This is a genomic window from Alteromonas sp. ABE4_545, from assembly GCF_056161325.1.
Genome location: NZ_JBSWYY010000011.1, coordinates 57672 through 115342, shown reverse-complemented (window position 1 = coordinate 115342; position 57671 = coordinate 57672). Strand labels below are relative to the sequence as shown.

General features: G+C 45.5%; 49 protein-coding genes (1 of these 49 only partly in view). 21 read left to right on the top strand and 28 right to left on the bottom strand.

The window, feature by feature from the left end; genetic code table 11:
* Window positions 1-1985: the 5' portion of a TonB-dependent receptor gene (locus ACXAH6_RS12020; protein WP_474877134.1), read on the bottom strand. Its footprint begins 331 nt before the window's first position; 1985 of the gene's 2316 nt are visible here — the first part of the coding sequence; the start codon lies at window positions 1983-1985; its stop codon lies off the left edge, out of view.
* Window positions 1986-2259: 274 nt separating this feature from the next.
* On the opposite strand from ACXAH6_RS12020, the gene ACXAH6_RS12015 reads away from it, so the two are divergent.
* Together ACXAH6_RS12015 and ACXAH6_RS12010 are read left to right on the top strand one after the other, a co-directional pair.
* The gene (locus ACXAH6_RS12015; RefSeq protein ID WP_474877132.1) at window positions 2260-3510 is read left to right on the top strand and encodes a helix-turn-helix domain-containing protein; all 1251 of its coding nucleotides are present in this window, start codon (window positions 2260-2262) and stop codon (window positions 3508-3510) included.
* Window positions 3511-3600: 90 nt separating this feature from the next.
* Window positions 3601-5055, top strand: coding sequence for a M20 family peptidase (locus ACXAH6_RS12010; RefSeq protein WP_474877130.1), 1455 nt, complete (start codon window positions 3601-3603; stop codon window positions 5053-5055).
* An 81-nt stretch (window positions 5056-5136) separates the two neighbouring features.
* Here ACXAH6_RS12010 and ACXAH6_RS12005 read toward each other — a convergent pair whose 3' ends face one another.
* The 7 genes from ACXAH6_RS12005 to fucP all read right to left on the bottom strand — a co-directional run bounded on the left by ACXAH6_RS12005 (window position 5137) and on the right by fucP (window position 12774).
* A complete protein-coding gene (locus tag ACXAH6_RS12005) occupies window positions 5137-5589 on the bottom strand; it encodes an NfeD family protein (protein WP_474877128.1) in 453 nt (150 codons plus the stop codon).
* Between the two features lie 2 nt (window positions 5590-5591).
* Complete coding sequence (locus tag ACXAH6_RS12000; protein WP_474877126.1) at window positions 5592-6530, bottom strand: SPFH domain-containing protein; 939 nt, start codon at window positions 6528-6530, stop codon at window positions 5592-5594.
* Window positions 6531-6701: 171 nt separating this feature from the next.
* Window positions 6702-8135, bottom strand: a complete 1434-nt coding sequence (gene modF / locus ACXAH6_RS11995; protein ID WP_474877123.1) for a molybdate ABC transporter ATP-binding protein ModF — start codon at window positions 8133-8135, stop codon at window positions 6702-6704.
* 30 nt (window positions 8136-8165) lie between these two features.
* Entirely contained in the window at window positions 8166-8807 is a 642-nt protein-coding gene (locus ACXAH6_RS11990; protein ID WP_474877121.1) for a hypothetical protein, read from the bottom strand.
* Complete coding sequence (locus tag ACXAH6_RS11985) at window positions 8807-9979, bottom strand: endonuclease/exonuclease/phosphatase family protein (protein ID WP_474877120.1); 1173 nt, start codon at window positions 9977-9979, stop codon at window positions 8807-8809. Before ACXAH6_RS11985 ends, ACXAH6_RS11990 begins: the two co-directional genes overlap by 1 nt.
* 98 nt (window positions 9980-10077) lie before the next feature.
* Entirely contained in the window at window positions 10078-11277 is a 1200-nt protein-coding gene (gene nhaA / locus ACXAH6_RS11980; protein ID WP_474877118.1) for a Na+/H+ antiporter NhaA, read from the bottom strand.
* Window positions 11278-11475: 198 nt separating this feature from the next.
* Window positions 11476-12774, bottom strand: a complete 1299-nt coding sequence (gene fucP, locus ACXAH6_RS11975) for an L-fucose:H+ symporter permease (RefSeq protein ID WP_474877116.1) — start codon at window positions 12772-12774, stop codon at window positions 11476-11478.
* Window positions 12775-12963: 189 nt separating this feature from the next.
* Here fucP and ACXAH6_RS11970 point away from each other — a divergent pair, with 189 nt between their 5' ends.
* The 3 genes from ACXAH6_RS11970 (at window position 12964) to ACXAH6_RS11960 (ending at window position 16794) form a co-directional block, all read left to right on the top strand.
* A complete protein-coding gene (locus ACXAH6_RS11970) occupies window positions 12964-14166 on the top strand; it encodes an ROK family protein (RefSeq protein ID WP_474877114.1) in 1203 nt (400 codons plus the stop codon).
* A gap of 145 nt (window positions 14167-14311) precedes the next feature.
* Window positions 14312-15670: a carbohydrate porin gene (locus tag ACXAH6_RS11965; RefSeq protein WP_474877112.1), complete on the top strand. Its 1359-nt coding sequence runs from the start codon at window positions 14312-14314 to the stop codon at window positions 15668-15670.
* A gap of 158 nt (window positions 15671-15828) precedes the next feature.
* Window positions 15829-16794 carry a carbohydrate kinase family protein gene (locus ACXAH6_RS11960; protein ID WP_474877110.1) on the top strand — a complete coding sequence of 322 codons (966 nt, stop codon included), beginning with the start codon at window positions 15829-15831 and terminating at the stop codon, window positions 16792-16794.
* Between the two features lie 53 nt (window positions 16795-16847).
* Here ACXAH6_RS11960 and ACXAH6_RS11955 read toward each other — a convergent pair whose 3' ends face one another.
* Genes ACXAH6_RS11955 through ACXAH6_RS11945 form a run of 3 tightly spaced genes read right to left on the bottom strand, consistent with a single transcriptional unit; the run spans window position 16848 to window position 17961 of the window.
* Complete coding sequence (locus ACXAH6_RS11955) at window positions 16848-17102, bottom strand: hypothetical protein (protein ID WP_474877109.1); 255 nt, start codon at window positions 17100-17102, stop codon at window positions 16848-16850.
* Window positions 17103-17144: 42 nt separating this feature from the next.
* Entirely contained in the window at window positions 17145-17621 is a 477-nt protein-coding gene (locus ACXAH6_RS11950) for a hypothetical protein (RefSeq protein WP_474877107.1), read from the bottom strand.
* A 34-nt stretch (window positions 17622-17655) separates the two neighbouring features.
* Window positions 17656-17961, bottom strand: a complete 306-nt coding sequence (locus tag ACXAH6_RS11945) for a DUF883 domain-containing protein (protein WP_474877105.1) — start codon at window positions 17959-17961, stop codon at window positions 17656-17658.
* A gap of 291 nt (window positions 17962-18252) precedes the next feature.
* On the opposite strand from ACXAH6_RS11945, the gene yjjG reads away from it, so the two are divergent.
* Window positions 18253-18951 carry a pyrimidine 5'-nucleotidase gene (yjjG, locus tag ACXAH6_RS11940; RefSeq protein ID WP_474877103.1) on the top strand — a complete coding sequence of 233 codons (699 nt, stop codon included), beginning with the start codon at window positions 18253-18255 and terminating at the stop codon, window positions 18949-18951.
* Window positions 18952-19008: 57 nt separating this feature from the next.
* Here the strand turns inward: yjjG and ACXAH6_RS11935 are convergent, their stop codons facing one another.
* Window positions 19009-21960: a TonB-dependent receptor gene (locus ACXAH6_RS11935; protein WP_474877102.1), complete on the bottom strand. Its 2952-nt coding sequence runs from the start codon at window positions 21958-21960 to the stop codon at window positions 19009-19011.
* A gap of 68 nt (window positions 21961-22028) precedes the next feature.
* On the bottom strand, window positions 22029-24683 hold the full coding sequence (locus ACXAH6_RS11930; protein WP_474877101.1) for a family 16 glycosylhydrolase: 2655 nt from the start codon (window positions 24681-24683) through the stop codon (window positions 22029-22031).
* A gap of 416 nt (window positions 24684-25099) precedes the next feature.
* Between ACXAH6_RS11930 and ACXAH6_RS11925 the strand changes: the two genes are divergently transcribed.
* Entirely contained in the window at window positions 25100-25708 is a 609-nt protein-coding gene (locus tag ACXAH6_RS11925; protein WP_474877099.1) for a Yip1 family protein, read from the top strand.
* Between the two features lie 107 nt (window positions 25709-25815).
* On the opposite strand, the gene ACXAH6_RS11920 is transcribed toward ACXAH6_RS11925, so the two are convergent.
* The 5 genes from ACXAH6_RS11920 to ACXAH6_RS11900 form a co-directional block, all read right to left on the bottom strand.
* Window positions 25816-26835, bottom strand: coding sequence for a site-2 protease family protein (locus ACXAH6_RS11920; protein WP_474877097.1), 1020 nt, complete (start codon window positions 26833-26835; stop codon window positions 25816-25818).
* Window positions 26836-26913: 78 nt separating this feature from the next.
* Window positions 26914-27099, bottom strand: a complete 186-nt coding sequence (locus ACXAH6_RS11915) for a YrhK family protein (protein WP_474877095.1) — start codon at window positions 27097-27099, stop codon at window positions 26914-26916.
* Between the two features lie 2 nt (window positions 27100-27101).
* Window positions 27102-27569, bottom strand: a complete 468-nt coding sequence (locus tag ACXAH6_RS11910; protein WP_474877093.1) for a carboxymuconolactone decarboxylase family protein — start codon at window positions 27567-27569, stop codon at window positions 27102-27104.
* Window positions 27570-27611: 42 nt separating this feature from the next.
* Window positions 27612-28349 carry a helix-turn-helix domain-containing protein gene (locus ACXAH6_RS11905; RefSeq protein WP_474877091.1) on the bottom strand — a complete coding sequence of 246 codons (738 nt, stop codon included), beginning with the start codon at window positions 28347-28349 and terminating at the stop codon, window positions 27612-27614.
* 148 nt (window positions 28350-28497) lie between these two features.
* Window positions 28498-29091, bottom strand: a complete 594-nt coding sequence (locus tag ACXAH6_RS11900) for a TetR/AcrR family transcriptional regulator (protein ID WP_474877089.1) — start codon at window positions 29089-29091, stop codon at window positions 28498-28500.
* 186 nt (window positions 29092-29277) lie between these two features.
* On the opposite strand from ACXAH6_RS11900, the gene ACXAH6_RS11895 reads away from it, so the two are divergent.
* Window positions 29278-30309 (top strand): MBL fold metallo-hydrolase, encoded by a 1032-nt coding sequence (locus ACXAH6_RS11895; protein ID WP_474877156.1) that lies wholly within the window; start codon window positions 29278-29280, stop codon window positions 30307-30309.
* Window positions 30310-30378: 69 nt separating this feature from the next.
* Here the strand turns inward: ACXAH6_RS11895 and ACXAH6_RS11890 are convergent, their stop codons facing one another.
* Window positions 30379-31629 carry a hypothetical protein gene (locus ACXAH6_RS11890; RefSeq protein WP_474877088.1) on the bottom strand — a complete coding sequence of 417 codons (1251 nt, stop codon included), beginning with the start codon at window positions 31627-31629 and terminating at the stop codon, window positions 30379-30381.
* A gap of 293 nt (window positions 31630-31922) precedes the next feature.
* Between ACXAH6_RS11890 and ACXAH6_RS11885 the strand changes: the two genes are divergently transcribed.
* Window positions 31923-33143 carry an MFS transporter gene (locus tag ACXAH6_RS11885; RefSeq protein WP_474877086.1) on the top strand — a complete coding sequence of 407 codons (1221 nt, stop codon included), beginning with the start codon at window positions 31923-31925 and terminating at the stop codon, window positions 33141-33143.
* Window positions 33144-33150: 7 nt separating this feature from the next.
* On the opposite strand, the gene ACXAH6_RS11880 is transcribed toward ACXAH6_RS11885, so the two are convergent.
* Complete coding sequence (locus ACXAH6_RS11880) at window positions 33151-34167, bottom strand: 2-dehydropantoate 2-reductase (RefSeq protein ID WP_474877084.1); 1017 nt, start codon at window positions 34165-34167, stop codon at window positions 33151-33153.
* An 84-nt stretch (window positions 34168-34251) separates the two neighbouring features.
* Window positions 34252-34638 (bottom strand): VOC family protein, encoded by a 387-nt coding sequence (locus tag ACXAH6_RS11875; protein ID WP_474877082.1) that lies wholly within the window; start codon window positions 34636-34638, stop codon window positions 34252-34254.
* A 123-nt stretch (window positions 34639-34761) separates the two neighbouring features.
* On the opposite strand from ACXAH6_RS11875, the gene ACXAH6_RS11870 reads away from it, so the two are divergent.
* The 3 genes from ACXAH6_RS11870 (at window position 34762) to ACXAH6_RS11860 (ending at window position 37469) form a co-directional block, all read left to right on the top strand.
* On the top strand, window positions 34762-35454 hold the full coding sequence (locus ACXAH6_RS11870; RefSeq protein WP_474877080.1) for a helix-turn-helix transcriptional regulator: 693 nt from the start codon (window positions 34762-34764) through the stop codon (window positions 35452-35454).
* Window positions 35455-35553: 99 nt separating this feature from the next.
* Entirely contained in the window at window positions 35554-35970 is a 417-nt protein-coding gene (locus tag ACXAH6_RS11865) for a DUF2141 domain-containing protein (RefSeq protein WP_474877079.1), read from the top strand.
* Window positions 35970-37469 carry a carotenoid oxygenase family protein gene (locus tag ACXAH6_RS11860; RefSeq protein ID WP_474877077.1) on the top strand — a complete coding sequence of 500 codons (1500 nt, stop codon included), beginning with the start codon at window positions 35970-35972 and terminating at the stop codon, window positions 37467-37469. Before ACXAH6_RS11865 ends, ACXAH6_RS11860 begins: the two co-directional genes overlap by 1 nt.
* Window positions 37470-37492: 23 nt before the next feature.
* Here the strand turns inward: ACXAH6_RS11860 and ACXAH6_RS11855 are convergent, their stop codons facing one another.
* The 5 genes from ACXAH6_RS11855 to ACXAH6_RS11835 form a co-directional block, all read right to left on the bottom strand.
* Complete coding sequence (locus ACXAH6_RS11855; protein ID WP_474877076.1) at window positions 37493-39196, bottom strand: class I SAM-dependent methyltransferase; 1704 nt, start codon at window positions 39194-39196, stop codon at window positions 37493-37495.
* A 154-nt stretch (window positions 39197-39350) separates the two neighbouring features.
* Window positions 39351-40724 (bottom strand): NAD(P)(+) transhydrogenase (Re/Si-specific) subunit beta, encoded by a 1374-nt coding sequence (locus ACXAH6_RS11850; protein ID WP_474877154.1) that lies wholly within the window; start codon window positions 40722-40724, stop codon window positions 39351-39353.
* Window positions 40725-40751: 27 nt separating this feature from the next.
* Window positions 40752-41036, bottom strand: a complete 285-nt coding sequence (locus ACXAH6_RS11845; RefSeq protein ID WP_474877075.1) for an NAD(P) transhydrogenase subunit alpha part 2 — start codon at window positions 41034-41036, stop codon at window positions 40752-40754.
* A gap of 2 nt (window positions 41037-41038) precedes the next feature.
* Complete coding sequence (locus ACXAH6_RS11840; RefSeq protein WP_474877073.1) at window positions 41039-42193, bottom strand: NAD(P) transhydrogenase subunit alpha; 1155 nt, start codon at window positions 42191-42193, stop codon at window positions 41039-41041.
* A 346-nt stretch (window positions 42194-42539) separates the two neighbouring features.
* Window positions 42540-43454, bottom strand: coding sequence for a LysR family transcriptional regulator ArgP (locus tag ACXAH6_RS11835; protein WP_474877071.1), 915 nt, complete (start codon window positions 43452-43454; stop codon window positions 42540-42542).
* A gap of 49 nt (window positions 43455-43503) precedes the next feature.
* Here ACXAH6_RS11835 and ACXAH6_RS11830 point away from each other — a divergent pair, with 49 nt between their 5' ends.
* The 4 genes from ACXAH6_RS11830 to ACXAH6_RS11815 all read left to right on the top strand — a co-directional run bounded on the left by ACXAH6_RS11830 (window position 43504) and on the right by ACXAH6_RS11815 (window position 47342).
* Complete coding sequence (locus ACXAH6_RS11830) at window positions 43504-44100, top strand: LysE/ArgO family amino acid transporter (RefSeq protein ID WP_474877069.1); 597 nt, start codon at window positions 43504-43506, stop codon at window positions 44098-44100.
* Window positions 44101-44153: 53 nt separating this feature from the next.
* Complete coding sequence (locus ACXAH6_RS11825; protein WP_474877067.1) at window positions 44154-44492, top strand: FKBP-type peptidyl-prolyl cis-trans isomerase; 339 nt, start codon at window positions 44154-44156, stop codon at window positions 44490-44492.
* 140 nt (window positions 44493-44632) lie between these two features.
* Window positions 44633-45847, top strand: a complete 1215-nt coding sequence (locus tag ACXAH6_RS11820; protein ID WP_474877065.1) for an MFS transporter — start codon at window positions 44633-44635, stop codon at window positions 45845-45847.
* 226 nt (window positions 45848-46073) lie between these two features.
* On the top strand, window positions 46074-47342 hold the full coding sequence (locus ACXAH6_RS11815) for a GGDEF domain-containing protein (protein WP_474877063.1): 1269 nt from the start codon (window positions 46074-46076) through the stop codon (window positions 47340-47342).
* Between the two features lie 7 nt (window positions 47343-47349).
* On the opposite strand, the gene ACXAH6_RS11810 is transcribed toward ACXAH6_RS11815, so the two are convergent.
* Window positions 47350-48231: a LysR family transcriptional regulator gene (locus ACXAH6_RS11810; protein ID WP_474877061.1), complete on the bottom strand. Its 882-nt coding sequence runs from the start codon at window positions 48229-48231 to the stop codon at window positions 47350-47352.
* A gap of 96 nt (window positions 48232-48327) precedes the next feature.
* On the opposite strand from ACXAH6_RS11810, the gene ACXAH6_RS11805 reads away from it, so the two are divergent.
* From ACXAH6_RS11805 to efpL, 4 genes are all read left to right on the top strand, one after another.
* Window positions 48328-49266, top strand: coding sequence for an AEC family transporter (locus tag ACXAH6_RS11805; protein ID WP_474877059.1), 939 nt, complete (start codon window positions 48328-48330; stop codon window positions 49264-49266).
* Between the two features lie 515 nt (window positions 49267-49781).
* A complete protein-coding gene (gene cspE / locus ACXAH6_RS11800; protein ID WP_474877058.1) occupies window positions 49782-49991 on the top strand; it encodes a transcription antiterminator/RNA stability regulator CspE in 210 nt (69 codons plus the stop codon).
* A gap of 136 nt (window positions 49992-50127) precedes the next feature.
* The gene (locus ACXAH6_RS11795) at window positions 50128-51453 is read left to right on the top strand and encodes a DEAD/DEAH box helicase (protein ID WP_474877056.1); all 1326 of its coding nucleotides are present in this window, start codon (window positions 50128-50130) and stop codon (window positions 51451-51453) included.
* Window positions 51454-51561: 108 nt separating this feature from the next.
* Window positions 51562-52137, top strand: coding sequence for an elongation factor P-like protein EfpL (gene efpL / locus ACXAH6_RS11790; protein ID WP_474877054.1), 576 nt, complete (start codon window positions 51562-51564; stop codon window positions 52135-52137).
* 92 nt (window positions 52138-52229) lie between these two features.
* Here the strand turns inward: efpL and ACXAH6_RS11785 are convergent, their stop codons facing one another.
* Window positions 52230-53315, bottom strand: a complete 1086-nt coding sequence (locus ACXAH6_RS11785) for an MBL fold metallo-hydrolase (protein WP_474877052.1) — start codon at window positions 53313-53315, stop codon at window positions 52230-52232.
* A 378-nt stretch (window positions 53316-53693) separates the two neighbouring features.
* Between ACXAH6_RS11785 and dsr1 the strand changes: the two genes are divergently transcribed.
* On the top strand, window positions 53694-57464 hold the full coding sequence (dsr1, locus tag ACXAH6_RS11780; RefSeq protein ID WP_474877050.1) for an anti-phage defense-associated sirtuin Dsr1: 3771 nt from the start codon (window positions 53694-53696) through the stop codon (window positions 57462-57464).
* The last annotated feature ends 207 nt before the right edge of the window (window positions 57465-57671 follow it).

The following is a 57671-nucleotide window of genomic DNA, read 5'->3' as shown; positions in this document are numbered from 1 at the left end:
CACTTCGCCGCCCCAGGTAGTTGATTGTCTGTACAGTCATCAGACGCATGGCAATTGGAAAAATCGCCAAAGGTTGCATCGGCATAACCAATGGTACTTCTCAACGTTAGCGTTTCTGTTAGTCGATAGCGCAGCTCTGCTTCAACGCCTTGGCTCACGGCTGAAGGACCATTAACCACACGGTTCACGCCATTGTCGTCCACTACGCGAGTTTGAATATCTTGATAATCCAGATAAAACAGGGCCAAGTTCAAACGCATTCTGCGGTCTAGCAGATCGCTTTTCATTCCCACTTCATAACTGGTCACTTGCTCACGCCCGAAATCAATCTGAGGGTTATTAGCATCGCCACCTATCGAAGCCGTTGACTGCGGCCTAAAGCTATATCCGCCCTCTTTAAAGCCTCGCGCCACTTTGCCGTAAACATTCACATTTTTGACCAGGTTTGCCGACAAACCTGCGGTCCAAGAGATAAAGTCATCTTTTTGCGATTGGGCCGACTCTGGAATGTCGATATAGTCCAGAAGATACACACCGGCCAAGGTGGTTTCGTATCCATCTTGGGCAAAGGTCATGTCTTTGGTAACCTCGGAATAACGCACACCAATAAAACCATTTAAACTATCGGTAAAATCGTACGTAATATTGGTAAATACAGCGCTGCTCTTGGTCGTCAGAGAGCCATCTAATTGCACTCCGGCACCGGGCAATAAGTTCAATGACTGAGGGTACCCCTCTGGTAAGCCTGTTGGTATGCCGTAAATGCCGGTGCCCGTCATAAACGCCTGCTGGTTTATTGCTTCATTACGCAAAAAGTACAAACCAGATACAAAACGCAAATCATCTTCGGCTGGCGATATCAACTGCAACTCTTGAGTAAACTGCTTGTTGTCTTCACTCTCTAGGCTGTAATTAAGATCTACACTGGTGGAGTCTGTATCCATTCCCAGTAACGACTGATAATTTTTTTGTGCTGTTATCGACTTCAATTCATATCCACTGTCGAACACATAAGAAACCGTGGCATCGACTCCCCAATTGTCGCGATCAGAGAAATAGCGCTCACTGTTCGCGTAAGCCTCGCGAATATCAGACGTAATAAATTGTTCCGGTGTAGCACCTTGGCCTAGCAACCCAATATACCCCAAGCCGAGGTCATACCCGGTTAAGCTTACTGCCGGCGGTGTACTTTTACCTTTGAGCATTTCCGCATTTATGTCGACCGTGAGGTTATCTGTGGGGGTATAACGCACCTGTACCCGCCCGCCTTTTCGGTCTTGGCTTCCCAGGTCTTTGCCATCCGCAAGATTGCGAACATACCCATCTTGCTTCACACCAAACAAACTAATACTGGCCGCCAAAGTATCTTCAATTAGCGGCGCACTGGCATACACATTAGCCCTTTTTAGCTGATAATTGCCCACATCAAGTTTCACCTTCGCTTCGGTAATATCCGACGGCTTTTTTGTTGTGATACTCACTACCCCTAAATTGGTATTCTGACCAAACAAGGTGCCTTGCGGACCACGCAGTACTTCAACCCGCTCAACATTACTCAATTCTTGATTAAACCCGGTTGCACGGGCGTATACGACACCGTCTACGTAAATACCAAGACCGGGACTAGTGCCTGAATTAAATACGCCATTGGGGTTAGACGGAATTCCTCGCATATTCACCGTTGTGGCGAAAGGGGTGGTCGTTACCATGCTCAAATTGGGAACAGAGTATTGAATGTCTTGGAAGTTTTGTAGGTTTTCGCGTTCGAGTTCTTTGTTGCTGATGACCGAAAGGGCCAATGGCACCTCTTGCAAGTTTTCGCCGCGCTTTTGCGCTGTTACCATAATTTGTTCTATTTGCAGTGAAGACGAAGCCTGCGTCTCACTTTGTTTTTCTTCAATCGCTTGCGCCACGGCTACATGCATGGGGAGCAAGGTAAAAAGCCCTGCTATTCCCATACGCTTTCTCATACTTGTTGTGTGCATTGTCGGATTCCGTTGTTATTGTTTGCTGATTAACTTTTATTCAGTGCATGTTGGTTATAACTAGCAAGCAACGTCCAGACTTCCTGATTTGCAAAACCGCAGTGAAATAAGCAAATAAAAACTTCGAATTTGCAAATTAGGAAAAAACGAAGACCGAAAAACACAAAATTGGTGTAAATCAAGCGGGGAAAAGAGGTGATTTTGTGGCAAAAAGCAGTATATTGATTACATCCCCTACATTAGTAGTGATAATCAAAGCGTAGAGGACGTCATTATGCCGTTTTTGAGCGACAAGCTCTCCTTGCACACATCCAGTTTATTTATTCTCCTTGCCGTCGCTTTTTTAGGTGGGCTTGTGCTGAATATGTGGCGTGGTGATGCAGACGCAACGGCCAAGCGTTTTATGTTACTCATTAGTGCAACAACGGCGCTATTAGCCATTGGCTTTGTTGTTAAAAAAGAGAGCGAAATCTGGCGTAACGAAATTTACACCTTAATCTCGTTACAAATGCTTTACGGCCCCTTTTTATACCTCTACACACGTTATCAATGCGACCCCAATTATCAGTGGCGGCACAAACAAAGCCTCCATTTTTTACCTGCGCTATTGTTTGCGTTGTTATGGATAAGCCAACAACCCTTATCCCCCGAAAGCTGGCTGTATTTTGATTGTCATCACATTGATTGCAGTGAAATACAGCGGCATCGGTTTTGGCATAAAGTCGGTGCATGGGTTTCAATTGTCAGCTATACCTTGCTCGCTTTGCGCTGGTTGCACCCACATGAAGCCAATATAAAAGCCCACTTTTCAACGCTAGAGGGCTTAGACTTGCGTTGGCTGCAAGGTGCGGCGTGGTGCTTGTTAACTCTCACCCTAATTGCTATTGGCGCAGATCTTTCACGAGAAATGGGAATGAGCCATACCATTAGAGGTGGTCACCTTCAGGCTCTTGGGCCATTCATCAGTATTTTTCTGTTTGCAAAGTACGGTATTCATCAGAAAAAAATCTATGATCATCAAGAAACGCCAGCTCCAGTGATACAAGCCAGCGATGTTACCGCCTCGCAAACAGAGCACGACCATACAGCGACTGAGCAAGCCGCCAGCGCCATACCCAAAACCAAAAAATACCAAACCTCGAGTCTCACCGAATCCTGTGCTGCTCAACTTTGGCAACAACTGCAAACCATTATGCAGCAAGAGCAACCTTATCTTGAACCAGGTTTAAAAATTTCATCGCTCGCCAAACAGCTGAATGTGTCGGTGAATCATTTGTCAGAAACAATCAACGGCTATGCTAACCTTTCCTTTTATGACTACATCAACGCTATGCGTATAGAAGAGGCTTCTCGCCTTTTATGTGCAATTGACGCCAACCACCTCTCTGTTACCGATATCGGCTATCAAGCAGGGTTTAATTCCAGTTCAACATTTTACACCCACTTTAAAAAATCAACCGGATACACCCCTCGCCAATTTCGCGCACAGTATCAAACCTCAGAAAAACCCTATCCGGCCAACTAATTTCCTCTCACTTTGCAAACTCGGAAGCCAAGTAAAGCAAAGTCTTTTATATGTGGTGTAACACTATGACCCGTTGAGGAAATAAACCACATGATAAAAAAAGGACTCATCGCACTTGCTACTCTATGCGTGCTGCTTGTTAGTATTATCATCATTCGAACGCTCCAGTTCGTCCCTGAAAACAATACGTCGACACTATCGCTCCCGTTGGAGGTAACGCCAAACCCCACAACCCTATCTCGCCACTTATCCGAAGCCATTCAGTTTCAAACTGTCTCACACGACAACTTGGACGACCGAGACCAACAAGCCTTTCATGCTTTTATCAGTTGGCTGGAAAAAACCTACCCTGAGGTTCACTCTCAACTCGATAAAACGGCATTAAATACATTTACTTTGCTGTTTAGATGGCAAGGCCAAAACCCTTCAGCACCCGGAGTGTTGCTCTCTGCTCACTACGATGTTGTGCCCGTTAACCCCGGCACTGAAAGTACGTGGCAACATCCGCCTTTTGCTGGTGTAGTGGAAAATGGCATTATTTGGGGCCGTGGCGCGTTAGACGATAAAAGTGCTGCTATCGCCTTAATGGAATCGGTTACCCTGTTACTCGAACAAGGCTTTCAACCACAACAAGATACTTATATTGCGCTAACTCACGATGAAGAAATTGGCAGTAAAGAAGGCGCTAAAGCTGTGACTGATTACTTCTCTCAGCACAACATTAAATTGGCTTGGTCATTGGATGAAGGCTCGTTTGTCCTCGATGGGTTGGTACCCGGTTCAGACAAGCGCGTAGCCAGTATTAATGTTGCGGAAAAGGGCTACCTCACCATCGAATTAGTTGCCAAAGGCGAAGGGGGCCACAGCTCAATGCCGCCACAAGACACCGCCGTAAGTATATTGGCTGAAGCCATTGTTCACGTAAAAAATGCTCCCATGCCCGGCGCCCTAAATGGGCTGAGTGAACAAATGTATAGCAATATTGCCAAACACATGAGCTTTCCCAAACGCATGTTATTTGCCAATACATGGTTGTTCAAACCCCTCATTGAGTCTTCGCTGTCAACATCACCAGCAGGCAACGCCATGCTGCGCACTACGACAGCCCCCACTATGTTATCAGGCAGTGTAAAAGCCAATGTATTAGCGGCTTCAGCAACCGCAAAAATTAACTTCCGCATTCACCCTCGCGACAAGGTAGACGATGTAATTTCCTGGGTAAACAACGCCATTAATGACCCTAGAGTAACGATCAACACGATCAGAGCTTTTACCCCGTCGAATATTGCGGCTACCGACACACATGGGTTTACCTCTATTGCAGCGGTATCTCGTGATGTTCACGGCGACGTTATTATTACACCAGGCTTAACCATTGCCGCAACTGACAGCCGATCTTACTCAGAGATTACCAACGCCTATCGGTTTAACCCAATGACCTTAACGCCGGCTTACTTGTCAGGTTTTCACGGCACTAACGAACGCATTGACGAAAAAAACATGGTTGACGCCGTCGCTTTTTACACCCGATTAATGATGCAATAAACCTCAAGCACCCGTTATTTCAGACCTAGCGACACAAATAGCCCTCATATAGAGGGCTATTTGTTCTTGTGTAGTTCACCGCTAGGCTGCAGGTTTAACAATAAACTCACCAACGTTCGCTTCAATCACTTCGACTTTGGTACCCGCGCTGACTGCATGGGCACAAGACACCTTCCACTGAACCCCAGAGAATTGATACTGGCCGGGATTTTCAGGAGAAATATCCGCAGTGAGTAACCACGAGTGCCCAACTAAATCACTGGTAACGGGCTTTTTATCAACGTGATTTTGCATTTTTTGCAGCGGTTTCCACAACAGCACGGCAAAAATACCCGTTAAAATGGCAACGGCCAGTAACACCATCAGCCAAGACTCGGGCAAAATACCGATATACAGCAACCCACTTGTTATGATCATCGCCAAACCTATGAACAACAAGAAGAAGGTTGCAAAGCCTAAAATTAAGACTTCTATCGCCAATAATCCCAAGCCTGCAGCCAGTAAAACTTGAGGCATATGTTCAGTAAACCACATAACTAGGCCTGCTTATTCATGCGGTTAATAATGGTCATGGCTTGGGCGACCAACGAACTCGCTTCAGTACTACCATCGGGTAACAACACTACCGAAGACTCTTTAGCAATGGCTTGTTTCGCTTCAATCGCTTTAGTAGCCAAATCGAGTTGAATCGCTTTTTGCCCTTCCGACGTATCTGCCGCCTCACCGACTTTTCGCAACGCTTCAGCTTGTGCCTCGGCTACCGCAATAATTGCCTTTGCCTCACCTTCAGCCCGCAGCACTTGCTCTTGCTTGTCTGCTTCTGCAGCCAAAACAACCGACGCTTTTTCACCTTCGGCGCGGTTAATTGCGGCTTGGCGATCACCTTCCGACTCTAGGATTTGAGCTCGTTTAACCCGTTCGGCTTTCATCTGTGCTTCCATCGCTTCCATCACAGAGTTAGGCGGCACTATGTCTTTAATCTCATAACGAAGCACTTGAATCCCCCAAGGGCCACTGGCATCGTTAATAGCGGCAACAATGTTAGTGTTTAGCATGTCGCGCTCTTCAAAAGTTTTGTCCAATTCCATTTTACCAAGCTCAGAACGCATTGTTGTTTGCGCCAGCTGGGTAACAGCAAAGACGTAATCGTCTACACCATAAGTGGCTTTGTAAGGGTCGAGGACACGAAAATAAAGCACGCCATCCACGTGCAGTGAAATGTTGTCTTTTGTGATCGCACTTTGTTCGGGTACGTCAACTGCTTGCTCTTTCAGTGATCGGTCTGCTGCGACACGGTCGATAAAAGGCACAATAAAATTTAAACCGGCCTCTTTTGTGGATTGGTATTTTCCAAATCGTTCAATCAAATAAGCGCGGTTCTGCGGTACAAATTTAATAGAAACTTTCAGTACAACAATGACAAAAACCAACAGGAATACCTGTGGCGTTAGCAAATGCTCTAGTATCATATCCATAATTAACTTCCTTCTCAGTGCGACCCACTCTCACAAATAGGCCGATTACATACACACCTGTGTATGACAACAACCTTCACTATATAAAGAGCGCGCTGGCTTAGCAATCTCCACCGCTGTGGCAAATTGCAACTAAGTCGATTTTTTTGTCAACAAATGTGACAAGGGCACTCAAATGCCAGGTTTGGGCTGATAATCACGCATATCTAACACTTGCTGAATGGCCTCTATTTTGTCTTCTGCATGGTGATTCACATACAGAATTGTAGTCTCGCCTTGCTGAGCCAACAGATTCACCATCGCCAATACTTTTAAACGGTTGAGTTCATCAAGGCCATTACAAGGTTCATCTAAAATAAGTAAGCTCGGATGTTTCACCATCGCCCGTGCAATCAACGCCAAGCGCTGATCCCCAAACGACAACGACTGAAACGGCGTATCCATGTGCTTACCCAATGCCATCACATCTATCCATTGCCGGGCCAAGTGCTTTTGCACATCACTGGGCTGTTGATACAACCCAATACTGTCGTAAAAGCCCGATAAAATAACCTGACTCAATGAGCAGTTTACGCGGTATTGCAAATGCAAAGCAGAAGACACAATGCCAATATGTTGTTTAATATCCCAAATACTCTCACCAGAACCTCGCTTATACCCAAAAATAGTGAGGTCATTGGTATAACAATGGGGGTTGTCGCCTGTTAGCATGCTCAGCAAACAGGTTTTACCTGAGCCATTCGGCCCCACCACTTGCCAATGTTCAGCTTTATTAATTTGCCAAGATAACGCTGTAAATATCACCCGTTCGTCATATTGAACATGGCCGTTGTTAAGTACGGCAATAGGCATGTTGGCTGCAAGTTCGGGCGCGCTGCGCTCTTTATCACGTGGCGGAAGCGTGTGTACGGCGTCATGAATATGCGCTAACTGGCGAATATGTTCTATGTCAGCCGTTGCCACTTGGCGGTGTTCAGACTGCCATCCAATGGTGCCAGCATCCATATATACCAGCTTTTGACTGTAGACTGGGATTTCAGACAAGCGATTGATAATAAGCACCAAAGTAACGTGATGACTGAGTGACTCAAGAACCGAATCTAAATGGGCAATGGCTTGTGTGTCTAATCCATCCCAAGGCTCATCTAAAATCAATACCTCAGGCTCAGACAAAATAGCTTGAATGAGTAATGCTTTACGGGTTTCTCCTGTAGAGAGCGACAAGAAAGGCTTTGTTAACAGATGCGCTATACCAAACCCTTGCGCCAGGGCAGATAAGGCAGAGGGTTCGCTTTTTTCACCTAGGATAACCTCTTTCACGGTAGACGGCGTAGGCACTATATCCAAAATGTCTGCGCTGTCTTTTTTACGCTCTTGTTCAATCACCGCTTGTTGTTGAGCCACGCTCACCCACGCGCAGTGATTGTTTAGCTTTACTTGGCCGGTGCAGCGCCCCTCGCCCGCAAGTAAAGCAGCCAGTGCAGACTTTCCGCTTCCGTTCGCCCCCAAAACAACCGTATGCTCGCCCTGTTCGATAATGAGTGAATCAATTGATAATGTGTAGTCTTTGCGCAATTGGCATTGCACCTGATGAAGTGAAATCACATGGGGTCCTTTTTTGATTGATTCTGGCAACTAGGCATATCGTTTCAGTTCAATATACAGCATGCCTCTTGTTACAACACTGGCGCCATTCAGAATCAGCAGTGGCCACGCTTGTTCCAACGGCATTGTTAAGGCAAACGCAAGGGTGCTGACGTCTTTAATTAAAATACTGCCAAACAATGAGGGAGATAAAGCCCCAGCATGCTGGCTTTTTCTCACTACCCACCATTGGTGCAAGGTGCCTTGAATTAGCAAGGCTGTGATCACTAGCATCATCATATTCGCACCTATCCTCGCCATACCGGGATAAGGGCGAAATGCCATCGACACTAAACCGGCAACAAAAGCCAATAAGGCCAACATAAATACAATTCTGGCAAACCGAGTATTGCGATACTGAAACAACCGAAATAACACGAATAAAATAAGCACCAATGCGCCGAAACGCGTCCACACCAAATAATGATTAAACGGCTCAACCGCAATACCAAACACAAAGTTGGCGTAAAAGGCAAAAAAGCTGGATGCAAACTGATTCACCGACAAATTTTGTATAGGCGACTCTCCAGCAAGACGACGTTGTTCAATTTGCCACACTTGCCGACCCAAGCCATACCATGTCAGTAAAAATAAGGCGGCACTGATGCCGCCCAATAAATGATACAAACTCATTACTTGGTAGTTATAACAAGGTCAGTCCATACCAAGCGGTGATCAGAACTGGCTTTGCGATCTTTGACCAAGCGATACAATGGATCTTGCTTGGCAGGCCAAAAAACACCTGCATCTTTTACTTCAAAACCGTAACGGGATGGCAATACGTAATCCGCTCTTGCTCCCCAATAGGCAGTAAATCGGTCGCTGAAGCTGGCTTCACTCGACTCACTCCCCCCTTCACTAACGGGGACCACTGAACTGTTAACCAGCGGGCTGTGAGTGAGTTGTTCTATAACATCAGGGCGATGCTTATCGCCCATATCTGCGGCATTAAAATCACCTACCAACACGAATCGCGTAGCTTTGCTCATGCCCCCTTTCACCCCATTATCGTCGTAGATATAAGCGTTATTGCCTGGGGTGAGATAGTCTGCCATTAAACGAATTTCGTCATGGTTGCGCTTCCCGTTTCTGTCTTCATCACCGTCAAATGTAGGCGGCGTAGGGTGCATGGCCAATACATGAACGGTTTTTCCATTCACGTTCACCGGAATATCCCAATGTGATTTAGAGCTCAAACGAAAATTAGCCCACTCTTCTTCGTTATACCATGGTGTTTTGGTCGCGGGTGAAATTGGAGCTTGCGCGCCTGGCATGTCTTTCCATTTGAAATATTGCAGTGTTCTTATCTGCTCTTTTTCAATCGGGTATTTAGACAACACCACCATAGCGTATTGCCCCTCGTATAACCCAAAACCATAAGCGTCACCACCATAGCTTTCTTTGCTACCATTGTTGTCCAAATCGAAGGGCGTTGGCATACCAGTATTAACAGTATTGATGTAGAAATACGGGAATGAAATGGGCGCTTGCCCTTGCTGGGAAACCGCGAGGTAATTGTTTTGAAATGCCTCAACACCTGTAGCCTGCGGCAACAGGTCAAACTCGTTTAACAACATTATGTCGGGATTAACTCGCTGAATAATTTCAGCGATATTTTTTATCTGGCTATTGGTGCCAGACGCTAGTTCAGTCGCCAAAACCTCAGACGAAGGCGTGCCCTTGCTATCAAGGTAGTTGGTAGACTCCATGCTTACGTTGAATGTGGCCACACGCAATACATCTTCGGCATGAACATTGGCTGCTATCAGCACTGACAATAGCAAAGCGGTAAAGTTGACTCGCATAGTAAGTTCCGCAAAAACGTTAATGGTAACTGATTTCACACAATGCGAGACAACTTTTCGTCTGTCTTTTCGATAAATTCGACCAATGGTGTAAAGCGCTAGGTTAACTGCTTGTCGGCGTGTTTTTCAGATTTTCCGCACACCTTCTTCAACAAGAAGTACCCGACCACAGCCGACAAAAACGACCCAATTAATATACCCAAACGCTCGTCGTTAAACGCCTGCTGTTTGCCACCTTCAAAAGCCAGTGAGCCAATAAATAAACTCATGGTAAAACCCACGCCGCACAAGATTGCCGCGCCGTACAACTGACTGTAATTTACGCCTTTAGGCAATTTGGCAAAACCCGCTTTTATCGCAATCACGCTAAAGCCGAATACGCCAAGCTGCTTACCGAAGAACAAACCTAAAATAACCCCCAATGTAACTGGGTTAGTTAGGTTATTCATTCCCATGCCATCGAAACTTATCCCTGCATTGGCAAACGCAAATATAGGTAGAATGACAAAATACACCGCAGGATGTAAATTCTCTTCTAAATCTCGCAATGGGCTTTTTTCAGATTTCTTTTTGTTTTTTAGCGGGATAAAAAACGCCAGTACAACGCCGGCTAAAGTTGCATGCACACCCGACTTTAACGTGGCATTCCACAACACCACCCCCACAAGAATATACAGACTGGTTTCGGTGACGTTTTTGGCATTCATCCACGCCAATATGGGTAAACAAGACAAACAAATAATCAGAGGGACAGTATCGATGTTATCAGTGTAAAACACAGCAATGATGATGATAGCGCCAAGGTCGTCAATAATAGCGAGCGACACCAAAAACAATTTGAGTGCGGGGGGCACTCGGCTGCCGACCAGCATCATTATCCCTATTGCAAAGGCGATGTCAGTAGCGGCGGGGATTGCCCAACCTTCTAGGGCAATAGGGTCATTCCAACATACAGCCACATAAATCAACGCTGGTACCGCCATCCCACCAATCGCAGCAACAGTAGGCAGTACAATATTGCCCGGCGATGAAAGCTCTCCTTCAAGTAATTCACGCTTTAACTCAAGCCCGACTAGAAAGAAAAACACAGCCATCAAGCCGTCGTTCACCCACAATAACAGGGGCTTGGCCACTTCGTAATTACCCACTTTAATGGCAACGGGTAAATCAACCAGTACATCATACCAATGAGAAAGAGGGGAATTCGCAACGAGCAGTGCCACAGCCGTTGCCATCATCAATAACAAGCCACTTGCAGAATCGTTTTTGAAGAAATTCTTCAAAAAATGCAAACTCATAGACTCTCCTGTTTACGCACATAAAACTCGAAAACATAGGTCAAGTATACGTTAATTTGCCGTTTTAGATCGGAAATCGGCCCTGACATCACGAGAGAAAAGTGCTATTCACCACAATTTCAAGATGCTCAAGCACAATAAAAAAGGCGATGAATCACATCGCCTTTTCAAAATGGTACGTGAATTCACATCATCACATTACGACATCGCCACCGATACACGCGCCGCTACTTTTTTGGCAACGCGAACATCAAACAGCCCGTATCCAGCGACCAATAAGAAGCAAATAGCAGGCACAACAAACGAAGGCACAATACCTGAATTGTCGATGATAGCGGCTTGGAACAAAGGCATGATAGCGCCGCCTAGGATCGCCATAACTAAACCTGCCGCACCTAGCTTAGTATCTTCCCCTAGCCCGTCTAACGCGATGCCGTAAATAGTGGGGAACATCAAAGACAAGCACGCCGAAATAGACACCAATGCCACTACGCCAACAAGGTTAGGTGATTGCATCATTACTATACATAACCCTACTGCAACCAGTGCCATGACCATTAACAAACGAGCCGGTCGCAAATACTGCATGATCCAGGTCATAACAAAACGCGACAGTAAAAATACGATCATGCTGTATTGCAGCACTTCACCGCCTTTTACTTCATTGCCGCCTATTGCTTCCATCACATACTGAATGGTGAAGGTCCAAACACACGTTTGTGCCCCCACATTGAAAAACTGCGCTAATACGCCCAAACGATAATGGCGGTTAGCCAGTAGTCGTTTTAGCGATGAGCCCAAATGCAATGTGTCTGTAGTTTTAGTCGACTCTTTAATTGGCGCTTTCATAAACGCGATGGCGAGCCAAACCACAACCAATACACATGCCATTCCCACGTAGGGCAACATAACCGCGTCTAACTCAGCCCCAACAACACTTTTCAACTCCGTCACAGACATCGCCGCGCGTTCTTCAGCTGAAGCTTGATTCAAGTTAGGCAAAATCAGTGATGCGGCCAAAAACACCCCTAAATTCGTTCCCACCGGGTTGAATGCCTGGGCCAAATTCAAGCGTCGTGTTGCACTGCCTTCACAACCCATTGCCATAACATAAGGGTTTGCAGACGTTTCTAGAATCGACAAGCCACCCGCCATCACAAACAGAGCTAGCAGGAAAAAACCATACGTCATTGTTTGGCTAGCTGGGTAAAACAAGAAAGCCCCTGCTGCAGCGCACCCTAACCCAGTAAGAACACCGGTTTTGTAGGAAAAGCGTTGATTGATCAAGGCGGCGGGAATTGCCAAACAAAAATATGCGCCGTAATAAGCAAACTGGACTAAGGCCGATTGCAAGGAAGACATGGTGAAAATTTTACTGAATACCTTCACTAGTGGGTCTGTCATGTTGGCAGCAACCCCCCAAGCGGCAAAACAGATCGTTAACAAAATAAAAGGTAAAAGCGTATCTTTCGATACCAGAGACGGCTTTTCCTGCACGACGACACCTGTTGTTGTAAATATAAAGTTAAGGCATTTAACCAACAAACTTTTGGCCTGTCAATAAATCAACATTAGTTATTTATTATTTTTACTTTACTTTAGCAGTAGTTTTTTCAATTATGCGATGCAGGTTAAAAACAAATAGTAATGACCAAATTGATTTACTCAATTTGAAAACAATCACTTATGACACATCCGCATTCTCCACAAGCACAAGGTACTCCTTCGGCATGGCAACAAGCCACTCAAACCGCTAAAGGCCAATCGGGCCTCAGAGCCCTCAACGAACGTCGCATTCTGACCTTGATTCGTCAGCAACACGAACTGCCTAAAGCGACGATTGCCAAACAAACCGGGCTGTCAGCACAAGCCGTCACCGTGATCATCAATAAGCTGGAGAATGACGGGTTATTGCGTAGAGGTGCGCCTCAACGTGGCCGTGTAGGTCAACCTACCGTGCCTTTCTCACTCAATGCTGAAGGCGCGTTTGGGATTGGATTAAAAATCGGTCGTCGCAGTATGGAGCTTACCTTAATCGACTTTTGCGGCACTGTGCGCGCCACTTTACGAGAACAATGGTGCTACCCCAGCATTACTAAACTCAATCAATTTACTGAAAAAGGTTTGCGAGCACTTACCTCTACGCTTAGCCAAGCTAATAAAGAAAGAATAAGTGGAATTGGTGTCGCAATGCCATTCGAACTATGGCGTTGGAGCGAGCAAGCCAATGCGCCTGAATCTGAACTGGCGCAATGGCAAAATACCGATGTACCCGCGTTAGTTCAGAGTCACACCGACTTACCCGTGATGTTGTGTAACGATGCCTCTGCCGCATGTGCAGCCGAACTCTGGTTTGGTAAGAACACCCAATTAAACGACTATTTATACTGTTTTGTTGGCACCTTTTTAGGTGGTGGATTAGTACTCGACAGACAATTACACGTAGGCCGAAAAGGTAACGCCGGGGCAATTGGCTCTTTGCCTTTTACCCATCAAGCGAATCATCAGCAACTGCTTGACCAATCTTCACTCTATACGCTGGAAAAACAATTACAGGCAGAGAATATCGACACCCAATTTCTGCACAATAGTCCCGCCTATTGGCCACAAACCCATACTGCTATTGAAGTCTGGATTGAAGAAGTTGCGCAGGGTTTAGCCCATGCCGCCATTAGCGCCCATGCGATCCTTGATTTAGACGGTGTAGTGATCGAAGGCAATTTACCCGCAGAAATAAAGAAAAAGTTAGTACTCACTTGTGAAGCCAAGTTGATAGAGATAGACCAACGGGGGTTAGGTACCCTCGCTGTGTTTGAAGGTAGCATTGGTGAAAAAGCGCAATCTATTGGCAGCGCCAACCTTCCACTTCTGGCTCAATACAGTGTTTAACAATGCAAATAAAATTAAATAAACAAAGTTGATTTATTAATTCAACTCCTCTACATTTCGTCATCTTTGAATTGACTGTTAACGCAGTGTAAGTGTGCGCGCAGATGTTTAACGTGCCATTTACGCCAACTTTAAGAGACGGAATATGCAACTTCTTTCAGCCACTTATTCGTTGATACAAAAAGGGTTTCTTTCGTTAGTAACCCTTACATTTCGCCCCCAGAAAAGCGCTATTGCGCCTGCTGTCGCGCTGGCGTTAACCCTCGGCACAAGCCTACACGCACATGCAGCGTCGGCCGATAACACGCCCATTAACTGGCAACTAGGGTATACCGGTGAAGCGGCCAGTATTGTAGAAGGCGGCGCGCGCAGAGGCAGTGCTTATGCGGGACAGTTATTTGTTGGTGCCGACATTGATTTGGAAAAAGCCTTAGGTTGGAGCAATACGCAAATTCACGTTGCCTTTACCAATCGACACGGTAAAAACCTCGCCGAAACCCACATTGGCAACAGCACGTCAGTACAAGAAATATATGGTGGTCAAAACACGCGTATGGCCCGATTAACTGTCGCATCGACTTTTTTAGACGGCAAATTACAAGTCGAAGCGGGCCGAACGGTAGCAAATATCAGCTTTTTGGGGTCGGAGTTATGCCAGTATTTTCAAACCAATTCGGCATGCGGCAACCCCACATTCGTATTCCGCACCAGTAGCTTCACTTGGTGGCCAGTATCGAGCTGGGGCGCTCATGCACAGTACTGGTTATCTGACAACTTGTACTTTCACGCAGGTGTTTACGAAGAAAACACCGCCCATCAAGGCAAAGGCGATCATGGTTTTGACTGGAGCGTAGGTGACTCTACCGGTGTTATCGTGCCAGTGACCTTGGGCTATCAAACAACTTGGGACAATGATCGCTACCCTAAACGCTACGAAATTGGCGGCTGGTATGACAGTGCCGACTACGCAGACCCACTCTACGATGAAGCGGGTGATTATGCGGTAGTGACCAACAACGACTATGCTACCCTCAATGGTCGCTCTGGAGTATTCGCCCGCTTTGAGCACGTTGTCTCCCGACCCTACCCAACCAGTAAACGCAGCTTAACCTTGTTTGGTGCGCTGTTAACGGGCACTTCTGGCGAACTCATTGAAGACTTTTACTATAAAGCCGGCTTTGTTAAACGCGGTACGTTTTCAAATCGCGACAATGACTCAATTGGCTTTGTGATCACACGCCAGTATTACAGCCATAACGCACTTGAAAACCAGCGTCTAGCAAGAGCGCTAAATGGCGGCAGTGGCAGACCCGCGGGTAGCCAAACCATGCTCGAACTCAGTTATGGTATATACGTAAATGACAATGTGCGTGTACAGCCCAACATTCACTACATCATCAACCCGGATCAGTTTTCACAGCCGGAACGTACAGAGGCACTCGATGATGCGGTGGTCATAGGCTTGCGCTTCGACATTAACTTACGCGGATTAATGGGCTTATAACGCAACTAAGCTGTATAACACCCCTTGGTAAATGGGTTTTTAAATAAACTATATTGATTTATTAACCCATTTGCCCTACATTTCGTTCACATAATTGTTAATACCTCGTATTGCGCGTGTATTTTTATACGGTAATACGGCTTAGATAGAGAAGAATCATGCAAGTACTTTCCATGGGCGAAGCCTTAATTGATATGTTATCAACCAAAGGGCAACCTGGTATTGATGAAACCAATGAGAGCTTTCGCAAGTTTGCCGGTGGAGCGCCTGCAAACGTGGCGGTTGCCGTGGCTAAACTCGGTGGTGAGAGCTTTTTATTTGGTAAATTAGGTAAAGATCAGTTTGGTGAATACCTACTCAAAACGCTTGGACAGTATGGCGTAGATACCACATTCACCCAGTTTTCAGAAAAGGGCAAAACCGCCCTCGCATTTGTAGGCTTGGATGCAGACGGCGAGCGCTCGTTTGATTTTTATATTGATAATGCGGCGCACACAGATCTACACGAATCTGACCTTGTTGATGGGTTGTTTGACCAACCGCGTATTGTTAGCTTTTGTTCTGGTTCTGTATCTATGCCGAGCTTGCGCCCTGTTACCGCTGCGGCAATTGATAAATTCAAACAAGCGCAAAGCATTTTATGCTTAGACATTAATCTGCGCCCCGCATTTTGGGATGATGCCGCCTTAGCGCCTGAACTTATCAGCGATCTCGCCAAGCACGTAGATATTATCAAAACCAGTAAAGAGGAATTAGTCGAGCTTTATGGTGAGCAAGGTTGTGAACAGCAAATTCAAATGTGGTTAGACAGTGGCGTGTCTTTGGTATTGATGACCGATGGCGGCGAGCCTGTGGCATTTTACTGCCAAGACTTAAACGGTACTTACCCTACTCCGAATGTGCAAGCTATCGACACCACCGCAGCAGGCGATGCCTTTGTAGGCGGCTTTTTAACACTGCTATCGAAACAAGTCACAGACAAAGCCAGCTTTGTTGAATGGGCCGGTAATTTCGAGAGTATTATGCAAACTCTCGGCTTTGCCACTCAATGTGGTGCGCATGCTGTTCGACACTATGGTGCGTTTGACGCACTACCCACTGCTGCCGACTTAAACGCCGAATAATAACCTACCGACCTAACCGTCAGCAGGTAAACTAGTGGGGCGACAACGTCCCACTAGGTCAGTTGAAATAATGCTGTACGTGCAAATTTCACCAAGGCCTTTCTACGGCCTCTGTGCTCAGGTTTACGAGTGCATGCTTTGATCATACCTGCCGCAAAACACACGGCTAACCCATTCACAGACGTAATCAATAACGCAGCTTTGTGTTTCGCCTCAGTAGACACATCACGACTCACAGCCTGAGTCAGCATAAATTCAGCCCGCGCTTTAGCACGTGCTTGTAGCGTTTTACGCATAAATATATTCATTTGATCAGACTCCTTGCCGTCAATCCACTTATAGCGCCCAGTTTATGTGGTTACCTTGCCTATGGCTGACCTGAACAGTGGCATAATAGATAAGTGCCGATAAGCACTATTAGCACTTAATATTGCTAATACACATGCCCCCACATTCAGTGCAACTAAGAGTAATAGAATGAAAGGTTGAGCCAGCGCTGTATAAGAGATTAACGCCAGAGCAAGCGCAACATTCAAAGCCACCCATACACAACAAGCGAAAAAAAACGCCGCAAGCGTCGACAGTACAGTGACAATCACCGATTGTTTCAGCACTGTTGCTTCCGACTCCACTAAATTCAACTGCGCCATCCATTCAGCTTGCTTCGATTGCGAGGCTGTGCGGAACAACGACCACACTTGAGCTAATGACGGTGTTTTTTCTGGTCCAGTGAAGCTTTGAGTATCGCTCTCACCTATAGGCTCTCCCGACTGCGCAGATGCAGTCGGGTCATGGGTTGCCTGACGCTCACTATGTGATGTAGTCATCGTCTTATTCCTATAGCGCACAAAACCACATGGCTTATTTAGATTTCTTCAACAAAGAAGTCACCAGCATGCCAGCCGCAAATGCCAGACCTGCCGTCGCAATGGGGTTCTCTACGGCGTATTTACGAACGGCGGAACCTTCCCACTTCTCTTGAGCAATACGCTTTCTTTCCGTCATGTTATCAGCTGTTTCAGCGGCTTTCGCACGCATAGACGATTCTGCCTGAGCAGCCTTACCTGCTACAGTGTCGACAGAATCGTGCAGTGAGTCCTGCACTTTGTCAGTAACTGGGTGAGAACTCGTGTTTTTGCTGTTTGATTTTTGACTTGCCGTTGCCATCTTGCTCTCCTATTTTTCGTAGATTAACAATATTTCAATTCGCATTAGAGTATGAGCAATGGCTATACCAAGATGTAAAAACAAAAATAACCAACTGTTTTAAAACATATTTTCAAAAACTCCTGTGATTTTATATACAAATACGGATAACAACAGCACTCACCATTTCGTAATTACTGCACGGTGAGGTTGTAAATCCTTCATGGATATTCGCTGCTCTATCGAATTCCACTTTGCACTTGAAGGTGTGTATGCGATCCTTAGCTCAAGTATGATTATTGAGGCCGTCCTTTGTACGTATTCCCCACCTTAGATAAACTCGATTGGATATTATTTGACGCAGACGAAACCTTGTTTCATTTCGATGCGTTCTCAGGCCTTCAACGCATGTTGGCTAAGCATAACTTGTATTTTAGTGAAGAAGACTATGGCCACTATCAAGCCGTTAACAAACCGCTGTGGGATCGTTATCAAAACGGTGAAATAGACGCTGAAACGCTGCAAGTTACTCGGTTCGAGAATTTGGGAAAAAGGCTAAACATAACCCCCAAACAACTCAATCGTGACTTTCTCGATGCAATGGCAGAAATTTGTGCGCCACTACCCGGGGTTACAACGCTACTCAATACCTTACAACCCCATGTAAAACTCGGCATTATTACCAATGGCTTTACCCAACTGCAGCAAGTTAGGCTCGCTCGCACGGGCTTTCAGCAGCACTTTGAATTTGTCATCATTTCTGAACAAGTAGGAGTAGCAAAACCCGATGTAGGTATATTTAATGCTGCGATGGATAAAATGGGAAGACCGCACCAATCAAGAGTATTAATGGTTGGCGACAACCCTCATTCAGACGTAAAAGGCGGGCTGAATGCAGGCTTCCATACCTGCTGGTTTAACCCCTCTCAGGCCGTTACGCCTGAAGGCATTACACCCCATCTGATTGTCTCAGATTACACACAACTGCTCACTAAACTGGGTTGTGAATAAAAAAAGCTGCGTCGGGAACGTACGCAGCTTTGACTTCGTTAGGGACTTTCTAAATCGTTAGTTAAAACTGTAACGCACCCCTAGGGTATATCGCGGCCCATACTGACGGGCAAAAAGAAATTGCTCTTCATAGCGACCATACCCTTGTTCAGTTTCGTTATTCAAGTTCACCCCTTCGGCGAAAACCGTAAGGTGCTCATCAATATCGTAGTTAATACTCATATCCCATTGGGCATAAGACTTAGCAAACTGTGGTGGTGCATCCGATGACCCCTGAGACTGGCCTACCCCAATCAAGTACGCATCACGCCACGCATACGTGATCTTTACTGACAGACCGTCTTTTTCATAAAAAGCTTGGAAGTTAGCTGAATCACTCAAGCCAGTGAGGGGCGCTTGTTGGTCCAATGACGATGAATCAAATTTAACGTCGCCATCTACAACGGTCGCATTCACCCCTAACCCAAATCCAGTCTCGCCAAACAAATGCTGTACAGCCACTTCAAAACCGTCAACGGCTTTCTTGTCTGTATTGGCCGGTTGGCTGATATCCCAAACCATTAGCGGATCATCTGCTGTAGGTTCAATCTTATCATTCGCATTTCCGTGGCCGTTTTCTAGCATTTGCGCGAAAATAGCGTCACTGGTTACCTGATCACCTCTGGCTTCGATGTCGGCGACCGCTTGCAGATATCGTGGACCGTTTAAAATATCGTGTAAACCATCAATGGTGGTTTCTGTGATCGTTGTTTGTATGAAGTTGTCTACGTCCTTGCGGAAGTATCCAATTGAGGCATAACTGCCGTCGCCGTAATAGTATTCAAGAGACAAATCAAAATTTGTCGACTCGAAAGGCAGTAAGTTCGTATTACCTTGGCTTCCTGTACGAGCGCCCGGTTTAGGGCTGCCGCTTAGCGACCGGCCACCAGCTAATAACCCCAATGGCGCACGCGCGATAGTTTTGCCCCAGGAAACACGGCCAACGAGTTCATCGGTTAAATCAACTCGCACGTCAAACATTGGTAAAAGCACGTCGTGCTTACCGGTTTGGGTGAGGAAGTTATCTGTACCGCCCGCTTCGTATTGCATGATCCATTCAGAAGCGCTGTCCCAATTCACCTGTGTTTCAACACGTTGACGTACTCGGCTGGTAACGTCGGTTTCTTCATAACGCACACCGGCATTGAGGTATACAAAATAGTCGCCTACTTCAAACTCCCAGTCGGTTTGCAAATAAACACTGTTAGTAATTTCTTCAACGTAGCTTTCGCTGTCAATTCCATCAAAGTAAGGGTCAATACTGTAATAGTCATCGCCCATCACGTCTTCGTTCAGGTAAGCAAGTTGGCGCGCAATGGCTTCATCAAAGTCGAAGGTATAGTAATAGTTGGGGCTTAAGTTACTGCCTCCACCAGCAAACTGGTCGAGTAAGTCGTTGGTGTCGTGGCGAATGAACATGCTATCGGGGAATATTTCAGTAAAGCTGGGGTTGAACCCTGCTCCACCACGTAACCCACTCCAAGCTTCGTAGCCCCCCATCGTTTGTTCGGTGCGCGCTACGCCAAACTTCACTTGCGTCATAGGCACATTGAGCACATCGTTGTACCAATCACCATCAAACTGGGCTTGCTTGATCGCCGACTCGCCAGGCGAGTGGGTAAACTGACTGAAGTTTGAATCAATTTCGCTAGGCATTATCTCGTTTGAGCCGTTATTCCAAACCACCAATGCACTGGGGATATCTCCGGTGCGGTAATCGTAGATCTTTCTTTCGAGTTGATCTGAGCCCAAGATCACTTGACCGGCGCTGCCTAACCCATTGTCTGCGCCGTTGTCGGTTTCGTTTGTGGAGTCGTGATAATCAAACGCAAGGTGAAGATTGGCATTAACTTGCCAATCAATGTTTAAACCAATTGAACGTGCGTCGACTTCGGTGGTATTGCGATTAGCGGTAAACGAAGCGTCGTTCCCACTGATATCTGCATAAATAGCTGTGCCGTTGGCGTCTAATTCGTAGGCGTTAATATTGCCGCCGTATTCGTTCCAAATCCCCCAGCCAATACTGTTGTACCCTGTCACCGCGTTGGAGGCAGTGTAATCCATAGTCAGCACCAGATTATCCGTAGGCGCATACTGCAATGTTAATTGCGCATTTGTGCGTTCGCGCTGAATATCCTCAATGCTGTAGTTCATGTCTTTGGGGAAAAAGTAATTTCCTACTTTATTACCCTCTGCGTCGGTTGCTCGCGCATCCGTCACAAACTCATCATCTAATACAGGAAGGTCTACATTTGCTTGCCAACCTTGTATATTCGCTTGCTGACGTTGAAAATCTCGACGCTGATGCGACACGGAAAGTGCCACGCCAAAGGTTTCTTCCGCGAAGGTATTGCTGTACACCGCAGAAACTTCAGGTGTAACGTCATCGCCCATCTCATTTGAGGTATCGTAGATCCCTTTGCCCATGACGGAAAAACGCTGCCCTGGCTTAGCTAGCGGTTTGGTGGTAACAATATTCACCGTGGCCCCTAGCCCACCACTTGGCAATTCTGCTCTGGCCGTTTTAAATACCTCTAATGCGCTGACGCCCTCAGAAGACAAGTTTTCCATATTGTAAGAGCGGGTATAACCTGTACCCGGCATTTGACGACCATTCAAGGTCACAAGGTTAAAGTCGGGGCCAAAACCACGCACCGTAATTTGGCTGCCTTCACCATTGGCCCGGCTTACCGATACACCCGTGATACGTTGTAGTGATTCAGCCAAATTGGTATCGGGGAATTTGCCCATTTCTTCAGCTGAAATGGCATCCATCACACCATTGGCATCTCGTTTCATATCCATGGCCCGAATTAAACTGCCACGAATACCTTGTACTTCGATAACTTCGACTTGTTCGCCAGTGTTTGTATTTTGTGTTTCTTGTGCAACCGCCATCTGTCCGGTTGTACCGCATAGCAGCGCGATAGAAGCGGCTATGCGAGTTTGTGTAAATCTTGTATTTGTCATGATTGCATTACTCACTGTCCAATCTTTTCCATCTGGCGAGCTCAACCTCGCCAGTGTCATCGCCTACATTACGGGTTGGTTATTTCGACGTTGTCGATACGATACACAGCGCCATCACCCGTACCCCATGCAGGGAAAACCATAACGACATCGATTGCGCTAATATCTAAGCCCGCATCAAACAAAGACTGCAGTGTAAATGTATAGGTTTGCCATTCACCAAGCGTCGGTTCAACACCTTCTAGGCTGGCACTTAGAGGAAGCTCAGCAGCGGTAGTGGCGTCACCTGATTCAATTTTAAATAACCAAGAAGACTCAGGGTCTGAAGGGTTACTCACCACTTTCATGTCGAACCGCACAACACCATTGGCAAGTAATGCTGACGCATCAAAGTAAACGTCGTCATCAGCCAACAAACCCATGACTGTCGGCGTTGCACCAATAATAAACTGGGCAACTGTTCCGTGGGCATCGTCGTCGGTTTCTTCTGTTGGCGTAGTGCCTCCACAACAATCCCAAATAGACCATTGGTCAGCCGCAGCGTCACCAAATAGGGTAATACCAGGGCCAGTGTCTACTGCATTCGGGTTGTAAATTTTAACGTTATCGACACGGTATACCGCTCCGTCGCCCATGCCCCAAGCAGGGAAGATCATCAACACGTCAATAGCGCTAATATCTAGCCCTGCAGCCGCAAGGTCGCTAATTTTAAAACTATAGGTTTGCCACTCACCGGTGATGGGCGTTTGCCCTTCAACACTTTCATCCAGTCCAAATTCAGCAGCGGAAGCCGCAGCGTCTGCCTCTACTTTAAACAACCATGTCGCTTCTGAATTCGACGGCGCCGACACCACTTTCATATCGAATTGCACAACCCCTTCATCAATAATGGCTGACGCATCGAAAGGCATATCACTACCACCATTGGCGCTACGCGTAATAAAGCCCATAACAGTTGGCGTGGCCCCAATGGTAAATTCTGCGGTAATACCATGAGTTTCATCATCCATAGCTTCCACAGGAGTAGACCCACCACAGCAATCCCACATTGGCCAATCAGGATTGGTTTGGTCGTCAAACACTACCAGCGATGGTGACGCACCGCCTTCTTGATAAATCTGCACATTATCCAGTTGATAAACAGCACCGTTGCCAGTTCCCCATGCTGGGTAAATCATCAGCACATCAATGGCAGATACGTTTAGGCCAGCATCGGCCAGCCCCTGCAATGAAAACGTATAAGTTTGCCATTCACCCACAACCGGAAGTATGCCATTGTCATTCGCGCTTAGATCCAGCTCAACCGCCGTTGATGCCCCCACGCTTTCGATCTTAAACTTCCATACCGAACTTGAATCCGCAGGCGCTGACACCACTTTCATGTCAAAGCTAACCATGCCAGACTCCACCATAGGAGAGGCATCAAAGGGAGAGGCTTGGCCGTTTTCATCCGTTAAAAATTCGGCCCGTGAAGTAAACCCATTTACCGTCGGCGTGCCACCAACATAAAATTCGTAAACCTGACCACGGTCAGCATCCGCAACTAACGTGGGAGTACTACCGCCACAGCAATCCCATGCCGCCCAATTGGGGTTGGCTTCACCGCCAAAAATTGTGAGGTTCTGTGCAACGCCGGTTGATGGCGGGGAAGGAATAGGCGCTGCGCCTTCGACTAGCGCATCGTCGTAGTCATCGTAACCTGGGCGTACGGTTTCACAACCACGGCCCGTGTTTGGATCTGACGCACACTCATAAACGCGCACATAGTCAATTTGATAAGTTTGGCCATTGGCGAACGCATCGGCATCAATACCAAGGTTGTTTACGTTTTCTGGCCAATCACCGCCAACCGCTAAATTAAGCAGCAAATGGAATTCTTGATCGAATGGAGCGGCATCCCAATGAGTGGTAAGTTCGCCAGATACAAGGTCGTAATACTCAGCAAACCAACCTCGGTGCGCAAGCCCTACAGGTTCATCTTTGCTGTTATAGCGCACTTCAGATTGGCGCTGTGTTGCATACAAATAGTCATCTACGTACCAACGAATCTCGCCCTCTTGCCACTCAATGGCATAGGTATGAAAATCGTCGGCTGGATTCATCCCATCCGGCAATAAATAGGCTTTGCCCGTATGCTCATTGTTCGGCCACTCGCGACCGTAATGTAATGTGCCATGCACATTTGCTTCTACTGTGCCGTCTTCTGCAACGGCTTTCAGATTAACGGCTTCGAGAATGTCAATTTCGCCAGACTTGGGCCACTCTCCGTACACGTAATCAGTGGGTAGCATCCAAAAGGCAGGCCAACTACCTTGGCCTGACGGCAGCTTCGCACGCATTTCAAAACGACCATATTTAAAATCGGCTTTGTAGCGAGTGTTGAGTCGCGCTGAGGTATATGGCTTTTCAGCACCATCTTCAGCGGGCAATGCGACAATGTTTAATATGCCATCGGCGACAAATGCGTTGTCGCTACTATCGGTATAACATTGCTGCTCGTTGTTTCCGCCGCCGGCGCAATTGATCTCATAAGTCCATTTGTTGTCGTCAATGTTGTCACCGTCGAACTCATCGCTCCATACCATCTCCCAATCAGAAACGGGTACGGTTGGGTCAACTGTGGTGAAATCGGTATCGGTGGAAGCACTGCCCCCACACCCGACGAGTGTTGCCGTGGAAATAGCCGCGACAAGCCGGGATAATTTTATTGCTGCATTTTTCATGTGTTCAGCCCCGATATAGCTTAGGTACTTTTAATTGCCGTGAGGAGCTTGGCTCCCTCTAATTTGTAAGCGCTTACAATAACAAAAATAAAAAAACGCCTGTAAGCGCTTACAAAGAGTATTACATAATAACCACACTGTAAAACAAAAATTAACAATTAATTCACCTTCATTGATGATGTAAGCCGTTAATGCAAATTTACTGAAGCCGTTACACTTGCTCACACTCAAAGTATTATTATTAATAATCATATGGTTGAAAGAATAAAAACCAGATTTTTTATATATTACCCCTCGCCATTTCCATCGTCCCCTCATTCCCCCCAAATTAACTCGTCTATTTTTTGAACAAAAAACTACGCAATCACCTCGAAAGTGTGTTAATTATATGTTAACACCAACCGTAGGAGTGATACATGGCTAATCATATTTGGGGTTTAATCCACCATCCTGATCGTGAATGGCAGTCAATGAACCGTGAGCACGAAACTGTGTCGCATATGTATACACATTATGTGCTCTGGGTTGCGGCAATTCCGGTAGTAAGCGCCTTCATTGGCACCACGCAATTCGGGTGGTCGTTTGACGGCGAAGCCGCTATTAAGATCTCGCTGACCACGGGTTTAATGCTGGGTGCTGCCTTTTACGCATTAATTCTCGCAGCAGTGGCGGCAGTGGGTACTTTATTCCATTGGAAAACACGTAAGCTATTACTGCGTCCTTCTCGACAAGAGTGCATTGTATTTTCCGGCTACGTCGCTACACCTTTGTTTCTAAGTGGTATTGTGGCGATCTACCCCATATTCTGGGTATGTGCCTTGGCCTGTATATTAGGGCTGTGTTACTCGGCTTATTTGCTGTATGCCGGTACACCAAATTTCCTAGGAATAAGCCACAAGCGCGGCTTTATTATTTCAACCTCAACGTTATGCGTAGGCGTACTAATACTCGAAATACTCATGGCGATCGTCGTGTTGTTGTGGAGTATGGGGTCTGAACACAGTGTGGTGTGGCATTTCTTTTAAGCCGTATTAGCACATCTTTACTCATCCTTGTTGTGCAACATGGTTGGTGCACAACAAGGTTTGAAATAAGCAGGCACGGTCGAATAACGCACGGTGCCTGTGTGGTATTACTGTGACAATATAGTGAAAGGAAGGCGCAAAATCGCGCTATCAGAATTGGCAAACAACATCATTACACCAACATGACCCACCACAACAACCACGTACATGACCGCAGAGAACACCTGACCATATCTGTCGAGAGGGATTAAATGAGAGTTGTGGCGCTCTTTCCATTCAAAGACAACTTCTAATGAGCCAATAAAGATAAAGAACACCAGCAGCATCAGGCCGAATATATAGCTCACCCATAGCCCCAATGCGATGCCGCCTAAACACACGCTAAGCCCTACCCACGAGCGCATAGAAAAGCTGATGCTTTTAAGCACATGTCCACCATCTAATGGCAATACCGGCAACAAGTTAAACAAATTCACCAACGCACTTAATACAGCCACACCAGCAAACACTTCCATGCCAGTTAAATAATAGAGCACAACACCTAGCACTGAAGTGAACAAACCAAATGCAGGCCCCATAATTGAAATCACTACATCTTGCCAGCGAGTCGTCACCTTCTCATCAGACAACGCAAGCCCCCCAACAAAAGGGATCAAGTAAAAACCCTTGGTTTTTATGCCAAAATACTGCATCGCTCGCACATGTCCATATTCGTGTACCACTAGACATGTCACTAGCATAATGGCGAATTCAAAGCTAAATAACCATGCATAGCCGGCTACAGACGCCGCCGCTAAACCCGCTTTTACAACTTTGGCGCTTTTTAAGAGTTTAAACCCCAGCGCGGCAAGACCAATTAAACTGGCTTTCGACTTCACTTCCTGACGCGCCGGTAACCCCAAAGTTTGAATGCGTTCTCCGTTAACAAACACATCCATTTGTCTTGCTTCAACCTGCGTGGTGTCTAAACCTATGCGCTGCCCGCCAAGTTCAAACTCGTAATAATGAGTCTGCGCTGGATTGTCCACAACTAAGGCTTGTTGTTGACAAAAAACTTGAATCAGCGTTTGCTGCTTTAAGAAAAGCGTAAGCTCATGCTCACCGATATTGCACTGTAAACGTTCCATTTATTACGACTAGACCTTGAGAAAAGTCGCATCAGTATACGTCAATATAGGTCTCGCGATATAGCCTCAAATACCCACTCAGTATTTGGTCTTAATCGTATCCACAAACATGAGCGCCGACCCCAGCATGAATAAATACACGCCCACGGTAGCGTAATTGGCAAACTCAGGTAGAAACAAAGTACTGCCTGTAAAAAAGCTAATACTGGCCAAAAAATTTAACCGATTGATTTTAGATACCGCCCTTTGCTCCGTTGTTCTCATGTTTACGCCCCTTGGATTGTGCGCATTTCAGGGAGCAAGCCAAAACCAGCAGACACGCGATTCCAACTGTTTATTTCTAAGATCACCGTGGTGAGCTCAACCACATTTAACTCGCCCAGTTGCGCAACCACATCATCAAATGCAGACGACAACAGCGGCTTATCCGCGACTAAAGTCAGCGCTTCTGCCCACGCTAAAGCCGCACGTTCCTCTTGACTAAAACACGGAGCTTCGCGCCAAGCTGGCAATACATCTAATCGCTCTTGAGCAACGCCATCTTGTCGCGCTTCTTCAGCATGCATGTGCTGGCAATAACAACAATGATTAATCTGTGACACGCGCAATTTAACCAAATGAACTATCGCAGCAGTTAATTGACCGTTTGGGGTTACTTTACCCAACTCAACCAAATGGGTGAATATACGAGGACAGGTTTCCAACAATTTGTCTTGAGAAATACGTGCTTTCATTTTTATCTCCAGTTCGTTACTGGAAATAAGACTAAAAGCTCTTCACCTGTGAGAATTGGAAATTTGCGACAATTTTCTCGCCCGGTAATCTTTTGGCGTTTCAAAGGTTGCCGTTTTAAAGACATTGGTAAAATGAGACTGGTCGTAATAACCCACGCTAAGCGCTACTTCGCTCAGTGAAATCTCAGAGAGAGTCAGTAATTCTCTGGCTTTACGAACCCGGATAAAGCCTGCTATTTGACTAGGGCTAAGACCGATAAACTGTTTGCAATGGCGCTCTAAAGTTCGACGAGTCATCCCTTGTTGTAGCGCGAATTCATATGGGTTTACGCCTTGTTGAGAACAGTGAGCCACTAACTTTAACAAACGAGATGAGGCAAATTTTGTTTTACCTACTTGTTGAAGTAACCAAGTTTGAATATGCTCCACTACCACATCGAGGGGCGATTGAGCCATCTGCTCTAGCAAATTCAACAGGCTGGTGTTTTGTGTATCGAGTACATCAATCATGGCGTTTTGCTGCTCTAACCACTCTCGGTTGAGCAAGGCTTCGACACCACCCGGTAAAAACCGCAGACAAATATACTCGGCATCATTGCGCCAAAAATGTGAGCAAATTTGGGTATTGAACAAGAAAAAGCAATGAAATACCGAGCCAGTACGCTCAAAAACCAAACTGGCGCCACCGTCGGGATACAGCTTATCGGTGGTTGCCAAGCTTATGTCAGAAGACGGTGTTAAGGTGAAGATACTTTGTAGCCAAGGACGTAATGGTGCCACGATCGACCACCACGCGGGTTTGATCACTGAAAAGCTGGCTGCAGGAACAATACCTGTAGGAAGCGGCACCATAAACGATAAGATTAAGCCAATTTACAATACCGTTACTATGCGTTAAAAACGCTCCCTTTGGTAGTACTCAGGAACATTAAACTGCGTATCGCGCCACAAATAACTTTACAGTTTCTTCGACGATATAATCACAATCCAGCTCTCCAATTTCAGCCACACCATAAAGTAATGGATAAAATACGAGCGATTTCAGTTGATAAACAAACTGCTTTGCCGCGAGCGGAATATCATCTATCTGCACCACGCCTGCATCATTGGCAGCCTTAAGAAAGTCATCAAAAAAACGCAGGCACCCGACTGATTGCCCATTCAGTGATTTTGCTAATTCGGGGTCTTGCAACATTTGCATAAATGCCACTTTGGCAATGTCGAGGTAAGCAAGAGAAGAAAGCAAGCTAACTTCATTTTGTGCAACTGTAACAAGCTGCGCTTTCAGTGGCATTGACGGGTCAAAAACGCTTTGCTCACCTTGGTCGACTTTGGTAAACATCGACGCCAGCACCGCCTGAAACAAATCGGTTTTGGTGGAAAAGTGATTGTACACCGTTCGCTTCGACACCTGAGCTTCAGAGGCAACTAAGTCCATGCTTGTGCCCTCTACCCCTTGAATAGCAAACAAACGGGCGGCAGTTTCGACAATTTGTAATCGTTTTTTATCTGACAGTTTCATTTCACAGCTTTTTGTTCGGCGATCCCTTCTAAGTCGCCATCTTATCCTAACGACACAAAAAGTTACACTAAACAGTTTACTTTCCAAAAGACAAAAGTAAACTACACAGTGTAGTTTACCAAAGAGACAATAATGAAATACCTAGGTGTTGCCCTTACCCTTATTTTGCTGACTGGAGCCGTGCTCATGCTTAAAAGTTTAAATGCAGATGTGATCACTGATTTATCGGTTTCATCTCATTATCACGATGGTAAATTTGTTAATGACACGCCCACAGAGCCAAATTCATTGTCTAAAACACTGAAAATTATGTGGCGCTTCATTACGGAAAAACGAGTCGATACCACGCCCAAAAACCCTTTACCCATGGCGCCGATAACAACCAAAACACTCGCAGCCTTGCCGAATGAAGGTATTCATCTGGTAAAACTTGGTCATTCTTCTTTTCTTCTTAAAGTAGAAGGGGAATATTGGCTACTCGACCCCGTTTTTTCCGAACGCGCTTCGCCATTTGGCTTTGCAGGCCCCAAGCGTTTTCAAAACACACCCATCAATATCGACGAGTTACCATTAATTAACCGTGTTTTGATTTCTCACAACCACTATGACCACCTTGATAAAAACACCATCAAGATACTCAAAGACAAAGTAGAAAACTTCTATGTACCACTTGGCGTAGAAGGTGATCTTGTGCGCTTTGGTATTCAGGCGCACCAAATCCACAGCTTTGACTGGTGGCAGTCTCAAACGGTGAAAAACAGCACCATTACTTTTGCGCCTACGCAACACTTTTCAGGTAGAGGTTTAGGCGACAGTAACGCCACCCTGTGGGGGTCGTGGGTTATTAAAACCCCGACTCAAAGTCTCTATTTTAGTGGTGACTCAGGTTATTTTGACGGTTTCAAAACCATTGGTGAAAAATTCGGTCCGTTCGACCTAACCTTAATTGAAACAGGTGCATACGATAAAGATTGGCGAGATATTCACATGACACCCGAGCAAAGTGTGCAGGCTCACAAAGACGTAAAAGGCAAAGTCATGATGCCTATTCACAACGGTACGTTTGACCTTGCTTTCCACGCTTGGTATGAGCCACTAGATCGCGTGAGTCAAGCGGCGCTGGATAACGAGGTGCAACTTGCCACTCCTATCGTTGGCGAGGTCGTATCAATAGGCGGTAATTACCCACACACGGCTTGGTGGAAAACGCTCAAGTAAATCCCCCCAAACGAACAAGGGCAACCTCACATGGTTGCCCTTTGCATTTTTGCGAGAATATTGCCAACGCTATTCAGGTTGTTCCACTGGCTGTAGAAGTGGCTGGCCTTCCACATAGACCAAATTCAGTTGCATTGTAACCGGACCATGCTGAATTGAGCCTTGCTGGATAATACCCTTGTCATCAGCCAAAAAGTTCATCTGCAACGGCCCCATCTCAATCTGGAAATTAGCGCCTGGATCATCCCTTGTTTCTGTTATCACAACTTTGGTGGCTTCGGTTGCACTCGCTTCGGGGAGCCATGCGCTGTATTCACCAATATCGTAATCGGTTGCCAGCAATGCTGACGTTTCAACATAAGCACCATAATTTGAGAGCAACCACGAATCATGGGCAAGTGCGGCATTAATTTCTTCACCTTTTTGCACTCCCTCAACTTGCCAATGATCGGTTTGGTAACTCACGGTAAGTTGGTTCGCCAGTTCTCCATTTTCAATACTTAACACGTTGGCGTTGATCAAGGCGCCATTAATATTGCTCCAACCATTAGAAATTGAGTCGGAGGTCGCAACAACTCCCTGCCCCACGGGGATGACGAAAGCCGCGTCTTTCTGGCCGAAGATATCGCCTTCTTCATCTTGTGCATAACGCTCAACGCTATACCCAATCGGCATGTCGTTTAACACCATTTGGTAAACTACTTGGAAAAAATCCTGTCGTGTTTCACTGGCATTGAACGCTTCGATAAATGAGGCATACACAGCGTCAAATGTTTTTCGATAACCCAACTCATTGTGCACACAAATTTGTAAACTCTGTGAATTCTGAGCAGACGCCGATTTAAGTAAAGCACTGACCTTTTCATTCCCTTCACCAAGGCTATATAGCGTGTCGAATGCAATATAAGGAGTATTGCCAATAGTGCCGCTACCAATGGCGTAATTCACTTTGGCTGAGATGTCTTTTCCTACGTCTTCGGCAGTCGCCATAATGCTGTGTTCTACTATCGAATTTAGCGACGTGGCAACACCGTCAAAACTGGTAAAAACATAACATTCAACGGGTGTAGTAGAGCCAATATCAACCATGTAATACCAATGATCAGCGCCTTTTGCTGCCAATCGCCATTTGCCTAGCACTTTTTGCTTCACACCTAAGTCTTGAATATTCAGCGTTGACGTTTTTTCCAAGTCTATTTCTCTGTGCATGGCATCTTGGAACCAACCGGGAAATTCGGTGAGGTCAACAAAGTCATAGGCATTAACTGTCATACTGACCAACAACGTAAACGCGATAGCAAATGAACCACGAAGCTTCATAATGGGTTTATCCTTAACAGCTTTATTTTGTTTTTTTATTTAAGGTCACCGCGTTCTCCCCCATGAATTTCTGGGCATGAGAGCGAATCAGCGAAAGTGAAAAATGAGAATACTGGGTATCTGTACAACTTGCTATGAAAAAGATCTTAGTTAGGTATTATCGCGCGTACTTGACCATTTCTATCGTTAATTTGGCTGATAATTCGCTGCCGATGGGTGCCGGATTAGCGTACACTGTGGTTTCATTTTTGCCAGACTCTTACTGTTCACGGAACTGACTACAGGAAGCCTCAATGTCAAACCCAGTAAAACTGCTCAGCCTTTCCATTGCATTCGCCTGTGTGCTGTTATCACTCAATTTTGGTTTACGCTCGTCGATGGGCTTTTTTATGCGGCCTATTTCCAGTGAATTTGGTTATGGGCGCGAAGTCTTTGCGTTTGCATTAGCACTACAAAATTTGTGGTGGGGCTTATTTCAACCGGTTGCTGGCGCTGTTGCAGACCGCTACGGCACACTGAAAACCTTGTGTTTTGGTGCCGTTTTGTATGCAGGCGGTTTATACGTAACTGCAACAACAGGCAGCGAATTGGGCCTTAATGTCGGCGCTGGCATGCTAATGGGTATGGGCATTGCCGCCACCGGCTTTGGCGTCGTTCTTCCCGCCATGGCAAGAATGGTGAGCCCAGAAAAACGTTCATTTGCATTGGGGTTAGGCAGTGCCGCTGGTTCTGCGGGACAGCTATATGTCGTGCCTGTGGCACAAGAATTTATTGCCGCTTATGGGTGGAGCAATGCCTTACTGCTCATGGCGGGCTGTGCGTTATTAATGATATTACTCGCTGGGCCTTTTAAGCAAGATCACTCTCAAGGTGGTCAATCTGCTACTGACGACGTCACCCAAACCATGAAACAAGCCCTGTGTGAAGCCGGCGCGCATTCACACTACTGGCTGTTGGTATCTGGCTTTTTTGTCTGTGGCTTTCAACTCGCATTTATCACGGTTCACATGCCCGCTTTTTTGTCTGATCGGGGCTTTTCCTCTGAAGTTGCTGTAGCCAGCCTTGCACTTATTGGCTTGTTTAATATTTTTGGCTGCTTACTTTCAGGATCGTGGGCGGGTAAATACTCGAAGAAGAAACTACTTACCATTATTTATGCGTTGCGCGCCTTAGCGATTGCAGCCTTTATGTACTTTCCTATGACCGCCACGTCGGTCTATGCGTTTTCTATCGCAACGGGCCTTCTGTGGCTGGCAACCGTACCGCCCACATCCGGCTTAGTCGCACAAATGTTTGGCTTGCGTTATATGGGCATGCTGTATGGGTTTGTATTCCTAAGTCACCAGCTAGGTTCCTTTACCGGCGTTTGGCTTGGAGGCTACTTATACGATTCGACAGGCTCATACGACGTAGTATGGTGGTCAGCATGCATCATTGCACTTATTACAGCATTTATTCACTTATTGATTGATGAACGCCCAGTGGTAAGACTGCGCACTGCTATGGCCGCTTAAATCAAATTCAATGGCCTTTAGGGAAAAGTTGATGGGCTGCCAGTTCTGGCGCCCCACTGGCTTTCAGTTCCGCCGCTTTTACCAATTGAATTAGATGCTCATTAACCGGTACATGAATGTGTTTTTGTTTGGCTAGCTTCACTATTTCACCGTTCAAATAGTCGATTTCAGTGGTACGCCCAAGTGCTAAATCTTCGTACATTGAAGAACGTGCTTGTGGGTCAATTTTCAGGGTTGAAGCTGCCACCAGTCGAAAAAGCCAATCAGGCAATCGCAAAATATATGGCATCCACTGCGGGACTATTTTTCCCGTTCTCGCGGGTTTAATGCCGAAAGCTCGATACACGTTGAGCGCTTCATCTAGCACCACCGCCATTACTCGCCGATACGCCCTATTTCCTAATTGTTGTTTCAGTGGTAATCCAGACAGTGCATTAACAACATTGTTTAGGTTCATCATCAATTTGGCGTATTGCACAGGCGTGATATTCCGGTAAAGAGAAACGGGTAATTGCGCCGCCGTAAATCGCGCAATAAGGTCTGCACTTATACCCTGTGCGTCTTCAATCGCGAGATCCCCCTCGGTACCGCAATGAAATTGCCCATTACCTTTATTTAATACGTTGAATGGCACCATGCCTTTTAGCACAGTGTGTGACAGGTTTTGCTGGAGTAGTTCGCCATTCACCACACCATTTTGAAAACTCACTATTACAGCTGTTGATTTGGCATGTTGGGCAATAATTTTTGCCGATGATAGTGTGTCTGCGCTTTTCACACACAGTAAAATGAAATCAGCGTGACAAAGTACAGACGGCTCAGTGGAAAATAGCACCCTATCTTGAGCAATGTGCTCGCGGCGCCCTTTCCAATCGGTTACGGTTAACCCGTATTGTGAAATTTGGTCGCGTATACGCTCGCGACCTATCAAGGTCACTGTGGTTCCGGTCGCAGCTAAGCAACCCCCTAGGTAACAACCTACGCTACCAGCACCGAAAATCATGACCTTTGTTTTTCCACGCATTTCAGTTTCTCTCAGGGGGACTTATGTATACATAATTGGGGGCGTAAATCTTTCGAAATTCAAGCCTTTTAGCCCCCAAACCGGCTATTCAACCATACAAAAAGCATTCAGCTTGTTGCCATCCAAATCACGGAAATATCCAGCAAAAAAGCCTTTGGTTGCTTCCTCTGGTCTAAACCCAGGGGCACCTTCGCTGGTTGCTCCAAGCTCCAATGCTTTGTTATAAAATGCCGTAACTTGCTCGGGGTTTTCTAAATAAATCGCGGTCATATTACCATTGCCAACCGTCGCTGGCTCTTTATTAAATGGCAATGTAACCCCCAAAGCGCTTTCCTCTGGTGTGCGAGACCAAGCAATAAAGTAGTCGTCTTCTTCCATGTAACGCGTTGCGCCAATTGTTCCGAGTAATGCGTCGTAGAACGCGCCAGCTTTCGCTAAGTCTGCCGTACCCATAAAAACATAACCAATCATTTTCCTCTCCTTATTTCGACTCAATCAGTGTTCGAGTAATCATCATAGTCATTGACTACTGACAGTAAGTGTCAGTAGAGTTTTCATACGCGACAAAAAAAGCCAACTACAGACACCACACTTATGCGCAAGGCTGAAAGACTCAATCAAATCGTGCACTACTTAAGGCGCATGCATCAGGCTGTTACCGCAGAAACCCTCGCGAGGACTTTTGAAGTGAGTGTGCGAACCATCTATCGCGATATTCAAGATTTGACCGATACTGGTACGCCTATCTCTGGCGAAGCTGGTATCGGCTATGTTATTGACAAGCAGTACCACTTGCCACCCATCATGTTTGACGCTGATGAAATAGAAGCCATTGCGCTTGGTATTGGCATGGTAAGTAACTGGACAGACAGTGAGTTTGCTCGTAAAGCACAGAGTGCTTACCAAAAAATACAAGCGACATTGTCTGCGTCACTGATCCAAGAGCTAACACAAATCAGTACTTTTTCAGCACCCAGTCGATATAAAATTCCGTGGCAGGTCAATTTCACAGAGGTACGTGAGTGCATTCGCCGCAAGCAATACGTTACCTTTAACTATCAAGATTTGAGTGAAAACAATACTCACCGCCGCATTCGGCCATTGGCCCTTATTTCATTTAGTCCCATTTGGTTACTCGCGGGTTGGTGTGAATTACGTCAAGACTTCAGGAATTTCCGGCTAGAGCGCATTTCGCATTTTACCGTGTGCCCAGAGCGATTCCGCGATGAAAAAAACAAATGCCTAGCGACCTATTTAAAACAAGTAGAGCAAGAAGATTCACAATAAATCACAAATATTGTTCTCCAGAGCAAAATAGTGACTTTTGGCACAAGTGCTCAATACAGAGCAAGGATAAAGTGAGTTCATCTGATAAAGGAGAACATCATGAAATCACGCTTCCCCCTCGCACCGCTATTGGCTGTGTGTTGTTGTGCTAACGCTTCGGCCGCAAATGTCACCATTACTTTTGATGAGTTAACCCACACATCCGGTGAACTCTATATTGCTCTGTATGATTCCGCATCGGCCATGCAACAAAAACAAGCAATGCAAAGCCTGATCATTCGGGTGTATAAAGCACAGCAAACCACCATTTTGGCCGACCTGCCCGCCGGTGAGTATGGCGTAATGGTGTTTCAAGATCTCGATAATAATCACAACCTCAACACCAATTTAATGGGTATTCCCACCGAACCTTACGGCTTTAGTACCAATCCGTATTTAATGGGCCCGCCGCAATTCAGTGATATCGCATTTACTGTTGCTGAAACCGATGTGTCGTTAACGATCAATATGGAGTAATGATGATGGAACGCCGTGAGTTTTTAAAAGGGTTAGGGCTATTAAGCTTAGGAGCAATAACCCCCAGCTTGAGTTTCAATGCCCTTGGCGAAAAGGCCGAATCTTACTACTTGCGGTTTAAACGTGAGTTAACCAAACACCCTATTTTACGCGGTTGGGAAGGGCTTTCAGACGACATTGCGCCTAGGCATTTTGCATGGCAAGGCACGCTTCCTGCCGACCTTGTCGGTAAGCAATTTTATCGTAACGGCCCTGCCCGCGCAGTACTAGGTGAACAGCGCTACACGCACTGGTTTGACGGCGACGGCTTTGTACATCGTTATGCCTTTGAAAAGCAGGGGTTAACTCATTCTGGCCGCTTTGTAAGAACGAAAAAATTTGAAGCAGAAAGTCGCGCAGGCCGCTTTTTGTATAATGGCGCAGGCTCTGTCATTGCCAATAGCAGACCAATGAAAAGCTCAGAAAGCGTTAACACCGCCAATATTGCTTTGTTACCTGTTAACGATGAGCTATGGGCGTTATGGGAAGCCGGTATGCCTTACAAAATGCAACCATCTTCGCTACAAACCAACGGGCAAGTGTCATTTAACACCGAATTAGACGGTATGCCTTTTTCAGCCCACCCACATACCGACCGATTTGGTCACATATGGAACTTTGGCGATTTATCGGTATTTGGCCAATCGGCTATGGTCATATATCAATTAAACGCCAATGGCGCATTGCTTCAATACAAGGTTGTATCTGCGCCTAAAAGTTACGTGCACGATTTTGCCGTGACCGACAATCACCTAATTTTCTATTTCCCACCGCTCAAAAAAGGGGCGGGAGAAACCTTTATCGACATGATGAAATGGCAAGACGATCAGCAAGGACAACTGCTCGTCATCGACAAAAATTCACTCACTACCGTTGCCCAAATACCGTTTGATGCAGGTTTTGTGTTCCATTTTGGCAATGCGTGGCAGCAAAATAACACTTTGGTGATCAACGCCTGCTGGTACAACAATGCCGATGTAATGCTCAATAGTGTGATGGATGAATTAATTGATCACACCAAAGACCATGATCGCAGTACTGCCGCACAAATTATAATTGATTTACGTAGCCAAACCGCAAGGCTGGATAATTCATCCACACTCATGGAATTCGTGCAATTTGATAGTCGCTTTACTGGCAAAAAGACGCAAGTTCAGTATGGTGTGCACGCCTCAGCAGAAACAACACACTCCGAATTTAACTGCATCGCTAGTGTGAATACGTCGACAGGATCGGTCGACAGCCATAACCTAGGGCCAGATTTCATTGCTGAAGAACCACTTTTCATCCCTACCGGAAGTCAACAAGGGCAAGGTTATCTGGTTAATACCGCGCTGAACTTTAAAGAAGGCGCTACCTACTGCATGGTATTCGACGCAGAGCATATCGGCGATGGCCCTGTTGCTTGGACAAAGCTAGATACATATATGCCGTTGGGCTTTCATGGTGCGGTGATTTAGCTCTACTTGACTGTTTGGGTACATTAGGCCCCCCACTCTCTCAGTTGTTGAATATGCCTTATTCTATTACGCTGCAAAGCAAAGGCTTCAAACACGTCGTCGTAATTTCGATTTTTTGGAGACAAATTAGGTAAGGCTAGATTCGCTTGGGTAAAAAACTCTTGTTGATTGCCATCCCAACCTTGCTGCCACCAGTGAATAATCAAAGCACGGCAGTCAGACAATTTTAAATTTGTGGGTAGCTTATCTGATTTCTCAGCATTCACTTTGACAGTTGCAGGTAACAAATTCCATAAATCATTATTCGGCCAACGAGAAAAAGGAAATGCGTGATCGATAGCATAACGCGAGCGCTTTATTGTTGCTCCTGACCAGCAACAACACACTTGTTCATTATTGAGTAGGCTATCCACTCTTTCTCTCACTCGAACTGTTGTGCGTTGAGCGCTTTCCCACTGTAAGGCCTTTAAATAGTAGGTTTTCTCAGAGTGTTGTTGTTTGTTGACTTGATAGCTCTGCATCAAGTTCGCCCATTCATTGACCAGCGCAGGCTCAATCCATACACTGAATCCCGATAATGACTCCCAGACATGCCGCGGTACGACAAAGCGACCAAATCCAGAAAAAAACTCACTATCAAGCACAAAACCCGATTTAGGCTTTGCCATTTTGTAAGTTTCAACATCGAAAACAGCCTTATCAGAATGGGGCAAAGTAATGTACTTTGCAGGCATATCCCGAATAGTGACACAGATATCTTTTAACGTCTGGAATAGCGGCAAGGCCAAAGTATCATCCAAATACATAGCACCAATAGTAAAATCTTGCTTTTTCAACTCTGTCAATCGCTTCCAGCCCGAGGCTTTAACAAACCCCAAGCCTTTGGATTTAGAGCTACTTTGTCTAATATCGTAGTCGTCGATCAAGGGCTTGTAGAGTCTAAGCCAATATAACGCGACCAGACCTAGTGGCAAAACTACATGTTTATCGCTGCACTCCAGCACTGCGCCAGGATGACCTTCAGCAATTCGCAAAAGCGAACGCAACAACGCTAATTTATACGTAGACGATTTATTATCGTTTACCACTATATTCCGCAATAAGGGAAAAGCCCCTGTACCATCATCGGGCAAGGTACACATGACGGTTTGCCATGTGACTTCACTACGAGCAAGTACATCCTCTTGTGCGTCATTCGACAATAACTGGAATATCAGCCCATTTTCTTGAGCTAAAGAGGCGATTTCATCCGCCGAAACGGAGTACATAATACGCTCATCGCCACAGGGACCATGACGCAAAGAAATAATGAGCTTGCCATTGGGTTTAAGTAACGTACTGAGTTTTCGAAATGCCCGTTGGCGCTGGCTAGTAGGAACGTGCATCCACACAGCACTCAATAAAATTAAATCAAACTTAATCTGCAATCCAAATACGCTGCGCAGTTCCGGTAACGTGTCAGAAAGCCATTGGATGGAGTGTTGTTCAATATTGTAACTTTGCGCTTGTTCACGAATGCCGGTTGCTGGTTCTACCGCGACGACACTCAGGCCTTTACTGGCCATAAAGCGTGCATCACGCCCCGACCCAGCCCCGACATCTAACACCACGCCGTCTTGAGGTAATTCCTTTATCCATTCTTTGTGAACTTGTTCAAACGACGTGCTTTCGTATTGTTTGGCGAATTGCTCAGCATGGGTGGAGTAATAAGTGATTGTGTGGTTCATACTGCAGGCGTCATTCCGTTTAAGCACCAGAGCACACATTTAGTCATGTATTTGAAAACGTTGCAAGAACGACGCAGCGATCACCCTAGTTATAAAAAGCAAACCCCACAGGCCTAAAAGACAAGTGGGGTGGTTATCGATAAAGAAACTATATTTAGTCGTCGCTGAACTCGCGAATAATGTTGTTCAGTGTATCTTTCGCGTCACCTAACACCATGCGGGTGTTCTCTTTAAAGAACAGCGGGTTGTCTACCCCTGCAAAACCTGCATTGGCTGAACGCTTCAATACAAACACGGTTTTCGCGCGATACACTTCAATCACAGGCATACCGTAAATGGGGCTGCCCTGCATTTCTTTTGCTGCTGGGTTTACCACGTCGTTCGCACCAATAACAATGACCACATCGTAGTTTTCCATTCGTGGGTTTACTTCATCCATTTCATAAAGCTGGTCGTAAGACACGTCAGCTTCAGCAAGTAACACGTTCATGTGCCCCGGCATACGCCCCGCTACGGGGTGAATGGCGTAGTCAACGGTACAGTGGTTTTCTTCGAGTAAAGACTGTAACTCGCGTACCGCGTGTTGAGCCTGCGCCACCGCCATACCGTAACCCGGCACAACCAACACAGCTTGGGCCGCTTCAAGCACATAGAAGGCGTCTTGCGCCGACATCACCTTAACTTCGCCTTGAATTTGCTCGCCCATTTCCACTGGCTTAGAAAAGCCCGACAGCAATACATTCATTAACGAACGGTTCATGGCTTTACACATGATGTTGGTCAGAATAAGCCCCGACGCACCTACCAACAAACCTGTCACGATCAAAATCGCATTACCCACTGCCAAACCGGCTGCCGTAGCGGCAATACCTGAGTAGCTGTTTAGCAAAGCAATGACCACCGGCATATCGGCACCGCCGATTGATATAGTTGCCCACAGCCCGAAGCTCAGTGCTAAGGCAATCGATACATACAGCCACAGTGTATTATCGGGCTGGGTTACAAACATATAACCCACTGCCGCTAACGCCGCCAAGTGAGCAATACTCAATTCACGCAAACCGGTAAATACCAAGGCTTTCGACGACAAGCGCCCAGATAGTTTACCCCACGCAATCACCGAGCCAGAGAAGGTCACACCACCGATCAATACGGTAAAAAACAGTGTGATGAACACAAATGGGCTAGCACTCATTAAGGTGAATGCATCCATACCATTGATGGTAGCCCACCCCAGAATCAGTGAGGCTGCCCCACCAAAACCGTTAAATAACGAAACCATTTCCGGCATTTGGGTCATTTCGACTGAGCGCGCTTTCCATACTCCGTAAGCGCCGCCAATCAACACACCCAGTAAAATCCAGTGATAGCTAATAATGTGGTTATCCAACAAGGTCACTACTACTGCCACCAACATACCAATTGATGAGATCCAGTTACCTTTGCGCGCAGTTGCGGGGTGACTGAGTAATTTAAGCCCTGCAATAAACAGAGTTGCCGCCAATACGTAGGCGAGGTTTATCGTCATTGCGATAGAAGTCACTGTACACCCTCCCTACTTCTGATCTTTTTTCTTGAACATGCCAAGCATGCGGTCGGTCACCAGGTATCCGCCCACTACGTTGATGCTTGCCAATGCCACTGCGGTTACGCCCAGTACGGTAGTCAGTACACTGTTGTCACTACCCGACGCCACTAATGCACCCACTAGCGTAATACCAGAAATGGCATTCGACCCCGACATCAACGGCGTGTGCAGAGTTGCAGGTACTTTACGGATTAATTCAAAGCCCAAAAAAGCAGCCAATAAAACAATAAAGATAAGGTAAATAGTGTCCATGATTAGGCTCCTTTGTACGCGTTAAGCAGCATCTCGTTAATGACCTTACCCTCATGGGTGATCACACTTTGGGCGAGAATGTCGTCTTCTAAATTGAGCTCAAATGCTTTCGACTCAGTGTTGAAAAACTCGTCAATTAAATTGAGTAGGTTATTGGCATACATATCGGTGGCATCTTTCGCCACGCTCTGGCTCCAGTTACCCACACCAATTACGGTTACGCCATTGACTTTAGCCACTTCACCGGCAACTGAACCTTCCACATTGCCACCCGACTGTGCTGCCATATCCACAACCACACTGCCAGGCTTCATCAACGCGAGTGTGTCTTTGTTGATCAGTTGTGGCGGACGACGACCAAACAGTTGCGCCGTTGTGATCACAATATCAGCATCAGCGATCGCATCGCGCTGCGCTTCTTGCTGGCGGGCTTTCTGCTCGTCAGTGAGTTCTCTGGCGTAGCCGTCTTTGGTTTGGCCGGTATCGCCCAAATCGATTTTTAAGAACTTGCCGCCTAGCGACTCAACCTGTTCAGCGACCACAGGCCGTGTATCGTACGCCAATACACTGGCGCCTAAACGCTTCGCCGTTGCAATGGCTTGAAGCCCTGCCACACCCGCACCAATAATAAACACCTTGGCAGGTTTGATCGTGCCAGACGGCGTCATCATCATAGGCAAAATGCTAGGTAAATGGGTTGCAGCTTGCATCACCATCACATAACCAGCCAAGCTGGCCTGCGAACTTAACGCGTCCATTTTCTGGGCGCGAGACGAACGCGGGATCATTTCCACTGACAAAGTGGTTATCTGTTTCTCTGCAAGAGAGGTCACCAATGGCTGCTGAAAAAACGGGTCAATATGCCCGATCACCAACGCACTTGGTTTCAGTATCGCAACTTGCTCCTGTGTAGGACGATTAACCATGGCGACAATGTCAGCCTCGGCTAAATGCGTATCTACATCACTAACGATTTCTGCGCCCTGTGACTGATAAACCTTATCGTCATAACCAGAGCGAACGCCAGCGCCCTCTTGCATGTATACCGACAACCCCATGCGTGTCAGGCGAGCTACCGATGTCGGAGATACCGCACAGCGTCTTTCCGCTGCCACCCCTTCAAATTGCAGCGCCTCATTCAACACTAATAATTTCACATTGTTCTCCTCACGTTCCGGCAGGCCAGAGCATGCCAAACCAAGTGCAGCCTTGGCTACAACAAGCGTAGAACTAGATACTTTAAAGTTGTTATTTGAAACGAACGACCCCAAAGTGAGGTATTTTCGTTATTCATCAGCAGTTATAAACATTAAATTAACAAATGAGTTATGCTGGAGAGTTGCTCAGAAAAGAGGCTATCACGGGGAGTGAATAGAGTGGTTTCGACTTTTGTACTTTAAGGAATAAGACCTTGAGCGATCAACCTATTCAACACTGGTAGTACCTCGAAGGTAGTAACCTAAAGACATAACTTTGGTGAATAGTTAACCATTATTGCCGCCATTACATTTGATGCAGTGCCGATTGCGCGGTGAGTGTAATTTGTTCCCTCAGTTGGGCCATTAACGCACTTTCACTTTGCCAGTAATGCCAGAATAACGGTGTATCCATAAAGTAATTTGCTTTGAGGTCGACCAATTGCCCATTGTCGAGGTAAGGCTGCATTTGTAATTCGGGCAACAAGCCATAACCCAACCCAGCTAACACACCACGTAAAAACCCCTCTGAAGACGGGCACAAATGTGTTTTTTGCGGTGCAATGCCACATTGATGTTGTAAGAACTGATGCTGTAACTGGTCGTCTTGATTAAACACCAAACAAGGTGCATGAGGCAGATGAGTTGTTAATGCCTGATTTAACTTAAATCGCTGAATGAAATCTGGGCTTGCGACTGCCCGATAACGCAGCGAGCCTAGTGGCATGACCTTAGCCCCATTCAGCGCCTGATTGCTAGCACAAATACACGCCATTACATCGCCCTGTTTCATCCGCTTTAAGCCTACAGATTGGTCTTCTACCACAAAGTCGAAACACAATTGAGGATGCTCAGGTAATACCAACGCTTGAGGCAACCATGTTGCCAGTGAGTCAGCATTCACGGCTAAACGAATGGTAGAAATACTGGTTTCATCCAGCCCTAAGGTCGATTCCATTTGCCGTACTTGCTGCAAATGATTCAATAGCCGCTGCCCAACCGGCGTAGGCATAGGCGGAGACGAGCGCAACAACACTGGCTGACCCACTATAGATTCCAGCTGTTTAATTCTATGGCTTACTGCCGATTGGGTTAAAAACAAAGCTTGGGCCGCTTTTTCAAAGCCACCTTTACTGACCACAGCCGACAACGCATCTAATAATCGATAATCAATCATGAATTTAATTAATACAGCATAAAATACATTCGTTTGATTAATCATACCTCGACCGTAAACTGCGCAGCAAGATCATTAGCAAACGAGAACAGAAGTGACTTTTTTATTAGGGTTTGGCGTAGGGTTAAGTTTAATTGTGGCCATTGGTGCGCAAAATATCTGGGTATTGAGCCAAAGTATGGCGGGGGCAAACCGCGTGGTGATCGCCACCGTTTGTATTTTGTGTGATTGCTTGTTGATTGCCCTTGGCGTTTTCGCAGTTAAACACGTACAAGTACTTATTCCACCTTTAGTACCGGTATTAACTTGGCTAGGGGTTGCACTACTATTATGGCTAGCTTGGCAAGCGGCACAACGTGTGTGGGCCGGAGGAACAGGCTTACAAGTAGATAACAGCATGCCGGTACAAAGCGCGTCGAAAACCGCTCTAACGGCGCTCGCTATCACGCTACTGAACCCCCACGTTTATTTAGACACGGTCTTTTTAATTGGTGGCGTGGCTAATCAGCAACCTAGCCCCGTGATATTTATGGTGGGCGCCTGTGCCGCTTCGTTGGTGTGGTTTTCTAGCCTGACCGCGTTAGCTCCAAAATTAAAAATTTGGCTCAACTCGCCTCGTCGTTGGCAAATGTTCGATAGCGTTATCGCCCTATTGCTGGGTGGAATTGCGGTGAATTTAGCATTGGGGTAACGCCTTGTTTGGGTTACCATTCGCCCCACGAGTTACAGTAAACGAGAATAACCATGACTGACGAAATCAAATTTGAAGATATCGAGATTGGCGACGGCAAAGAAGTCAAAAAAGGCGCGTTGATCACGGCACATTATCGCGGACAGTTAGAAGACGGCACTGAGTTCGACTCTTCCTATGAAAAAGGCCGCCCATTTCAAACCGTGTTATCACAGAAAAAAGTGATTAAAGGCTGGTTTTTAGGCATTCAAGGCATGAAAGAAGGTGGTAAACGCAAATTATGGGTGCCGGCCGAACTGGGGTATGGCGAACGGCAAGTTGGCAAAATCCCGCCTAACAGCGATTTGTATTTCGAAATTGAGTTAATCGAAGCGCTAAACAGAGACGACTAATCTCACACTCATTATCAGATATAGCGTTAAATAGTATCGATGATCAGAATGGCGCTATGTCTGACATCGCAGTAACATAGTGCGTTTTTAGGCGCTCTTTAACCGAGTGCCTTCTCCTTTATACGGATTACCCAGCGCCTATGTGGTCAAAAGCACTGTTAGGATTATTACTCGGACGCATTGCGACCACCTTGATTGGCTCTACCATGTCGGTTTCTATCGGCTGGCATTTGTATCAAGCCACGGGTAACGCCTTTGACCTTGCGCTTATTGGCCTGTTCCAAATCATTCCAGTACTCACCCTGTCTCTGTTCACTGGCTGGGTGGCCGATAATTTCTCCCGCCGTAAAATTCTTATCGGCGCGGCTATTTCCCAGCTAGCTGTTTTACTCGCTGTGGCCATTACTATGGCACAACCCGAGTTAAACAAGTGGTATTTGTATATGGCTTTGATGGTACTGGGCGTTGGCCGCGCGTTTTTTGCGCCGGCTATTCAGTCGATGCTGCCGAATATTGTTCCTACAGAGCATTTAAACCGGGCTGTGGCCCTCATGAGTTCAGCATGGAATATGGCATTAACCATCGGCCCTTTTATTGCTGGCATATTATTAGCCGCACTAGACGTGCAACTCTATTGGTTGCTCTTGGCATTGGGTGTATTCACCGTGTCGGGCTTTTGGATGTTACCCGAAGTCACCGTAAAATCAGACCGCACATTTAGCCTTCAAGATTTGCTCGGCGGCGTGGTGTACTTACGCCAGAACAACGCCGTATTAGGCAGTATGGCTATCGATTTAATGATTGTACTGTGTGGCAGCGTCATGGCCATTTTACCCGTATTCGTAAGCGATGTTCTTCACGCCGGACCAGAAACACTAGGGCTACTGCGTGCCATGCCAGCCATAGGTGCAACACTGGTTGGGCTAACCATTACCCGACGTAAAAAAGCCATTCAGCGCAATGGTAGATTACTGTTTATCGCGCTCACCATCTTTGCCTCATCAATCATTTTGTTCGCGCTATCCGACACCGTACTCATCGCCTGTATTGCGCTGTTTATTTATGGCGGTTCAGACATGATAAGCGTGGTGATCAGAAGCTCAGTGGTACAAATTCTTACTCCCGACAACTTACGTGGAAGAGTGAGCGCGCTTAACTCTCTATTTATTGCCTCATCAAACGAGCTTGGTGATTTTCGAGCAGGCTCAGTCACCGCTCTTATCGGCCCAGTAGCGGGAGCACTACTTGGAGGCATTATGGCTTTTGGTGTTGTAGGCATGAGCGCGGTGTGGTTTAAGTCGTTGCGAAACTTAAAAACAATATCTGCCCAGCCTCAGCAAAGCAGGCCTGATTAACGGCCGTTCCAAGGGTATCAATATCGAAAAAAACGCTCTAAAATGCACAAGAATCATCTATAATTCCCGTTTTTGTTAAACTTTACTGGCAGTAATAATTCCTATGCTTCATTGGCTTAACGCATCGCTAAACAGAAAGATTGGTAGCCTTTTTGTTGTGCTACTTTCGTTTCTTTTCGTGGTGATTATTTTCTCCATTTATAAGCTTCGACTAATTGACTACGAAATGAAGGAAGTGGCCGAAGTCGATATCCCGCTCAATGATATGATGGGCCAAGCCGAAATGTTGCAACTCAAGCAGCACATTTTTATGGAGCAATTTCGTCGGTTAGGTGGGTTTGGAGAAATGACAATTGACCCCAAGCAACAATTTTCTGACCGCAAACAGGAATTAGTACAGCTGCTAAATGGGGCCACCACCCTCATTTCTAAAAACATTGAGCGCCATAAAATTCGCTTTGAACTCCTCGAACATCAAGCCTTATTAGCTGAAATAGCCTCATTCCACCAAATAAGTAATAACTTTGAAAAACACCTAGAGGTTATTATTGACGAAAGTGAAGTGACAGAATCGGAATGGCAAGACATTGAACTCGTCGCCCGTTCACTCGATGCCAGTATGAACGCGATATTAGCGGAGATAGAAGCCGTTACCCAAGAAGCCGCTCACTACACAGAAAAACACGAGCAAGAGTTTCTTTACGTCAATAGTTTGCTAGGGATTGCAGCGTTAGTAATAGGCTTATTTTTAACCATTTATATCATTCAAATTATACGGTTAAGAATTCTCAAAATTCATCAGCAGGTAGAAAGCATTCACGACTCAATTGAATCTGGCACGCCAATTCAAATCGCCTCTCAAAAGGCTGAAAAATACAAACCACAAGACGAACTCGGTGAGTTAGAAGTAGACCTACAAAAAATGATGCGCCGTTTGTCAGACGAGATGGCTGGCCGGTTAGAAGTCGAAAAGCAACTCATTATGCTGGCCACACGAGATAAATTAACTGGTGCTTATAATCGCCATAAATGGGAAGAACAAATTCAAGTTTCTCTCGACCTAGCGCAGCGTGGCGTTTCTTTTTCTATCATCATGCTCGATATCGACCACTTCAAAAATATTAACGACCAATATGGTCACCACACTGGCGATGAAGTGCTTCGTTGTTTTGTCGACGAACTAAGCGTTTGCCTAAGACAATCTGATTTCTTATTTAGAATGGGAGGCGAGGAATTTGCCGTGCTCTTGCCGCAACAGTCGCTAGTACAGGCTCAATCAGTGGGTGAGCGAATCAGAACAAGAATAGCGGCGCTTGAAAAAGAAAATATTCCCAAGTTTACTGTCAGCCTTGGTATTAGTACCTACGACGACGGCGACGACGAAAACGCAATTCTAATGCGTGCCGACAAAGCTCTGTATCAGTCTAAGCTCAATGGGCGTAATCAGGTAACGCTTGAGAGTGAAAGTGACAGTGAAAACGCACAACCGAGTTAGCAACTAATCATGTACACATAGATTTAGCAATGTCTACAAACGCTTTTAAAGCCGGGTTTTCATTGTCGCTGCGCCAAATCATTGCATAATCCACTTCAGGGGCGTTAGCTAATGGAATAAATTTAACGTTCTCATGTTGTAACTTTTGTATCGGTTCAGGTACTAATGCCACCCCCAAGTCTTCCGCCACCAGCGTGACAATGGTTTGTTGTAATTGGGTTTCCAACACCACTTCAGGTACAAAGTCAGCACTCCGACAATAACCTTCAATGGCTTCACGCAATGCTGGCGCAACGTTAAATGGCGTAGCAATAAAAGGAAATGCAGACAACATAGCCGCGGTTACTCGCGGTTCCTGAGATAAAGGGTGCGCTCTGTGAACTGCGTGGCACAATTTTTCAGAGCAGATATCCAGCGCCACCATCCCGACCGGCACGCTAGGCTTAAGCATAATTGCTCCATCAAACTCCCCTTTTTGTACACTGTTAACCAACTGACTGGGCAGCACCTCCTGTAATCGCAACGACACTTTAGGAAAGTCACGCATAAATTTTCGTGTAATCCCCGGCACAATATTAAAGGCAGCGTGCATCATAAAACCGATATTCAATGCCCCTAACTTACCTTCATACACAAGCCTTGCATTAACGCTAGCCTGTTCTGCGGTGCGCAAAATACGTTTTGCATCGTCATAAAACTGTTGCCCGGCTGGCGTTAATGACACGCCCTTAGGATGTCGTTTGAAAAGTGTTACCCCGAGCGACTTTTCAAGCAATGCGATTTGACGGCTCAACGGCGGTTGGGTGATATGCAATAGTTCTGCGGCCCTGCCGACATGCAAGGTCTCGGCAACCACAACAAAGTACTGTAACTGGCGAAAATGATACATGATTCAAAAAAGGTATTAAGCAGTGCTTTAATATGCATTTGAACGTATCGAAATTCCACATTACTGTAAAGCCCCTTCACTCAAACAGGACTTAATGTGCCAACCACGCTCACCATCATCACGCCGATTTTTGCACTCATATTATGTGGCTGGACGATACGCCGTATGCAATGGGTGAGTGACGCAACCACAGTAGAACTAAATAAGTTTGTTGTAATCCTCGCGCTACCAGCTTTGCTATTCGACACTGTGGCCAATGCACAATGGAAAGCACTTTGGTTACCCGATTTTATCTCGCTGTTTTTTATCGCCACATTATTACTTTTCGTACTCACCATTGCTCTGAACCATAACGGGCAAACATCGTTGTCGAACGCCACTATTGATGGGCTGAACGCCAGTTATGCCAACACCGGCTTTATGGGGTTTCCGTTACTGTTAGCCGTGGCCGGAGACAGCGCCAAGCCTCTGGTATTAATTGCGACTCTCATCACGGTGTGCATTTTATTTGCCTTAGCCATCTTGTTATTGGAAATGAGTTGCCAAGCCAAAGCCCCGCGATGGCAGCTAACCTTAAACATTGCGTTAAAGCTGTTGAAAAACCCCATCGTCTTGGCGCCATTGTGCACAAGCTTTTTTCCACTCACCGGTTTTACAATACCGAACATAATCAATACCCCATTCCATATACTCGGCGCGGCCGCCGCCCCCTGCGCTTTGGTTACCATTGGATTATTTCTTGGTGGGCAAAAAAGTACGTCAGTGCTGGTGACGAAAAAAAGCATCTACCTCGTGTTAACCAAGTTAATCATTCACCCTGCACTCGTCATAGGGCTAGCGACTTGGTGTTTTTCGCTTCCAGAAAATTTAACCTATTGCGCTGTATTACTCGCGGCGTTACCCACAGGGACAGGCCCATTTATGCTGGCAGAATATTATAGGCAGGAACCAGCTATTACTTCAGAAAGTATATTTTTATCAACATTGCTATCGCCTATTACCTTAGCGATTATCATGCTGTTGTTTGCTCCGTGAAACTTAACAAGCCTCGTCAAGCGCCCCGCGATAGCTCTCAACTGAAGATTGAGAGTATAAACACACCAGTTTGGTTGAAGTAGTGTGTATTTCTGCTGAGCGAGTCTCCCAACTCAATATGTTTACCAGAACAAACAAAAACCTCAACTCCAACCCCGTAATGTTTGCCAAAGCAAACAATTGAAGGTCTGCCCTGACATTACATTTCTACATAGGTATTTGGAAAGCTAGAAGCTAGTACCATTTATCTACAAACCGATAGCAATTCCACCAAACAGGCAAAAAGCTCAAAAAACAAACTGGCGGCGAGGTAAAAAGAGTGTTAATATCCGCCCGCCTTTAAAGGGTACTATTGATATTTACTAATGCTCCTTCCGTTCGTCCATTGTTAGTCTCTTCCAGTGATTTACATTTAGACCGTTACAGATCTAAGCCAGCTAAACAAAAGATAGCCCTTCAATGCAATACATTGCGCATAACGCGTAAAAACAATTTAATTATTTTTGGAGTTATCCATGTCTAAATCTACTGGTACAGTAAAATGGTTCGACGAAACTAAAGGTTTCGGTTTTATCACTCAAGCAGACGGCGGCAAAGACGTGTTTGTACACTTCCGTGCAATCAAATCTGAAGGCTTCCGCACTTTGACTGAAGGTCAAAACGTAGAATTCGTAGTAGAACAAGGTCAAAAAGGCCCTCAAGCTTCTGAAGTAGTAGTACTTTAAGCTGTTCTACGCAGGCGCATTTTTGCGCCTGCGGCGTTTGATGCATGAACTTGCACAAACACTGCAACTTAGAGCCTCACGGTTCAATCAATCAAGCACCTCGCTACATTCGTTTTTCTCTCGTTTCGGAATTTTAATGTCGTTTAGTCAATTAGGGCTTTGTAAGCCATTGCTTCAAGCTGTTAGCGAAAAAGGCTACAGCACTCCTTCCCCCATTCAACAGGAAGCAATTCCTGCCATACTGACAGGCAAGGATGTTCTGGCTGCGGCACAAACCGGCACTGGAAAAACAGCAGGTTTTACATTACCTATTTTACATCGCTTGGCCGATGCTGACCGAGTAAAACCCAATCATGTACGCGCATTGATCCTCACCCCAACCCGCGAATTAGCGGCGCAGGTAGAAGCGAACGTGAAGGACTATTCCAAGCACATGCGCATTAAAAGTGCGGTTGTGTTCGGCGGGGTCAGTATTAACCCTCAAATGCGTAACTTGCGTTTAGGCTGCGACGTATTAGTCGCCACACCAGGTCGATTACTCGACTTGTATCAGCAAAACGCAATCAAATTTAGCCAGTTGGAAATGCTCGTGCTCGACGAAGCCGATCGCATGCTCGACATGGGCTTTATTCACGACATAAAACGCATATTAAAATTGCTACCCAAACAGCGCCAAACGCTGTTGTTTTCTGCCACTTTCTCGCCAACAGTGACCGAATTGGCAGAATCGATCACGCAAAACCCAATTAAAGTCTCAACCGCGCCGGTGAATACCACAGTGGATAAAATTGAGCAGCATTTGATCACGGTAGACAAATCGAAAAAAATCACGGCATTGATCACCTTGATCAAGCAAAAAGGCTGGACCCAAACCCTGGTTTTCAGTCGCACAAAACACGGTGCAAACCGTATTGCCAGTAAACTGGAAACCGCGAAGCTTCCCAGTGCCGCCATTCACGGCAACAAGAGCCAAGGGGCCAGAACCAAAGCATTAGCCCAGTTTAAGGATGGAAAGATTAGGGTATTGGTTGCCACCGATATTGCTGCGCGCGGCATTGATATTTCACAGCTTCCCGTGGTGATTAACCTAGACCTTCCCAACACGGCAGCCGATTACGTGCACCGTATTGGCCGTACCGGACGCGCTGGCGCAATTGGCGAAGCTTGGTCTTTTGTTAGTGCCGACGAAGTTGAGCAACTACAAGATATTGAGCAACTCACTCAACAGCTATTTGTTCGTGAAACAATGGAAGGCTTTGAGCCGCTTACGCCTGTACCTGAAACGCGCTTGAAGGCACCGAAAAAGCCTAAAAAACCCAAGAAGCCGAAAAAGCCAAAAGCGGCTCAAGATAAAAAGCCACAAACAGCAAAGACAACTCAAACGACAAAGACAAACAGCAGCGCTACCCCCAAACCTAAGCGCCGCAATCCTTCTCGCCGTCGTAAACCTGCTGCGTCATAACACATTGCAAACAGCTAGGTCTTTCCCATTGGGTAAAAATCGTAGAGAATACGGGCATTATTAAAAGCCGAAGGACAACCCTTCGGCCCTTTATTGCAGGATTATCCTATGCCAAAGGCAAGCGAAATTAAAAAGAACAACACCATCGTGTTTAACGGCAAAACCTGTATTGTGCGTGATATTGAACGCTCTGTACCTCAAGGTCGCGCAGGTGGCAGCATATACCGCATGCGTATGTACGATGTGGTAACAGGCGCTAAATTTGACGAAACATTCAAAGATTCAGACATGTTAGATATGGCAGATTTGTCTCGTCGCCCTGTAATGTTTTCTTACATGGATGGCGATGAATATGTGTTCATGGACAAAGAAGATTACACGCCGTATCACCTGAATAAAGAGTCTATTGCTGAAGAAGCGTTATTCATTAACGAAGAGACAGACGGCATTCAAGTGGTTATTGTGAGTGATGCGCCAGTAGCACTTGATCTACCTATGAGCGTAGAACTACAAATTGTGGAAACCGACCCGTCAATTAAAGGCGCGTCTGCAACTTCGCGTACTAAGCCAGCCACCCTATCTACCGGTTTGGTTGTTCAAGTACCTGAATATATCAGCACTGGCGAGTGGATTAAGATCAATACCGAAGAGCGCAAATTCCAGAGCCGTGGTGACAAACACTAATCTGTGATTTAGTTTAGCCCCTAGCAATTAAACCTAGCGATTAAGCGCAGGGGCTAAACATTAAAACTCAGTGGTTTCAAAACTCAATAGTTTCAAAACTCAATCGTGTCGCCTTCATTCAATATATGAAGTGGTACATCGGCATCGAGTTCATCGTACATATGCAACAAGCGGAACAATGCCGAATGGGACGTTTTATCCCCCATCCGCCAACTCGCATTGCCATAACCCCAAGGCACCATTGCCTTACATCCCAACTCTTTAGCCGCAACAAGCGCATCTTCAGGTGTTGCGTGTACTTTGCGATAAAACTTTGGCGACTCTTCGCTAAAGTAAGAAGCAATGGGTAATAAACAAATATCTATACTGCCAAATCGCTTGGCGATATCTTTAAAGTGCGGCGAATAACCCGTATCACCAGCGAAAAACAGGGTTTTTCCATTGTTTTCCAGCACCCAGCCACCCCATAGGGATTTGTTGTTGTCTTCGTAGATATAAGGCACCAGAATGCGATTACTAAAGTGATGCGCAGGCACAAAATGCACGGTCGTCTCCCCCACCTGCTTATTGGCATACCAAGCCATTTCACTGATGTTGTAGCCATTTTGGGCAAAGTGCGTCGCAAAGCCCATGGGTACAAGATACTTAGGCGCTGTGCCTATTTTGCCAATATCGCTTTTATTAAAGTGGTCGTAATGAATATGGGAATACATTACCGCATCAGCGCTGTGTAATGCCTCTGGGGGTAAAGGAGCGGGCTTGTTGCGAAAAAAACCATCCGACAACTTAAATGCCCAATTCACCGGCCAATCGAACTGGTCGAATACCGGGTCGAATAAAAAGCGCTGACCGTTCGCCGTTTGAATATAAAAGCTGGCGTGGCCCAGCCAAGTAACGCTAAAGCCAGTGTCTGTTTCCACCTCACGCTTATCACCGGTATACAAGCAATCTTGCATGGGTGACTCACACGCAATAAGCGGTGTGGGTTGATAGCAGTTTTCCGTACAGGTAACCGGATAATCACTGAACTTAGCGTAGATGTTTTGATACCTGTCTTCATAGCCCTCAACATCGGCATAGACAACCAAGGATGATTCAGGCGCAATCACATCCACACGGTTATTTACGCTGCATCCTGTCAGTAATGCGATTCCCAGTAACAACAAGCCTCGGTACATTCGGTAGTCCTTTGTATATTTCGAAGCGAAGTGTAACAAGTTTCAGTTGGGTAGCGCACTGTTGGTGTTTGGGGATTGTGTAACTAAAGGTTATTTTGGTGAGTTGTGTATGCGTGATTCGACATAAACATAGAGTCAATTGATTGAGGTTTCTTCGCTAGAGTTTTTGTTTGTTTAGTTCGACCAACATAGAAAACTGTGAAAAGTATTGTTTAAGCGGATAAGGGCCTCATTATTGGAACATTACATAGTTTATGTAATCATAAAGTACAAAGTGTCTAAGGTACTAGGGACTTGCCATTACGTAATTCTCTAAGGCTATCTGATAGAGTTTAGCGCACACAAAGGAATTTTATTAGTTGTTAAGGATGCTTTTAGATGCAGTTCGTTAAAAATGGACCTGATGTACCAGAAAAATTACTTCAAGCACAAGAAGAAGGCAAAGTAGTCTTTTTTTGTGGCGCAGGTATTTCATTACCTGCGGGGTTACCAAGCTTCGGTGGTTTAGTGCGGAAACTTTATGAGAAGATGGGTGTAATTCCTGATGCAGTGCAGGAACAAGCATTAAAAGCTGAGCAATTTGATACCGCTGTGTCGTTGTTAGAAGCCGTAAAGCATACTAATGAATGGCGGAGGGATGTTCGGCAGGAAATAGCAAAACTATTAAAACCCGATTACGATCTTACCAATGCGACATCTACTCACCGAGCACTGCTTCAACTGTCATTAACGAAGGATAAAAAGACTAGATTAATTACTACAAATTTTGATCGTATATTCGACAAAGCCGGTGATCAAGAAGATTTGGAATACCCTGTATATAAAGCTCCATTACTACCAGTACCCAAAAGTAGGTGGGATGGTTTAGTTTACTTACACGGTCTTTTACCAGAGTCATTTAATAATGCTGAGTTAGATCATTTGGTAATTTCAAGTGGCGATTTTGGTTTGGCGTATTTGACAGAACGTTGGGCAGCCCGATTTGTAAGCGAGTTATTTCGCAGCTTTACCGTTTGTTTTATTGGTTATAGTCTAAATGATCCAGTTCTACGCTATATGATGGATGCGTTAGCTGCTGACCGATTATTGGGAGAGTCACCACCCGAAATGTTTGCTTTTGGAGAATTTAAGAAAGGCAAATTTGACGATGAGTATAAGCAGTGGAAAGCAAAAAACGTTACCCCTATTTTATATAAGAGTTTTCAGAACCATTATTACTTACATAAGACGCTAATAAATTGGTCTAATATTTATAAAGATGGTCTTAGTGGCAAAGAACAAATAGTAGCTACTACCGCACCATTTAAACCAACTAGTTCCGACTACTATAATGAATATGCGAGGAGATTAGCTTGGGCCCTAAGCGATCCAAGTGGCATTCCAGCAAAGACATTTTCAAACCTCACCCCTTCGCCTCCTTTAAGTTGGTTGACAGTTTTAGATTCTATCGAATTAAAGGGGGAAGAATTAAATCGTTTTGGAATTTTCGATTCTAGAATAAAAGCAGATGCAACTTTCAGTTTATTTTGTCGCCCGGCAAGAAGTTCCCAATCACCATTAATGGCTCTATCTCATTCCTCTCATATCGAACCTCAGTGGGATGATGTGATGCGAGGGCTTAGCAAATGGCTTGTAAGTCATCTTAATAACCCTGAACTGGTTTTGTTTCTTCAAAAAAGAGGGGGCGTGCTAAATAGTCAACTTCACTTTTTGATTGAGAAAGAGATATCGGAACAAAGACAGCAGAAAAAAGATGAAAACAACGCATATTTTGAAGAGTTAAATCGAAAAAGTAGTGATGCTGTTTTAAGTGAAGAAATGTTAACCGTTTGGAGTTTAGTTTTAGCTGACTATTGCGCTCATTCTGCACATCACCACAACCTTTACAATTGGACTGGTGAGTATAAAAAAACAGGAATAACACCTACATTAAAAAACAAACTTAGAAAGGCTTTAGCTCCAAAAGTTACTTTTACAAAACCATTAAGCTCAGCGGACGACGAGGATAGAAAAGGGATAAGAAAATATCTTGATTGGGAGGTAGATATTAGCTCTTCATTCGTACATTCGACGGTTGAACATATATCAAAGGTTGATACGTGGAGTTCGGATATATCTTCAATCTTTTCTGACGTAAATGCATTGTTGATTGAGCTTATGGAATTAAAGTCTGTCCTTGGCGGAGTTGACGAACATACTGACTACACGTACATACATCAGCCGTCAATTTCTGAGCATCCTCAAAATAAAGATTATAACAATTGGACTATTTTAATTGATCTTGTCAGAGACTCATGGCTTTCGTTACTAGAAAAGAATGCAAACAAAGCGAAAAGTATAGTGTCAATCTGGTGGTTAACCCCTTTTCCGATTTTCAAAAGATTGGCATTTTTTGCTGCGTCTAAAACTCCTTTGATTACTGCAGAAGAGATTAATGGTTGGTTAGAGCAAGAAGATGCTAGGTGGCTTTGGAGCGTATCTTCACAAAGAGAACTTTTGCAATTATTACCACATTTGGTTGAGCGTTTTGACACAAGAAACACTAAGCGTTTGTTGGTAAATATTTGTTTAGGCCCAAAGAGAGAGTGGTTTAGAGAAAATTTAACGGAAGAAATGTTTAGTAATTTGGTTATCAGGGAACAATGGTTGCGTCTAGAAAAGCTGAAACAGGCAGGCCTAGTCTTTAATGAAGAAGCTGAGCGAGTTTATCAAAACATTATACAAGAAAATCCCCAGTGGCAGTTGGAAGAAGAACAAAGAGAAGAGTTTCCTTTTTGGATGGGAGATGGAAGTTACTATCGAGATACTTTTCCTAGCCCAACTAATGAAGCCGAACTGATAGAGTGGTTAAAATCCAAACCAGATCACGATAATTGGGACGACGATGATTGGCCAATTCGATGCAAGAATGATTTTACATTGGCTCAAAACGCACTGTTAGCACTTGAAAAAGATGATATTTGGATACCTGAACGTTGGAGAGAAGCACTAAATACTTGGACTCAGTCAAAGCGACTAAGTATTAAAGCTTGGCGGTCTTTATCAAATGTCTTTATTGAGATGGATGAGTATAAATTAAAAGATATTGCTTGGAATCTATCACGGTGGTTGAAAAACAATACTAACTGTAGAGCTCTGCGGGAAGAGCAGTATTTCTCCTTTGTTGATAGATTGTTAACCGCGCCATATGACTTTGATTATAATGAGGAAAATGATGCAGTTACAACGGCAATAAACCACCCCATAGGTATCACTACTGAAAGCTTATTTATTCGCTGGTATGAAGAAAAACCTAACGATAATGAAGGGCTTGAAGATAAATATCGTGAACGATTTGAGATGTTAGTGGCTAATGAAAGCGATGTTTATCACTTATCTAGGGCAATTGTAATAACCAACGCACTATCACTTTACAGAGTTTCACCTAATTGGTCGAATCAACATATTATCCCCTTATTCAATTGGGAAAACAGGGTGGTTGCGACTCTAGCTTGGAGAAGTTATTTATGGTCGCCAAGATTACATAAATCGTTTTTAGTAAGTATCAAGTCAGATCTCTTGGAAGCGGCTAATTTCTATGAAGATTTAGGTGAAACAAAAGAGCAATATTCAAGATTTTTGACCTACATAGCTCTTCAAAAATATGAAGAATTTAAAACCAAAGAACTAGCTAAAGCATTCAATTCGCTGCCAGAGAGTGCGCTATATGGAGTTGTTTTGTCCTTAAGCAACGCGCTGTCTAATTCAGGAAGCAAGTATATAGAGTATTGGAACCATCGCATAAAGCACTTTCTAACTAAAATATGGCCAAAAGAAATCGATCCATCAGAACAAACTGTTAATCAATTAGCATTACTTTGTATCAATGCTAAAGAGAATTTTGTAGATGCATTGAATTTGTTAAAGCATAACTTAAACAGGATTGATGACTCTCATTATCTTATACATAAATTAAAACATAGTGAGATTATTGAGTCATACCCAAAAGAGTCTTTGGCTTTTCTAGATATGCTTATTACTGATACGCCAACATTTAGACCACCATTTAAGCTGAGAGATTGTTTAGATAAAGTATTAGAGCGAGCCCCCGAATTGAGTGGCGATCTGGCGTATCAACGTCTCGATAATTTACTCAGGCGTTTTGAATGAGTTGAGTATGGCGTTTATTTAAATATAGAGAAAGTCGACTCCGGCTGAGATTGGCCGTAGGCATAGAGCTTTCCATACTTTTTAGAATTCGAAGTCAGTCGTTTTTATACCGACTAGACTAGTAACTCAAAAATATCCCAAAATGAGCGAGGGTGGCCGTCTGCAGATTTGAGATCTCTTTGGAGCATCGAAGATTAATTAATATGT

Bases quoted from the DNA above. Each gene is read 5' to 3' on its own strand.
- ACXAH6_RS11950 (WP_474877107.1), bottom strand. From the start codon at position 17,621: ATGACTACATCACATAGTGAGCGTCAGGCAACCCATGACCCGACTGCA.
- ACXAH6_RS11945 (WP_474877105.1), bottom strand. From the start codon at position 17,961: ATGGCAACGGCAAGTCAAAAATCAAACAGCAAAAACACGAGTTCTCAC.
- ACXAH6_RS12005 (WP_474877128.1), bottom strand. From the start codon at position 5,589: ATGTGGTTTACTGAACATATGCCTCAAGTTTTACTGGCTGCAGGCTTG.
- ACXAH6_RS11810 (WP_474877061.1), bottom strand. From the start codon at position 48,231: ATGTATCATTTTCGCCAGTTACAGTACTTTGTTGTGGTTGCCGAGACC.
- ACXAH6_RS11900 (WP_474877089.1), bottom strand. From the start codon at position 29,091: ATGAAACTGTCAGATAAAAAACGATTACAAATTGTCGAAACTGCCGCC.
- ACXAH6_RS11820 (WP_474877065.1), top strand. From the start codon at position 44,633: ATGTGGTCAAAAGCACTGTTAGGATTATTACTCGGACGCATTGCGACC.
- ACXAH6_RS11870 (WP_474877080.1), top strand. From the start codon at position 34,762: ATGCGCAAGGCTGAAAGACTCAATCAAATCGTGCACTACTTAAGGCGC.
- ACXAH6_RS11965 (WP_474877112.1), top strand. From the start codon at position 14,312: ATGCAACTTCTTTCAGCCACTTATTCGTTGATACAAAAAGGGTTTCTT.
- ACXAH6_RS11850 (WP_474877154.1), bottom strand. From the start codon at position 40,724: ATGACGATAAACCTCGCCTACGTATTGGCGGCAACTCTGTTTATTGCA.
- ACXAH6_RS12010 (WP_474877130.1), top strand. From the start codon at position 3,601: ATGATAAAAAAAGGACTCATCGCACTTGCTACTCTATGCGTGCTGCTT.
- ACXAH6_RS11970 (WP_474877114.1), top strand. From the start codon at position 12,964: ATGACACATCCGCATTCTCCACAAGCACAAGGTACTCCTTCGGCATGG.
- ACXAH6_RS11930 (WP_474877101.1), bottom strand. From the start codon at position 24,683: ATGAAAAATGCAGCAATAAAATTATCCCGGCTTGTCGCGGCTATTTCC.
- efpL (WP_474877054.1), top strand. From the start codon at position 51,562: ATGCCAAAGGCAAGCGAAATTAAAAAGAACAACACCATCGTGTTTAAC.
- ACXAH6_RS11955 (WP_474877109.1), bottom strand. From the start codon at position 17,102: ATGAATATATTTATGCGTAAAACGCTACAAGCACGTGCTAAAGCGCGG.
- ACXAH6_RS11985 (WP_474877120.1), bottom strand. From the start codon at position 9,979: ATGCGAGTCAACTTTACCGCTTTGCTATTGTCAGTGCTGATAGCAGCC.
- dsr1 (WP_474877050.1), top strand. From the start codon at position 53,694: ATGCAGTTCGTTAAAAATGGACCTGATGTACCAGAAAAATTACTTCAA.
- ACXAH6_RS11990 (WP_474877121.1), bottom strand. From the start codon at position 8,807: ATGAGTTTGTATCATTTATTGGGCGGCATCAGTGCCGCCTTATTTTTA.
- ACXAH6_RS11935 (WP_474877102.1), bottom strand. From the start codon at position 21,960: ATGACAAATACAAGATTTACACAAACTCGCATAGCCGCTTCTATCGCG.
- ACXAH6_RS11845 (WP_474877075.1), bottom strand. From the start codon at position 41,036: ATGGACACTATTTACCTTATCTTTATTGTTTTATTGGCTGCTTTTTTG.
- ACXAH6_RS11895 (WP_474877156.1), top strand. From the start codon at position 29,278: ATGCTTAAAAGTTTAAATGCAGATGTGATCACTGATTTATCGGTTTCA.
- ACXAH6_RS11880 (WP_474877084.1), bottom strand. From the start codon at position 34,167: ATGCGTGGAAAAACAAAGGTCATGATTTTCGGTGCTGGTAGCGTAGGT.
- nhaA (WP_474877118.1), bottom strand. From the start codon at position 11,277: ATGAGTTTGCATTTTTTGAAGAATTTCTTCAAAAACGATTCTGCAAGT.
- ACXAH6_RS11785 (WP_474877052.1), bottom strand. From the start codon at position 53,315: ATGTACCGAGGCTTGTTGTTACTGGGAATCGCATTACTGACAGGATGC.
- ACXAH6_RS11885 (WP_474877086.1), top strand. From the start codon at position 31,923: ATGTCAAACCCAGTAAAACTGCTCAGCCTTTCCATTGCATTCGCCTGT.
- ACXAH6_RS11835 (WP_474877071.1), bottom strand. From the start codon at position 43,454: ATGATTAATCAAACGAATGTATTTTATGCTGTATTAATTAAATTCATG.
- ACXAH6_RS11910 (WP_474877093.1), bottom strand. From the start codon at position 27,569: ATGAAAGCACGTATTTCTCAAGACAAATTGTTGGAAACCTGTCCTCGT.
- ACXAH6_RS11855 (WP_474877076.1), bottom strand. From the start codon at position 39,196: ATGAACCACACAATCACTTATTACTCCACCCATGCTGAGCAATTCGCC.
- ACXAH6_RS11960 (WP_474877110.1), top strand. From the start codon at position 15,829: ATGCAAGTACTTTCCATGGGCGAAGCCTTAATTGATATGTTATCAACC.
- ACXAH6_RS11865 (WP_474877079.1), top strand. From the start codon at position 35,554: ATGAAATCACGCTTCCCCCTCGCACCGCTATTGGCTGTGTGTTGTTGT.
- ACXAH6_RS11890 (WP_474877088.1), bottom strand. From the start codon at position 31,629: ATGAAGCTTCGTGGTTCATTTGCTATCGCGTTTACGTTGTTGGTCAGT.
- ACXAH6_RS12015 (WP_474877132.1), top strand. From the start codon at position 2,260: ATGCCGTTTTTGAGCGACAAGCTCTCCTTGCACACATCCAGTTTATTT.
- ACXAH6_RS12000 (WP_474877126.1), bottom strand. From the start codon at position 6,530: ATGGATATGATACTAGAGCATTTGCTAACGCCACAGGTATTCCTGTTG.
- ACXAH6_RS11915 (WP_474877095.1), bottom strand. From the start codon at position 27,099: ATGAGAACAACGGAGCAAAGGGCGGTATCTAAAATCAATCGGTTAAAT.
- cspE (WP_474877058.1), top strand. From the start codon at position 49,782: ATGTCTAAATCTACTGGTACAGTAAAATGGTTCGACGAAACTAAAGGT.
- ACXAH6_RS11825 (WP_474877067.1), top strand. From the start codon at position 44,154: ATGACTGACGAAATCAAATTTGAAGATATCGAGATTGGCGACGGCAAA.
- ACXAH6_RS11875 (WP_474877082.1), bottom strand. From the start codon at position 34,638: ATGATTGGTTATGTTTTTATGGGTACGGCAGACTTAGCGAAAGCTGGC.
- ACXAH6_RS11920 (WP_474877097.1), bottom strand. From the start codon at position 26,835: ATGGAACGTTTACAGTGCAATATCGGTGAGCATGAGCTTACGCTTTTC.
- ACXAH6_RS11925 (WP_474877099.1), top strand. From the start codon at position 25,100: ATGGCTAATCATATTTGGGGTTTAATCCACCATCCTGATCGTGAATGG.
- ACXAH6_RS11815 (WP_474877063.1), top strand. From the start codon at position 46,074: ATGAAGGAAGTGGCCGAAGTCGATATCCCGCTCAATGATATGATGGGC.
- ACXAH6_RS11860 (WP_474877077.1), top strand. From the start codon at position 35,970: ATGATGATGGAACGCCGTGAGTTTTTAAAAGGGTTAGGGCTATTAAGC.
- ACXAH6_RS11795 (WP_474877056.1), top strand. From the start codon at position 50,128: ATGTCGTTTAGTCAATTAGGGCTTTGTAAGCCATTGCTTCAAGCTGTT.